This is a genomic window from Micromonospora halotolerans (genome assembly GCF_032108445.1).
GTDB lineage: Bacteria > Actinomycetota > Actinomycetes > Mycobacteriales > Micromonosporaceae > Micromonospora > Micromonospora halotolerans.
Window position 1 is genome coordinate 6,903,281 of record NZ_CP134876.1, and the last position, 52,399, is coordinate 6,955,679.

The 52,399-nt window shown below is 74.5% G+C and carries 43 protein-coding genes, 1 tRNA gene and 1 pseudogene (1 of these 45 only partly in view); 11 read left to right on the top strand and 34 right to left on the bottom strand.

Features of this window, described 5'->3' with window-relative positions; translation table 11 throughout:
* Window positions 1-215 carry the 5' end (the start) of an RNA polymerase sigma factor gene (locus RMN56_RS32360; RefSeq protein ID WP_313721671.1) on the bottom strand. 238 nt of this gene lie to the left of the window's left edge, so the window shows 215 of its 453 coding nt (coding positions 1-215); its start codon is at window positions 213-215; its stop codon lies off the left edge, out of view.
* A gap of 201 nt (window positions 216-416) precedes the next feature.
* Between RMN56_RS32360 and RMN56_RS32365 the strand changes: the two genes are divergently transcribed.
* Window positions 417-1,667 carry a YncE family protein gene (locus RMN56_RS32365; RefSeq protein ID WP_313721672.1) on the top strand — a complete coding sequence of 417 codons (1,251 nt, stop codon included), beginning with the start codon at window positions 417-419 and terminating at the stop codon, window positions 1,665-1,667.
* A 19-nt stretch (window positions 1,668-1,686) separates the two neighbouring features.
* Here the strand turns inward: RMN56_RS32365 and RMN56_RS32370 are convergent, their stop codons facing one another.
* Complete coding sequence (locus RMN56_RS32370) at window positions 1,687-2,310, bottom strand: dihydrofolate reductase family protein (RefSeq protein ID WP_313721673.1); 624 nt, start codon at window positions 2,308-2,310, stop codon at window positions 1,687-1,689.
* 229 nt (window positions 2,311-2,539) lie between these two features.
* Here RMN56_RS32370 and RMN56_RS32375 point away from each other — a divergent pair, with 229 nt between their 5' ends.
* The gene (locus RMN56_RS32375; protein WP_313721675.1) at window positions 2,540-3,235 is read left to right on the top strand and encodes a response regulator transcription factor; all 696 of its coding nucleotides are present in this window, start codon (window positions 2,540-2,542) and stop codon (window positions 3,233-3,235) included.
* A complete protein-coding gene (locus RMN56_RS32380) occupies window positions 3,228-4,253 on the top strand; it encodes a sensor histidine kinase (RefSeq protein WP_262285328.1) in 1,026 nt (341 codons plus the stop codon). The genes RMN56_RS32375 and RMN56_RS32380 overlap by 8 nt, the downstream gene beginning before the upstream one ends.
* A gap of 23 nt (window positions 4,254-4,276) precedes the next feature.
* On the opposite strand, the gene RMN56_RS32385 is transcribed toward RMN56_RS32380, so the two are convergent.
* The 3 genes from RMN56_RS32385 to RMN56_RS32395 are packed head-to-tail and all read right to left on the bottom strand — an operon-like array spanning window position 4,277 to window position 6,284.
* Entirely contained in the window at window positions 4,277-4,906 is a 630-nt protein-coding gene (locus RMN56_RS32385) for a methyltransferase domain-containing protein (protein ID WP_313721676.1), read from the bottom strand.
* Window positions 4,903-5,613, bottom strand: a complete 711-nt coding sequence (locus RMN56_RS32390; RefSeq protein ID WP_313721677.1) for a TIGR04282 family arsenosugar biosynthesis glycosyltransferase — start codon at window positions 5,611-5,613, stop codon at window positions 4,903-4,905. The genes RMN56_RS32385 and RMN56_RS32390 overlap by 4 nt, the downstream gene beginning before the upstream one ends.
* The gene (locus RMN56_RS32395; protein WP_313721678.1) at window positions 5,610-6,284 is read right to left on the bottom strand and encodes a glycosyltransferase family 2 protein; all 675 of its coding nucleotides are present in this window, start codon (window positions 6,282-6,284) and stop codon (window positions 5,610-5,612) included. The genes RMN56_RS32390 and RMN56_RS32395 overlap by 4 nt, the downstream gene beginning before the upstream one ends.
* Window positions 6,285-6,429: 145 nt before the next feature.
* Between RMN56_RS32395 and RMN56_RS32400 the strand changes: the two genes are divergently transcribed.
* Window positions 6,430-7,929 (top strand): hypothetical protein, encoded by a 1,500-nt coding sequence (locus tag RMN56_RS32400; protein WP_313721679.1) that lies wholly within the window; start codon window positions 6,430-6,432, stop codon window positions 7,927-7,929.
* A gap of 151 nt (window positions 7,930-8,080) precedes the next feature.
* Here RMN56_RS32400 and RMN56_RS32405 read toward each other — a convergent pair whose 3' ends face one another.
* Window positions 8,081-9,142: an NAD-dependent epimerase/dehydratase family protein gene (locus tag RMN56_RS32405; protein WP_313721680.1), complete on the bottom strand. Its 1,062-nt coding sequence runs from the start codon at window positions 9,140-9,142 to the stop codon at window positions 8,081-8,083.
* A 188-nt stretch (window positions 9,143-9,330) separates the two neighbouring features.
* Here RMN56_RS32405 and RMN56_RS32410 point away from each other — a divergent pair, with 188 nt between their 5' ends.
* From RMN56_RS32410 to RMN56_RS32420, 3 genes are all read left to right on the top strand, one after another.
* A complete protein-coding gene (locus tag RMN56_RS32410; RefSeq protein WP_313721681.1) occupies window positions 9,331-10,650 on the top strand; it encodes a molybdopterin-dependent oxidoreductase in 1,320 nt (439 codons plus the stop codon).
* Window positions 10,643-11,110 (top strand): hypothetical protein, encoded by a 468-nt coding sequence (locus RMN56_RS32415; protein WP_313721682.1) that lies wholly within the window; start codon window positions 10,643-10,645, stop codon window positions 11,108-11,110. Before RMN56_RS32410 ends, RMN56_RS32415 begins: the two co-directional genes overlap by 8 nt.
* 175 nt (window positions 11,111-11,285) lie before the next feature.
* Window positions 11,286-12,113: a M55 family metallopeptidase gene (locus RMN56_RS32420; protein WP_313721684.1), complete on the top strand. Its 828-nt coding sequence runs from the start codon at window positions 11,286-11,288 to the stop codon at window positions 12,111-12,113.
* Between the two features lie 91 nt (window positions 12,114-12,204).
* On the opposite strand, the gene RMN56_RS32425 is transcribed toward RMN56_RS32420, so the two are convergent.
* The 12 genes from RMN56_RS32425 to ald all read right to left on the bottom strand — a co-directional run bounded on the left by RMN56_RS32425 (window position 12,205) and on the right by ald (window position 26,310).
* Window positions 12,205-15,144, bottom strand: coding sequence for a M20/M25/M40 family metallo-hydrolase (locus RMN56_RS32425; RefSeq protein WP_313721686.1), 2,940 nt, complete (start codon window positions 15,142-15,144; stop codon window positions 12,205-12,207).
* A gap of 154 nt (window positions 15,145-15,298) precedes the next feature.
* On the bottom strand, window positions 15,299-16,402 hold the full coding sequence (gene mraY / locus RMN56_RS32430; RefSeq protein ID WP_313721687.1) for a phospho-N-acetylmuramoyl-pentapeptide-transferase: 1,104 nt from the start codon (window positions 16,400-16,402) through the stop codon (window positions 15,299-15,301).
* A gap of 293 nt (window positions 16,403-16,695) precedes the next feature.
* The gene (locus tag RMN56_RS32435) at window positions 16,696-17,127 is read right to left on the bottom strand and encodes a hypothetical protein (RefSeq protein ID WP_313721688.1); all 432 of its coding nucleotides are present in this window, start codon (window positions 17,125-17,127) and stop codon (window positions 16,696-16,698) included.
* A 477-nt stretch (window positions 17,128-17,604) separates the two neighbouring features.
* Window positions 17,605-17,678 (bottom strand) — tRNA-Pro (locus RMN56_RS32440).
* Window positions 17,679-17,839: 161 nt separating this feature from the next.
* Entirely contained in the window at window positions 17,840-19,246 is a 1,407-nt protein-coding gene (gene der / locus RMN56_RS32445; RefSeq protein WP_313721689.1) for a ribosome biogenesis GTPase Der, read from the bottom strand.
* A gap of 58 nt (window positions 19,247-19,304) precedes the next feature.
* The gene (cmk, locus tag RMN56_RS32450; protein ID WP_313721690.1) at window positions 19,305-19,985 is read right to left on the bottom strand and encodes a (d)CMP kinase; all 681 of its coding nucleotides are present in this window, start codon (window positions 19,983-19,985) and stop codon (window positions 19,305-19,307) included.
* Window positions 19,986-20,158: 173 nt separating this feature from the next.
* Entirely contained in the window at window positions 20,159-20,929 is a 771-nt protein-coding gene (locus tag RMN56_RS32455) for a pseudouridine synthase (RefSeq protein WP_313721691.1), read from the bottom strand.
* Entirely contained in the window at window positions 20,916-22,031 is a 1,116-nt protein-coding gene (scpB, locus tag RMN56_RS32460; protein ID WP_376787254.1) for an SMC-Scp complex subunit ScpB, read from the bottom strand. Before scpB ends, RMN56_RS32455 begins: the two co-directional genes overlap by 14 nt.
* Before the next feature lie 4 nt (window positions 22,032-22,035).
* Window positions 22,036-22,995, bottom strand: coding sequence for a segregation and condensation protein A (locus RMN56_RS32465; RefSeq protein ID WP_313721693.1), 960 nt, complete (start codon window positions 22,993-22,995; stop codon window positions 22,036-22,038).
* Between the two features lie 41 nt (window positions 22,996-23,036).
* The gene (locus RMN56_RS32470; protein WP_254341557.1) at window positions 23,037-23,960 is read right to left on the bottom strand and encodes a ParA family protein; all 924 of its coding nucleotides are present in this window, start codon (window positions 23,958-23,960) and stop codon (window positions 23,037-23,039) included.
* 230 nt (window positions 23,961-24,190) lie between these two features.
* The gene (locus RMN56_RS32475; protein WP_313724915.1) at window positions 24,191-25,183 is read right to left on the bottom strand and encodes a site-specific tyrosine recombinase XerD; all 993 of its coding nucleotides are present in this window, start codon (window positions 25,181-25,183) and stop codon (window positions 24,191-24,193) included.
* An 11-nt stretch (window positions 25,184-25,194) separates the two neighbouring features.
* Window positions 25,195-26,310 carry an alanine dehydrogenase gene (gene ald, locus RMN56_RS32480; RefSeq protein ID WP_313721694.1) on the bottom strand — a complete coding sequence of 372 codons (1,116 nt, stop codon included), beginning with the start codon at window positions 26,308-26,310 and terminating at the stop codon, window positions 25,195-25,197.
* Window positions 26,311-26,538: 228 nt separating this feature from the next.
* Here ald and RMN56_RS32485 point away from each other — a divergent pair, with 228 nt between their 5' ends.
* Window positions 26,539-26,856, top strand: a complete 318-nt coding sequence (locus RMN56_RS32485; protein ID WP_151463436.1) for a TM2 domain-containing protein — start codon at window positions 26,539-26,541, stop codon at window positions 26,854-26,856.
* A 68-nt stretch (window positions 26,857-26,924) separates the two neighbouring features.
* Here RMN56_RS32485 and RMN56_RS32490 read toward each other — a convergent pair whose 3' ends face one another.
* From RMN56_RS32490 to recN, 9 genes are all read right to left on the bottom strand, one after another.
* On the bottom strand, window positions 26,925-27,530 hold the full coding sequence (locus RMN56_RS32490; protein WP_313721695.1) for an NUDIX domain-containing protein: 606 nt from the start codon (window positions 27,528-27,530) through the stop codon (window positions 26,925-26,927).
* A complete protein-coding gene (gene pyrG / locus RMN56_RS32495) occupies window positions 27,527-29,284 on the bottom strand; it encodes a CTP synthase (protein ID WP_313721696.1) in 1,758 nt (585 codons plus the stop codon). Before pyrG ends, RMN56_RS32490 begins: the two co-directional genes overlap by 4 nt.
* A gap of 150 nt (window positions 29,285-29,434) precedes the next feature.
* On the bottom strand, window positions 29,435-31,786 hold the full coding sequence (locus tag RMN56_RS32500) for an MFS transporter (RefSeq protein WP_313721697.1): 2,352 nt from the start codon (window positions 31,784-31,786) through the stop codon (window positions 29,435-29,437).
* Window positions 31,786-32,919 carry a glycosyltransferase family 4 protein gene (locus tag RMN56_RS32505; protein ID WP_313721698.1) on the bottom strand — a complete coding sequence of 378 codons (1,134 nt, stop codon included), beginning with the start codon at window positions 32,917-32,919 and terminating at the stop codon, window positions 31,786-31,788. The genes RMN56_RS32500 and RMN56_RS32505 overlap by 1 nt, the downstream gene beginning before the upstream one ends.
* Window positions 32,916-34,610 carry a murein biosynthesis integral membrane protein MurJ gene (gene murJ, locus RMN56_RS32510; protein WP_313721699.1) on the bottom strand — a complete coding sequence of 565 codons (1,695 nt, stop codon included), beginning with the start codon at window positions 34,608-34,610 and terminating at the stop codon, window positions 32,916-32,918. The genes RMN56_RS32505 and murJ overlap by 4 nt, the downstream gene beginning before the upstream one ends.
* A gap of 1 nt (window position 34,611) precedes the next feature.
* Window positions 34,612-35,475, bottom strand: a complete 864-nt coding sequence (locus tag RMN56_RS32515; protein WP_313721700.1) for a hypothetical protein — start codon at window positions 35,473-35,475, stop codon at window positions 34,612-34,614.
* A 46-nt stretch (window positions 35,476-35,521) separates the two neighbouring features.
* Window positions 35,522-36,463 carry a copper transporter gene (locus tag RMN56_RS32520; protein WP_313721701.1) on the bottom strand — a complete coding sequence of 314 codons (942 nt, stop codon included), beginning with the start codon at window positions 36,461-36,463 and terminating at the stop codon, window positions 35,522-35,524.
* A gap of 27 nt (window positions 36,464-36,490) precedes the next feature.
* Window positions 36,491-37,669, bottom strand: a complete 1,179-nt coding sequence (steA, locus tag RMN56_RS32525) for a putative cytokinetic ring protein SteA (protein ID WP_313721702.1) — start codon at window positions 37,667-37,669, stop codon at window positions 36,491-36,493.
* A 118-nt stretch (window positions 37,670-37,787) separates the two neighbouring features.
* The gene (gene recN / locus RMN56_RS32530) at window positions 37,788-39,545 is read right to left on the bottom strand and encodes a DNA repair protein RecN (protein WP_313721703.1); all 1,758 of its coding nucleotides are present in this window, start codon (window positions 39,543-39,545) and stop codon (window positions 37,788-37,790) included.
* 79 nt (window positions 39,546-39,624) lie between these two features.
* Here recN and RMN56_RS32535 point away from each other — a divergent pair, with 79 nt between their 5' ends.
* Window positions 39,625-40,611 carry a TrmB family transcriptional regulator gene (locus RMN56_RS32535; protein ID WP_313721704.1) on the top strand — a complete coding sequence of 329 codons (987 nt, stop codon included), beginning with the start codon at window positions 39,625-39,627 and terminating at the stop codon, window positions 40,609-40,611.
* A 185-nt stretch (window positions 40,612-40,796) separates the two neighbouring features.
* Here RMN56_RS32535 and RMN56_RS32540 read toward each other — a convergent pair whose 3' ends face one another.
* The 5 genes from RMN56_RS32540 to RMN56_RS32560 all read right to left on the bottom strand — a co-directional run bounded on the left by RMN56_RS32540 (window position 40,797) and on the right by RMN56_RS32560 (window position 47,846).
* On the bottom strand, window positions 40,797-44,528 hold the full coding sequence (locus tag RMN56_RS32540) for a S8 family peptidase (RefSeq protein ID WP_313721705.1): 3,732 nt from the start codon (window positions 44,526-44,528) through the stop codon (window positions 40,797-40,799).
* Window positions 44,529-45,191: 663 nt separating this feature from the next.
* The gene (locus RMN56_RS32545; protein WP_313721706.1) at window positions 45,192-46,076 is read right to left on the bottom strand and encodes an NAD kinase; all 885 of its coding nucleotides are present in this window, start codon (window positions 46,074-46,076) and stop codon (window positions 45,192-45,194) included.
* Window positions 46,073-46,927, bottom strand: coding sequence for a TlyA family RNA methyltransferase (locus tag RMN56_RS32550; RefSeq protein ID WP_313721707.1), 855 nt, complete (start codon window positions 46,925-46,927; stop codon window positions 46,073-46,075). The genes RMN56_RS32545 and RMN56_RS32550 overlap by 4 nt, the downstream gene beginning before the upstream one ends.
* A gap of 23 nt (window positions 46,928-46,950) precedes the next feature.
* Entirely contained in the window at window positions 46,951-47,196 is a 246-nt protein-coding gene (locus RMN56_RS32555) for a hypothetical protein (protein WP_313721708.1), read from the bottom strand.
* A complete protein-coding gene (locus RMN56_RS32560) occupies window positions 47,193-47,846 on the bottom strand; it encodes a phasin family protein (protein ID WP_313721709.1) in 654 nt (217 codons plus the stop codon). Before RMN56_RS32560 ends, RMN56_RS32555 begins: the two co-directional genes overlap by 4 nt.
* 111 nt (window positions 47,847-47,957) lie before the next feature.
* On the opposite strand from RMN56_RS32560, the gene RMN56_RS32565 reads away from it, so the two are divergent.
* The gene (locus RMN56_RS32565; protein WP_313721710.1) at window positions 47,958-48,293 is read left to right on the top strand and encodes an SCP2 sterol-binding domain-containing protein; all 336 of its coding nucleotides are present in this window, start codon (window positions 47,958-47,960) and stop codon (window positions 48,291-48,293) included.
* 9 nt (window positions 48,294-48,302) lie between these two features.
* On the opposite strand, the gene RMN56_RS32570 is transcribed toward RMN56_RS32565, so the two are convergent.
* Both RMN56_RS32570 and RMN56_RS32575 read right to left on the bottom strand, forming a co-directional pair.
* A complete protein-coding gene (locus RMN56_RS32570; protein WP_313724916.1) occupies window positions 48,303-49,298 on the bottom strand; it encodes an HAD-IIA family hydrolase in 996 nt (331 codons plus the stop codon).
* A gap of 529 nt (window positions 49,299-49,827) precedes the next feature.
* Window positions 49,828-50,506, bottom strand: a pseudogene (locus RMN56_RS32575) (tetratricopeptide repeat protein); the annotation flags it as partial.
* On the opposite strand from RMN56_RS32575, the gene RMN56_RS32580 reads away from it, so the two are divergent.
* Entirely contained in the window at window positions 50,453-52,354 is a 1,902-nt protein-coding gene (locus RMN56_RS32580) for a hypothetical protein (RefSeq protein ID WP_313721711.1), read from the top strand. The pseudogene RMN56_RS32575 and the gene RMN56_RS32580 overlap by 54 nt on opposite strands.
* The last annotated feature ends 45 nt before the right edge of the window (window positions 52,355-52,399 follow it).

Here is a 52,399-nt window from a genome sequence, read left to right on the forward strand (position 1 = left end):
TCGCCGACCGCCGGCCCGTCCTGCGCCGCCGCCCGCAGGACCAGCCCGTCCCGCCGGCTGCGGGACCGGTGCAGGTTGCGGGTCTCGTTGGCGACGATCGCGAGCAGCCACGACCGGAAGGACGACTCGCCGCGGTAGCGGGACAGATTGCGGAACCCCTTCACGAACGCCTCCTGGATGACGTCCTCCGCGTCCGATCCGGCGCCGAGCAGCACCGCCGTCCGGTACGCGGACGCGGTGTGCCGGGCGACCAGGAGTTCGTACCCCTCCAGGTCACCGGTGCGGGCGCGGCGGACAAGCTCGTCGTCGTCCAGTGGAGACCTCCCCTTCGACCACCCTCATGACACCGGCCGCGCCCGGACGGTTCCACCTTCTGCGGGATGGAACCTCGGCGGCTTCGAGGGTGTCACCTCGGCATGACCGTCACCATCTCCCGCCGCGGCGTCCTGACCCTGCTCGCCGGTGCCGGCGCCGCCGCACTGGCCGGCTGCGAGCCGACCCGCGCCCGGACCTCCGCCCCGACCGTCACCATCCCCGATCCGCTGCTCGTCCAGGTCGACGCGGGGCAGGTCCTCCTGCGCGGGGCCGACCGGCGGACGATCCCCCGCGCCGTCGCCAGCGCGGACGGCGCCTGGATCTTCGCGACCGCCCCCGCGGGCCCCGACACCGCCTGCTGGCGGATCGACACCACGACCGGCCGCACCTCGGCCAGGACGGCGCTGCCCGGACGCTGGGTGCCCCAGGTCGTCTCCGCCGAGGGGACGGGCGTGGCGCTCACCACGACCACGGCGACGGTGAACGGCGGCCGGCCGTCCGGGCGGGAGGTGACGCCGGTGCTGGTCGCCGACGTCAACGGGCTACGCCACCGCCTGGACCTGCCGGGCAACTTCGTTCCGGAGGCGTTCACCGCGGACCGCACCGGGCTGTTCGTCCTCGAATGGCTCCCGGCGACCGCGCCGGACCGCTACCGGGTGCGGGTCGTCGACCTGGCCACCGGCCGGCCCGGCCCGCTGGCCACCCGCGACAAGCAGCCGGTGCCGCCCGGCGCCGAGGAGGAGATGCGCGGCGACGGCCGCCAGGCGGTGCTCGCGCCGGACCGCACCGTCCTCTACACGCTCTACACCCACCAGCCCGGCCACCAGCACACCCGGGACCTCGTGAGCGGTCGGCCCGGCAACGCGCACGCGTTCGTCCACACGTTGCACCTGGCGCAGTGGTGGGCGTACTGCATCGATCTGCCGCACCCGTTCGGCGAGGCGGCCGCGGCCGGCCACGCCATGGCGATCAGCCCCGACGGCGGTCGGCTCCTCGTCGCCGACATCTCGTCGGGCACCGTCGCCGACATCTCCACCGAGGACCTGGCGGTACGCCGGACGGTGCCGCTGGCCCGGGGCACAGGCGCCGCGCACGCAGCCGCCGGCACCGACCGCCTCTTCCTCGCCGCCGGCACGGCCGTCCGGGCCCTGGATCTCACCCGCCTGACCGGCAGGGTGGACTGGCAGGCGCGCGAGCCGATCTCCGGCCTGGTGGCCAGCCCTGACGGCAGCCGCCTCTACCTGGGCCAGCGGGACGCGGTGAGCTGGCACGACGCCGCCAGCGGCCGGGAACTCGGCCGCGTCCCGGTGCCCGGGCTCGTCGGCCTGCGCGGCCTCGCGGCACGCGCCTGAACGCCGCGCCGCCAGGAGGTCACCGCAGGACGGCGTACCGCACGTGCACGGCGTACGGCGAGTGGTGCACCGAGAGGATCTTCAGGTCGAGATCCCGGTCGAAGCCCTCGAAGAGCCGCTTCCCCCGGCCCAGGACGACCGGAGCGGTGGAGATGCCGAGCTCGTCGACGACCCCGGCCGTGAGCGCCTGCCGGATGACGTCCGCCCCGCCGCCGATGGCGACGCCGCCGTCGCCGGCCGCCCGCCGGGCCGCCGCCAGCGCCTCGTCGAAGCCGTCCACCATGAGGAAGCCGCTGCTCGGGTCGGGCTGGTCCGCGGTGCGGTGGGTCAGCACGACCAGAGTTCCCTGGAACGGGTTCCGGCCGCCCCAACCGCCCGCGCTGTCGTACATGCCCCGGCCGCACAGGCCGGCGCCCGTTCCCGCGAGCAGCGTGTCGAAGTAGGCCCGGTCCTCATCGCTCATGCCGGCGCCGGGTTCGCGCTCCGTCTCGTAGGTCCACGGGCCGCCCATCACCCAGTAGTGGAGCCGCTCGCCGCCGACGCCGAGCCCCTGGCCCGCGTGGTCGTCGGGACCGGTGACGTAGCCGTCCAGTGACACGGTGATCGCGGCCTTCACCGGGCCGTACTCCGCGGTGCTGCTCATGCTTCCTCCCGTGGCGGACCTCGGACGTGGCGAAAACCGCCCGCCCGTGGGCCCGGGGTCCCGGGTGCCGGGCCGCCGGCGCGGTGCTCGTCACCGTCACCGTAGCCGGACCCACGTCGAGGAGGGATCCGCCGGCGGCCCGACCCGCCGCTCACCGCCGTAAGAACTTGGCAATGGATCGGCCAGCCACCCGTGGCTACGCTGACCCCTCGGGTACGGGGAGGTGCGCGTGGCGCAGCGGGTGCTGGTGGTCGACGACGACCGCACGGTCGCCGATGTGGTCTGCCGCTACCTGGAGCACGCCGGCTACGAGGTCGGGCACGTCGGGGACGGGGCCGAGGCGCTGGCCGCCGTGGCCCGGCGCCCGCCGCACCTCGTGGTGCTCGACCTGATGCTTCCGGTGCTCGACGGGCTGGAGGTCTGCCGGCGGCTGCGGGAGCGGCCCGACGGCGTACCCATCGTCATGCTCACCGCCCGCGGCGACGAGGCCGACCGGATCCTCGGCCTGCAACTGGGCGCGGACGACTACCTGAGCAAGCCGTTCTCGCCCCGCGAGCTGGTGCTGCGGGTCCGCTCGGTGCTGCGCCGCGCGGGTGGCGACCCGGCCGGCGTACCCCCGGAACTGCTCGCCGACGGCGGCCTGGAGGTGGCGACGGGCCCCCGGGTGGCCCGGCTGCACGGCCGGGAGCTGACCCTGACCCTGCGGGAGTTCGACCTGCTCGTGCACCTCATGCGGCATCCGGCGCGGGCGTTCCGCCGGGCCGAGTTGCTGGACCGGGTCTGGGGGTGGAGCTTCGGCGACCAGTCGACGGTGACCGTCCACGTGCGGCGGCTCCGGGAGAAGATCGAGACCGACCCGGCCGATCCCCGCCGGATCGTCACCGTCTGGGGCGTCGGCTACCGGTACGAGCCGGCCGATGCGTGACCTGGCGCTGATCTTCGGGGCGGCCCTGGTCGCGGCGCTCGCCGTCGGGCTGGCCGGCGCGGTGGCGCTGCGGCTGCTGCGCGGCCGGTCGATCACCGTGCACATCTCCGTGCTGCTCGCCATGACGGTCGGCGCCGTGGCGGCCGGGGTCGCGGTGGTCGCCGAGGCGATGTTCCTCTCCCCGCACGACCTCGAGGTGGTGCTGACCACGCTCTCCGCCGCCGCGGTGGTGAGCCTCGCGGTCGGCTGGCTGTTCGGTCGCCGGCTGGCCGCCGCGGCCGTGTGGGCCGACCAGGCGCGGGAGCGGGAACGTCGGATCGAGAAGGGGCGCCGCGACCTGGTCGCCTGGGTCTCCCACGACCTGCGCACCCCGCTCGCCGGGCTGCGGGCCATGGCCGAGGCGCTGGAGGACGGGGTGGTGGGCGATCACGCGACGGTCGCCGAGTACCACCGCCGGATCCGGGTGGAGACCGACCGGATGACCCGGCTCGTCGACGACCTGTTCGAGCTCTCCCGGATCAACGCCGGCGCGCTGCGGCTGTCGCTGTCCGCGGTGCCGCTCGGCGACGTGGTGTCCGACGCGCTGGCCGGCAGCGCGCCACTGGCCGCCGCGCGCCGGATCCGGCTGCTCGCCCCGGAGTCCGGCTGGCCGACGGTGACCGCGAGCGAGCCGGAGCTGGCCCGGGTGGTGGGGAACCTGCTGCTCAACGCGATCCGCTACACGCCGGAGGACGGCACCGTCCGGGTGGACGCCGGCCGGGACGCCGACACCGCCTGGTTGGCCGTGGCGGACACCTGCGGCGGGATCCCGGAGCGCGACCTGCCCCGGGTGTTCGACGTGGCGTTCCGGGGGGAACGGGCCCGCACTCCCCCGCGCGACAGCGGCGGCGTGGAGGGCTCCGGCGGGCTGGGGTTGGCGATCGTGCGCGGCCTCGTCGAGGCGCACGGTGGCCGGGTCGAGGTGGGCAACGTCGCCGACGGCTGCCGCTTCGTCGTCCGGCTGCCGCTGGCCGCGTGAGCTGAGCAGCCGACGGCGCCGGCCTACGGCCTGACCAGCTCGGCGAACCACCGGTCATCGGCCTGGAACACCTCGCGGACGGACAGGCCGGCCGCCGCGGCCGTCTCGTGCACCGCCCGGGTGTCCAGCCGGGCCCAGCCGAAACTCGGCCCCCGGTAGCGTCCCGACACCACCCGTACCCGGCCCTGCCAGCTGCCGCTGCCGGGCGGGTCCAGCTCGACCAGGACGGTGCCGCCGGCGTGGAGCAGCTCCCGGCACCGGCGCAGCAGCCGGCCCGGGTCACCGCCGATGCCGATGTTGCCGTCCAGCAGCACGACGTGCCGCCACCGGCCCTCGGCGGGCAGCGGGTCGAAGAGGTCGGCCTGGACCGAGACCACGCCCAGGCTCCGGGTCAACGCCACCGCCCGCGCCGAGACGTCGACTCCCACGGTGACCAGCCCGGCCCGCGTCAACGCCACGGTGAGCCGGCCCGGCCCGCAGCCCAGGTCCAGCGTCGGGCCGGCGCAGCGGGACACCACGGCGGCGGTCGCCGGTTCGGCCGACCCGTGCCACCGATCCACCGGCAGCCGGCGGCGCGTCCCGTCGGCCTGCACCAGCCAGTGCGCGGTGGCGTCCCGGTGCCGGAGCGCGGTGGCGAACCCGTCGACGCTCACCGCCGGCCCCCGACGACGTGCCGTCCCGGTTCTCGAACCGGGCGGGCCCGCCCCACGGCGGCGACCTCGCGGGCGAAGCGGCCCGTGGGGACCAGGGCGGTCACGGCGAGCGCGTCGGTCCAGTCGTCCACGTCGCGCAGCACCGGCAGCGTCCCGATCCGCAGGCCGCGTCCGGCCAGCGCCTCCCGGGTGCGCCGCCCGGTGTCCGGGGTGGACATCGGCACCCCGCGCAGGTCCCGCGCCTGCCGGGGGTCGCGCAGCCCCAGCGCCCACCAGCCGCCGTCCGCGGCCGGGCCGAGCACCGCGTCGGTTCCGGTCGCGCCGAGCCGGCGTACGGCGGCGGCCAGCCGCGCCGCGGTGAGCTGCGGGGTGTCCATGCCGATCTGGAGCACGGGCCGCCCCGGGTACGCGCCGGCCACGTCGGCGTGTGCGTGCGCGAGCCGGTCGGCGAGATCGTCGCCGCGCTGCGGCAGCACCGGCCAGCCGGCGACCGCGGCGGTCAGGTCCGGCCCGTCCTCGGCGTCGGCGAGCCGGCCGGCCAGGGCCAGCACCGGGACGACACCCGGGGTGGCGGCGACGGCGTCGAGGGTGTCGCGCAGCGCGGCCGCGGCGATCCGCGCCGCCTGCGCGGGCTCGGCGGGTGGGCAGAGACGGGTCTTGACCGTCCCGGCCACGGGCGCCTTCGCCATCACCAGCAGGACGGTCATCGCGGGCCGTCCACGGTGCGGAGCACGGTGAGGAAGTCGCGGGTGGCGCGGACGGTGCCGCGGACCGAGCCGGAGACCTTGGACCGGGTGCCGGCGGCGCGCGGGGCGTAGCGGACGTCGCGCTCGTGGATGCGCCAGCCGGCCGCGGCGGCGCGGATCATCAGCTCCAGCGGGTAGCCGAAGGCGCGATCGGTGACCCCGAGGGCGAGCAGGGCGTCCCGCCGGGCCACCCGGATCGGGCTGAGGTCGCGCAGCGGCACCCCCCGCTGCCGCAGCAGCGCCGCGACCAGCGCCGTGCCGGCCCGGGCGTGCCAGGGCCAGGCACCGGCGGACACCGGCCGGCGCCGGCCCACCGCCAGGTCGGCGGCGCCCGCCGCCACGGGGGCGACCAGGGCGGGCAACTCCCCCGGGTCGAAGGAGCCGTCGGCGTCGAGCACGCAGACCAGCTCGGTCTCGGCGTGTTCCAGGCCGGTGTGCACGGCCGCCCCGTAGCCCCGCCGGGGCTCCCGCACCACCCGCGCGCCGTGCCGGGCGGCCACCTCCGGCGAGCCGTCCCGGGACCCGTTGTCCACCACGATCGCCCGGTAGCCGGGCGGCAGCGCGGTCAGCACGCCGGGCAGGGCGGCGGCCTCGTCGAGGCACGGCAGCACCACGTCGATCTGTGTCGGCATGCCGCCGACGCTAGGCCGGTCCACGGCACGCCAGGCCCCGATCGTGCTTACGGAACCCTTACCGAGCAGGGATTTCTTACGTTCCGGTGACGAGCCGGCGGATCGGCTGCCGCGACGGGCCGCCGGCCCGTACCGTCCGGTCGTCATGAGAGCCGCAGCCACCCTGCCCCGCGTTCCCGGCCCACGGCGGACCGCCCCCGGGCGCCGCGGCGACCTGGTCGCGCTGGCCGTCGAGGCGGTGCTGCTGGTCGCGGCGGTCGCGGTCGGGCTGATGCTCAACCGGCGCGGCGCCGGGCTGCACGCGGACGCCGCGCCGCTCTACGCCGCCTGGCGGCCGCACGCCGGTGGCGGCACCCCGCTGGCCGTGCTGGTCGCGGTGGTCGTGCTCGGGCCGGGCCTGCGCTGGGCGCGGACCGCCCGCTGGGGCCCGCTGCTCGCGGCCGGTTGGCTGGCCGCGGTGGCCTGGACCCTGTCGCTGGCCCTGGTGGACGGCTGGTCGGCCGGGCTGGCCCGGCGGCTCACCGTGCAGGCGGAGTACCTGCACGAGGTGCCCGGCGTCACCGACATCCCCGGGATGCTGGCCGGATTCACCGACCGGATCCTCGACTTCCAGCCCGACTCCTGGTCCACCCACACCGCCGGACACCCGCCGGGCGCGCTGCTGGTCTTCGTCTGGCTGGACCGGATCGGCCTGGGCGGCGGCACCGCCGCAGCGCTCTGCTGTGTGCTGGTCGGCGCGACGGCCGCGGTCTCGGTGCCGGTCACCCTGCGCGCGCTGGGCGCGGCCGAGGCGGCCCGGGCCGTGCTGCCGTTCCTGGTGCTGCTGCCCGGCGCGGTCTGGCTGGGCGCCTCCGGTGACGCCGTGTTCACCGGGGTGGTCGCCGCCGGCCTGGCGCTGCTGGCGGTACGCGGGCCGCTCGCCGCGCTGGCCGGCGGGCTGCTGCTCGGCTTCGCGCTGCACCTGTCGTACGGGTTCGTGCTGGTCGGCATCCTGGCGCTGGCCGTGCTGGCACTGCGCCCCGACCGCCGCCGGGCCGCGCTGCTCGCCGCGACGGCCGGCGTCGTCACGGTGACCGCGCTGTTCGTCCTGGCCGGCTTCCGCTGGTGGGAGGGGTACGACCGGGTGGTCGAGCGGTACTACCAGGGCTGGGCGGCCGACCGCCCGTACGCGTACTGGGTCTGGGCGAACCTGGCGGCGCTGCTGCTCTCCGCCGGGCCGGTGCTCGGTCCGGCGCTGCGCCGGGCGGTGCTCGCGGCCCCGGCCGCGTGGCGGTCCGCCGGCTCCTTGCCGGGCGGCCCGGCCGGTGCCCGGGTGCTCGACCGGCCGGGCGTCGCGCTGCGCGGCGCGGCGAGGGCCGGCGCTGCCGTCGGCCGCAGCGGTGCCGCCCGGCTCGGTCGGCGGTGGCGGGCGCAGGTGCTCGCGCTCGGGCCGACCGTGCTGCTGCCGGCCTCCGCCGCACTGGCGGTGGCCGCCGCCGACCTGTCCGGGATGAGCAAGGCCGAGGTGGAGCGGATCTGGCTGCCGTTCGGGGTCTGGCTCCTGGTGGCCGCCGCGCACCTGCCACCGCCGACCCGGCGCTGGTGGCTGGCCGGCCAGGCACTCACCGCACTCGCCGTCAACCACCTGCTGTTCACGGTCTCCTGACCCCACCGCTCCAGACCTTGGCGACCCCCCGTTCCCTCCGAACGGACAACTCTCCAAGATCTCCAGGACCCATCCCGGTGATCATGAAGTTGGCCGCGACAAACCAGGCGGATCGTGCCGCCAACCTCATGATCGACCAGGGCCTTCCGGTTCAGGCGGCCACGGCGGCGGGTTCGCGGAGCGGATCGGTGGCGAAGGCGGTCACGCCGTCGGTGAAGCCCACCTCGGCGGTGTAGCCGAGCAGGTCGCGGGCTCGAGTGGGGTCGGCCACCACGTGCCGGACGTCGGCCGCCCGGGCGCCGCCGACCACCTCCGGCTCGGGGCCGCCCATCGCCCCGGCCAGCGCGGCGGCCAGGTCACCGACGGTGTGCGGCTCACCGGAGCAGACGTTCACCGGGACCAGGCCGTCCGGCGTGGGCGCGGTGAGCGCCAGCAGGTTGGCCCGGGCCACGTCGGCGACGTGCACGAAGTCCCGGCGCTGCCGGCCGTCCTCGTAGACCCGGGGCGGCCGGCCGTCGGCCAGCGCCGAGCGGAACAGCGAGGCGACCCCGGCGTACGGGGTGTCGCGGGGCATCCGGGGGCCGTACACGTTGTGGTACCGCAGCGCCCACACCCCACCCCCGGTCTGCCGCGCCCAGGCCGCCGCGTAGTGCTCCTGAGCGAGCTTGCTGGCCGCGTACGTGCTGCGCGGCTCCAGCGGGGCGTCCTCGGGGACCAGGGCCGGGTCGAGGGTGCCGCCGCAGGTCAGACACGTCGGGTCGTACCGGCCGGCGGCCAGGTCGGTGGTCCGGCGCGGGGCCGGGCGGACCACCCCGTGCCGGACGCAGGTGTAGCGGCCCTCGCCGTAGACGACCATCGAGCTGGCCAGCACCAGCCGCGACACCCCGGCCCGGTGCATGGCCGCGAGCAGCACGGCCGTGCCGTGGTCGTTGTGGGCGGCGTAGTCCGGGGCGTCCGACGGGTCGAGCCCGTGCCCCACCATGGCCGCCTGGTGGCAGACCGCGTCCACCCCGGACAGCAGCCGGTCCAGCAGCGCGGCGTCGCGGACGTCGCCGACCACCGGGTCGTGCGGCCGGGACCACTCCGGCAGCGCGCCGCCGTGCGCCTGGGGCAGCAGCGCGTCCAGGCACACCGGCTCGTGGCCCGCGGCGGCCAGCAGGTCGGCGATCTGCGATCCGATGAAGCCGGCGGCGCCGGTGACCAGTACCCGCATGCGGCCAGGCTAGGGCACCGGGCGGCCCCGGTCCGGCGGTTCCCGGCGGACGTCAGCGATCCGTAAGGGACGGCGGTAAGGGTTCGGTAATGCGGCGAAACGGACTGACGGGCGGTCACGGCGTCTAGCGTCCTGGTGAGGGTGCCACCGGCGAACGGATGGACCCGGACCGCCGACCAGGAGGAGACGTGCCCGCCAGCCCACCACCACCGGACGACGCGCCGTCGGCCGCGCCGGCGGCCCTGTGGGCCGGGCTCGCCCGGCACCGGCCGCCCGGGGCCGACGCCGCCGACCGCGCCTGGCGCAGCCCGGTCCGCGGACCGTGGCTGACCTCGGTGCTCGGCGCCGTGCTGCTGGCCACCCTCCCCCTGGTCATCGTCACCGGGCTGCTCGACTGGATCGCCTACGGGCCCCGCCTCGACCAGGCGTTCCCCCGGGACGTGGGCTGGCTCCACCCGCCGGTGTTCGACTGGCCGACCCGGCCCGCCTGGCTGTTCCGCCTCACCCAGGGGCTGCACGTGGCCCTCGGGATCGTGCTCGTGCCGGTGGTGCTGGGCAAGCTCTGGTCGGTGGTGCCCAAACTCTTCGACTGGCCGCCGGCCCGCTCGACCGCCCAGCTGCTGGAACGGCTGTCGCTGGTGCTGCTGGTCGGCGGCATCCTCTTCCAGACGGCCACCGGGCTGCTCAACATCCAGTACGCGTACCTGTTCGGCTTCGACTTCTACACCGCACACTGGTACGGCGCGTGGATCTTCACGGCCGCGCTGGTCGCCCACGTGGCGATCAAGCTGCCCCGGCTGGTCACCGCGCTGCGCGGGCCGGGCTTCGCGCGTACCCCGGTGGAGCGGACGCGGCCGGAACCGGCGGATCCCGACGGCCTGGTGGCCCGGCGCCCCGGGCCGGCCACCATGAGCCGGCGGGCTGTGCTCGCCGTGGTCGGCGGCGGCGCCCTGCTGCTGGCGGCGCTGACCGTCGGGCAGAGCGTCGACGCGCTGCGCCGCACCGCGCTGCTGCTGCCCCGCGGCCGGCGGATCGGCGACGGACCGACCGGCTTCCCGGTCAATCGCAGCGCCGCCGCGGCCGGGGTGACCCCGGAGCGGACCGGGCCGGGCTGGCGGCTCACGCTGCGCGCGGGAAACCGCACGGTGGCCCTGGACCGGGCCCGGCTGCTCGCCCTGGCGCAGCACACGGCCGTGCTGCCGATCGCCTGCGTGGAGGGCTGGTCCACCACGCAGACCTGGACGGGGGTCCGGCTGCGCGACCTGGCCGCCCTGGCCGGATCGGCCGACCCGGCCACCGCCCGGGTCCGGTCGCTGGAACGCGCCGGCCTGTTCCGCGAGGCCGCCCTGCACCGCGGTCAGGTGACCGACCCGGACGCGCTGCTCGCCCTGCGGGTCAACGGCGTCGACCTGAGCCTCGACCACGGCTACCCGGCACGGATCATCGTGCCGGCGCTGCCCGGCGTGCACTGCACCAAGTGGGTGACGGAGATCGTGTTCGATGGCTGAGTTCCGGCGCGCCTACGGCGCCGCGCCCTGGCACCTGCTGCTCCTGGCCGGCTGCTTCGCGATCACCGGCTGGATCGCGCTGCGGCTCGCCGGTGAGGCGTCGGCCGGCCGGATCCTGCTCTGGTTCCTCGGCGCGGTCGTCGCGCACGACCTGATCCTCTTCCCGGTGTACGCGACACTCGACCGGGTGCTGCGCGGCACCCTCGGGCGGGGCCGCGTCCCGTCGCCGCTCAACCACGTCCGGGTGCCGGCGCTCGGAGCCGGCCTGCTGTTCCTGATCTACCTGCCCGGCATCCTCGGGCTCGGGGACGGCACCTACCTGGCGGCTACCGGCCTGGCGCCCCGGGCCATGCTGGGCCGGTGGCTGGCGGTCAGCGCCGCGCTCTTCGCCGCGAGCGCGCTGCTCTACGCCGCCCGTTGGCTGACCCGTCGGGCTCCTCGGGGCAAGCGAAAGCGCTGATCAGCGGGGAACTGGCCAGGGCTCTTCTCGGTCGCGGCGGCCGGATTGGACCAACGACCCCTTGGCCCCCGGTCCACTTCGCCACACGTCCACATTCCTCTCCTGGCAATCGGCCATCGCGCCTGCACTTCGCGAGATCGACCGTCGTGCCCGGAGCGCGTAGGGTCATCGATCCATGAAGGTTCTGATCTCGGTAGACATGGAAGGCATCTCGGGGATCGTGCATCCCACTGAGACGAATCCGGATCGGTACGACTATGAGCGCGGCCGCGCCCTGATGACGGCCGAGGCGAACGCCGTGATCGCTGGTGTTCTCGACGCCGAACCCGACGCCGTCGTGTGGGTCGCCGACGCACACGGACCGTTTCGGAACCTCCTGCCCGAGGACCTCGACCGGCGTGCTCACCTGGTGCGGGGCAAACCCCGCCCGCTGGGCATGCTCGCTGGGCTGGACGAGCAGACGGATGCCGTCATGTTCATCGGGTATCACGCGCGGGCCGGTGCTGGGCCCGCCGTGCTGGCGCACACGATGAGTGACGCCATCCTCGACGTGCGGGTGGCCGGACGGTCGCTGGGCGAGATCGGCCTCAACGCCGCCATGGCGGGACACCTGGACAAGCCGGTCGTCCTGCTCAGCGGGGACGACGCCGCCTGCATGGAATTCAGTGAGCTGGTGCCCTCGGCGGTCACCGTCGCCGTCAAGCAGACGCTGGGCCAGGCGGCCGCAGTGGCCCTACACCCGCAGGAGGCACGGGAGCATCTGCGCCGCGCTGCCGCCGATGCCATCACCCGGCGCGCATCGATCCCCCCGCCGAAGATGGCCGGGCCGTTGGACGTCGAGGTCGACCTGTACGGCCCTTACATGGTCGACCTCGCAGTTCTGGTGCCGGGTGTGACCCGCGTGGGCGGCGGCCGGACGGTCGCCTTCCGCGCCGCTGACTTCTCCGACGCCTACCGGCTGGTTCACCTACTTGTCCAACTCGCCACCATCAAACCCGGCTAGCGCGTGAAGCGGCCTTCTCGTCGTGTTCCCGCCGATGCCGGCGGCAGACGGAGTGGAGCCACTACCGACGGCAGTGGCTCCACTCCGCCCGTCACACGATGGAGATCGACCGCACCTGGGTGTTGCCCTTGGTTTCGACGGATACCTGGTAATCGCCGACGGTGTAGGTGCCAGCAGCGTTGTTGTCGATGGTGAACGTGGCCGTCACAGGAGACTCGCTGCCGTCGACATGGGTCTCCTTCACCGTGATGGTCAACTCGTTCGTGTTGCCCGTCAGCTTCTTCACCACCGCCGACGGCTTCGCATCGACGACCGCGTTGGCGACCGTCACGTAGACCGCGTCGGGTGACGAGAACTCCGCGTTCTTCTGCCCGTCACCGAACACGAAGAAGCCGCGTTGTTCGACCGCCCCGCGGCCCGGGAACGGATCCGGGTTGGAGGCCAGGTATGTCGGATTGACCGTGTAGAGGTCCGTCTTGGAATCCGCGAGGACGGCCCGCACCCCGGTGTACGGTGCGTCGCTGATCGCGAGGTTGACCGACAGGTAGATGGCGTCGGGGTTGTTGGCCGAGATGCGCGAGGAGAAGTACTTGTCCGCACTCTGCCCCGCAGGAACGGCCAGCGGCACCACCGCGTCGCCGACGAGGATGTTGAACTGGAAGTCGCCGTAGCCGCCGGCGATGAACTTCGCCCAGGCCGCGTCCGACATGTGGTCGGGGCGCTCCACCTTGAACTCGAGGCGCATCGGTGCCACATACGTGCTGTTCAGGTACTCGGTGTCGGTCAGGGGCAGGTAGACCCCTCCCGGGGCGTGCCCCAGCGCGAAAGCCGACGCCGTCGGGGTCGAGTTGCCGCGCCCGTTCCACATCGGGATGTTGAACGAGGTGGCGCCGAGCAGGGCCTGATTGCCCAACTGGCTCGTGCCGACGGCGGCCGACGCGTCCTTGTAGGTTCCGATCGTGACGTCGAGCAGGTCGAGGTCCGCCCGGTCGGCGTTCAGCCCCGGGATGTTCGCCCACATGAGCTTGGCACCGGCGGGCCCGGAGTACCGGGCCATCTCCAGCATGCCATCGGCCATGATCTTGGTCATCTGCACTGCCGAGTCGACCTTCATCCGCTCGTTGGCCGTGTGCCACCAGCGCTCGTTACCCGGGATGACGGCGCCGAAGGCGGTCATCTTGTTGCGGAAGCTGCTGGCCAGGGTGCCACCGGTCGTGCCCTGCGGATAGACCACGTCCCGGAGGGAATATGGATCCGCGAACTCCTCCGGGTTGCGGTTGACCGAGGCCTGGTAGCTCCCGAACTGGAGAGCCGTCAGCGGGTTGTCGTGAGCGACGTACAACCCGGCGCCGACGGGCGAGCCGAGGTTGCCGATGGTGAACCCCTTCGCCTGGAAGGCTGCCGTGACCGCCGCCGTTGCCTGGCCCGAGTCAGCCGCGGTGACGTGCATGCTCCGCACATACATCGGCATGCTGAGGCTGCCGGAGGCGTCCGTGTAGAAGCTCGTCGGGGTCTCGGAGTTGATACCTCCCATGAGCGCGAAGGTCAGGTTCGGCGTGCCGTTGCTCGGGTTGCGCAGCAGGTTCGCCGGGATGCCCATGTACTTGCCGATATAGGCTTCGCCTTCGACACCGTCACGGAAGAACAGCTCGGTGATACCGTCGGCGGCCTTCTTCAATTGCATGTCGGCGGCGGTGATCCCCAATGCGCCGAGTCCATTGGAGAGGAGGAACATTCCCCACACGACGGCATTCTTGCCGTACTGCGGGGTCGGCATCTCCATCGCCACATCGGTGTTGATCTCCAGCGTGAGCGAGTCGCCGGTGATCGTGGTCCGCACCTTGGGCGTGGTGCGGGGAGCAGCCGGGAGCCAACCCTTCGTGGTCGCGGCGGCGGTGATCGCCGCTACGAATCGGTCGCGCTCGGTCGGGCTGGCCCCCGCCACGTCGAGGGTGAAGATTGCCCGCGAGGCGATCTGCGTGGTGCTGCCGTAGGCGATGTCCTTGAGCGTCGGGTCGCCTTCGCGCAGGGTGACGCCGGCGGTCGCAGCCGTCAGCCGGAAGGCCCTGGTGCTGTCTGCGGACAAGCTCATCGACACCGACGGGGTGACCGATCCGGAGTTGCCGACGATGACCGGGAACCGTGAGTCGGAGGTGTAGGCCGCGATCGGGATCTCTTCCCGGTTGAGGTTCTTGTAGGCCCAGTTGTCGTAGAAGCTCGGGTTCGAGTTGTACGGGATCGACTGGAAGGTGGCGGTGTTCGTCGTCGAGGGCGTGCCGGGACCGCCGTCTTCGTAGATTCCCATGACGATGCGGATGCGCCGGTCGAGGGGCAACCCCGCCTCGAGCAGTGCCTTGGCCGCGAGCAGCGTCGCCAGCGTCGGGCCACTGTCGTCCTGCAGGCCCGCCCCGTAGACCCAGCCGTCCTGGACATAGGGCGAGTGATACGCACCAGGAGTGCCGAGGTTGCCATCGGCGTCCCGCCAGCGCGCCAGCTGGGCCGGCGACACGGAAGCCGTCGGCGAGTCGAGGTGGCTCAACGCCATGACCATCTCCGGGGCGTCCGGGTCACCGATCTCTGCGTAGACGTACTTGTCGGGCTGGCGTTGGACGACCACCGGGAAGCCCAGGTCGGTGGCCAGCTTGACCACCCAGGCGAGCTTGGCGACCTTGCGGTCGTACTCGTTCTGGTTGGCTTCGGTGTTGCTGACCGGGAAGGGGTACGCCGTCGCGGCCGTGCCGCCTCGGGAGATGGAGTCGTAGCTCGACCCGTCCAGCATCGCCCCGACCAGAGTGAGCGGGTCGTAGGTGCCGTCCCCCGCCCGCGCGCTGCTGACGCGTCCCGCCAACGCCTCGACTTCCGCGTGGATCGCGTCGCGCTCGGCGTCGGTCACCGACAGGTCGTAGGTGACACTCGGCTGGAAGCGCTCCGAGCCGGGGCCGGCCGCGGACGCGTGGGGCGCGGGCGCAACGGTCGCCGCGAGGGCCGCGGCGAGCAGGACGGAGAAGGTGGTCGTCCGTCTGTCTCTCATAGAAGCTCCCGAACAGGGGGGATGACACGGTGGCGACAGCACACGCCAGCCGTGCCACCAGCGGGCGGCGGGGCGGGATTTCTTGAGGATGATCTGAGAATCGGCCGGTGCCGTCAGCTCCGCCGCAGCCGCTAGCCGAGCGCCAGGGGCTCTTCTATCCAACGACCGCCAAGAAGTCCGAGTAGAACAGGCCCAGGCCGACCGCCACGCAGACACCGGCCACGATCCAGAACCGGACCACGATATTGACTTCGCTCCATCCGGCCAGCTCGAAGTGGTGGTGCAACGGCACCATCCGGAAGACACGTCTGCCGGTGGTCCGGAACGAGACGATCTGGATCACCCAGGTCGTCGTGATGATGACGAAGAGCCCGCCGATCATGATCGCAAGCAGCGTGGTGCGGGTTGCCACCGCGAGCCCGCCGATCAGGCCGCCGAGCCCGAGCGAGCCCACGTCACCCATGAAGATCCGCGCCGGGGACGTGTTCCACCACAGGAAGCCCACGCAGGCGGCGGCCGCCGCCGCAGCGATCATGGCGATCTCCAGGGGATCCCGGACCTGGTAGCAGTAGTCGTTCACGTGGGCGTACGCGTCGTCGGCGCACCAGTGCCGGTACTGCCAGAAGCCGATCAGCGCGTACGCGCCGAGCACCAGGATCGACGCGCCGGTGGCCAGGCCGTCGAGGCCGTCGGTGAGGTTCACGCCGTTCGACATCGCCATGATCACGAAGACGAAGACCATGACGGCGCCGACCTTGCCGACGTTCAACCAGCTGATGTCGCGGATGAGCGAGATGTGCTCGCTGGCCACGGTCTGGCCGTTGGTGCTCGGCACGTAGAGCGCGGCGATGGCGAACCCGCCGCCGACGATCGCCTGGCCGAGCAGCTTGCCCCTGGCGGACAGTCCGTCGGAGTTGCGCCGGCGCACCTTGAGGAAGTCGTCGAAGAAGCCGACCGCGCCGCAGAAGACGAACAGCCCGAGCAGAACCAGGGCCGTCATGGTCGGCCCCTCCTGCGCGATCTGCCGCTCGGGCAGGGTGGTCAGCGCGAGATGCCCGGCGACGTAGGCGAGGACGGTCGCCACGATGAAGACGACGCCCCCCATCGTGGGCGTGCCCTTCTTGCCCTGGTTGCTGGCGAGCCCGATGGATCGGATCGGCTGGCCGGCCTTGAGCGCGGTGAAGACGCGAATCGCCACCGGCGTGCCGAACAGGGAGATGATGAACGCGACCGCCGCCGAGACGATGACCGCCCTCACGGGCGAACCTCCACGAGATCCGCACTATCCACGGCGTTCCCACCGAGCTTCCAGATCAGCACCTGACGTGTCGACCTGAGCTGGCCGTGCAGATGGTCCTCAGCGACATCATCGATCATGAGACACGAGCTTGCCATCTGACGGCGAGCGAAGCAGCCCTGGGCGACGAGCCCTTGATCTTCAGTAGTCCGGTGGCCCAGCGGCATGCTCACGGCACGTTTGCCCAGGACGCCTCGCAAGCGTCCGGAGGCTAAGCGATGCTTGCGAGCGGAAAGCTCAGGGACATCGGCCGGTCACCGCCACCGGGTTCCGGTGGCGCGTACGTAGTTCCGCCACACGTACCGCCACGGGGTGACGGCGAGGATGACGACAACCAGGGAGCAACTGACCACGGTCTCGGTCGTGGCCGCGTCGAGGTCACCGGTGATGGCTTGGGGCAGGGCGACCAGTGCGAGCCAGAAGAGCTTCCAGAACGCTTCGAAGAGCAGCACGGGAAGCATCTTGACCGGGTAGCGCAGGCCGAGGAACGCCAAGAGGGACATGGCGGTCAACATGCAGAGCGTCACGCCCTCGTAGAGCGGCAGGGTGGCGACGTCGGGCAGGAGCGGCCACTTCACCAGGGCGAGTCCGACACCCATCAGGAGGTAGCCGGCGCGCATCAGGTGCAGGCGGGTCAGCGACAGATCCGGATGGATAGCGGGTGCGGCGGCAGTGATGGTAGCCATGGGATTCACTCCTGGTCGAGGCGGCATGGTGGCGGTCGCGCCGGAGTACGTGATCGGGGCGGGGGTCATCCCCGTCGCGTGGACCCGGGCGGTCTATTGGTGGTGCTGTTCCTGGGAATCGGGGTCGCGCGCGGCGTCGATGGACGTGAGGGAGATGAAGGTAACGCCGAGGTCGCGGACCTTGGTGAGCAGGCCGTCGGCCTGGTCGCTTACGGCAGCGCGAAGTGTGGTGATGCGGTCGTCCTCGCAGGTGAGGCGAGGCCGCCGAACCAGGTCACCGGTGGTCGACCTGGACGTCCATCCCCGGGACCGCGATGGCGATCCTGAGACAGGGGCTTTTCGATCACGATGCAGATCTACAGCCAGGTCTCGCCCAAGGCTACTCGCCGAGCCCTGCGGGAAGCCGTTGCTGTACTTCGCTGCTGTACAAGATCAGAAAAGGCCATCCGGAAGATCCCGAATGGCCTCTGACCTGCGTCGGGACGGCCGGATTCGAACCGACGACCCCTTGACCCCCAGTCAAGTGCGCTACCAAACTGCGCCACGTCCCGATGCCCCCGCGCGGCGTTCCCCGCGGCAGCCGGTACAGCTTAGCGCAAGATCTACAGACCCGCGCACAGGCCCCACCGCGCGCCGACCGGCACTCCCCCTGGAGCGTCCTAGCAAAGAAGCCGCCGGGGATCTCGTCCCCGGCGGCTTCTCGACAGGTGGTTCAGCCGTGCGCCTTGCCGCGGCCGCCCGGGCCGAGCTTCTTGCGGGGGCGGACCGAGATGTCGATCGGGCTGCCCTCGAAGCCGAACTCCTCGCGGAGCTTGCGCTCCACGAACCGCTGGTAGCCGGCGTCCAGCGGGCCGGTGGTGAAGAGCACGAAGCGCGGCGGGGCCACGCCGGCCTGAGTGGCGAAGAGGATGCGCGGAGCCCGGCCGCCGCGCACCGGGTGCGGGGTGGCCTGGACCAGCGCGGTGAGCCACTGGTTGAGCTGGGCGGTCGGGATGCGGGTCTCCCAGCTGGCCAGGGCCTTGCGTAGCGCCGGGGCGAGCTTGTCGACCGCCCGGCCGGTCTTCGCCGACAGGTTCAGCCGGATCGCCCAGGGGATGCGGCGCAGCTCCCGGTCGATCTCCTTGTCCAGGTAGTAGCGCCGGTCGCCGTCGACCAGGTCCCACTTGTTGAACGCGATGACCAGGGCCCGACCGGCCTCCACCACCATGGTGAGGATGCGCTGGTCCTGCTCGCTGATCACCTCGCTGGAGTCGAGCAGCACCACGGCCACCTCGGCCGCCTCGATCGCCGAGGCGGTGCGCAGGCTGGCGTAGTACTCGGTGCCGCTGGCCTTGCCGACCCGCTTGCGCAGGCCGGCGGTGTCGACCAGCTGCCAGGTCTCGCCACCGATCTCCACGAGGCTGTCCACCGGGTCGACGGTGGTGCCGGCGACCGCGTCGACCACCGCGCGCTCCTCGCCCGAGAAGCGGTTGAGCAGGCTGGACTTGCCGACGTTGGGGCGGCCGACCAGGGCGACGCGGCGCGGGCCGCGCGGGCGGTTCTCCACGATCTTCGGCGCCTCGGGCAGCGCCGCCATGATGGCGTCGAGCAGGTCGCCGGAGCCGCGGCCGTGCAGCGCCGAGACCGGGAACGGCTCACCGAGGCCGAGCGACCAGAGCGCGGTCGCCTCCATCTCGATGGCGGTGTTGTCGGCCTTGTTCGCGACCAGGATCACCGGCTTGGCGCTGCGCCGCAGCATCCTCACGGCGGCCTCGTCCACGTCGGTCGAGCCGACCATGGCGTCGACCACGAAGAGCACCACGTCGGCGGTGACGACGGCCGTCTCGGCCTGCGCGGCGATGGCCGCGGCCCGGTCCTTGGCGTCCGGCTCCCAGCCGCCGGTGTCCACCACGGTGAACGCCCGGCCGTTCCACTGCGCGTCGTACGGCACCCGGTCCCGGGTCACGCCGGGGATGTCCTCGACGACCGCCTGCCGGCGGCCGATGATCCGGTTGACCAGCGTCGACTTGCCCACGTTGGGGCGGCCGACCACGGCCACCACCGGCTGCGGGCCGGTCGGCTCACCGGGCTCGAGCTCCGGCTCGCGCAGCTCCACCCAGCCGCCGAAATCCTCGCTCATGCCGTGCCGCCCTTCATTCGCGACTGCGGGGCTCGCAGAACCGGCTCACTCCTCGCGCTCATGCCACACCCCGGTCACTGAGCAGCGCACGCAGCCGGGCGACGACCTCGTCAATGCCCAGCTCGGTGGTGTCCAGCACGACCGCGTCGGGGGCCTGCTGGAGCGGGTTGACCTTGCGGGTCGAGTCCAGCTTGTCGCGGCGGGCCAGGTCGGCGGCGGTCGCCGCGACGTCCACGGCGTCCTCGGCGCTGCGCCGCTGGGCGCGGGCCGCCTCGGAGGCGGTCAGGTAGACCTTCAGGTCGGCATCGGGCGCCACCACGGTGCCGATGTCGCGGCCCTCGACCACGATCCGGCCGGCGTCGACGATCATCTGCCGCTGCCGGGCGACCAGCAGCTCGCGTACCGCGCCCACGGCGGCCACGGCGGAGACCGCGCCGGTCACCTCGGGGCCGCGGATCTCCTTCGCCACGTCGACGCCGTCGACGGTCACGCCGTACCCCTGGGGGTCGGTGCCGATCCGCAGGTCGGCCTCGCCGGCGACCTTGGCCACCGACTCGACGTCGGCCAGGTCGACGCCGGAACGCAGCACCGCCCAGGTGAGCGCCCGGTACATGGCGCCGGTGTCGAGGTAGCGGGCCTCGATGCTGACCGCGAGCCGCCGCGACACGGTGGACTTACCCGAACCGGACGGCCCGTCCACAGCGACCACGCAGCGCCCGGCCCGTACGTTTTCCTCCACCGTTGTCCTCCTCAGCCCGTACCTCGCGGGTCGCCGGCTTGTCCGGCGCCGTTGAGCGGTTGTGTTTCCTCATCAATCATCCCGCGCCGCGCGGGTCGGCCACGCGCCGTGCCGCCGGAGGCGACCGCGGGCCGCGTCGAAGCCTACCGGGACCCGTACCCCGATCGACGGGGTCAGTCACCCACCGTCTTGAACAGGGCGGCGACCTCCGCGTTGGTCAGCCGGCGCAGCCGCCCGGTGCGCAGGTCGCCGAGCTTGATCGGACCGATCGAGGTGCGGATCAGCCGGGACACCGGATGTCCCACCTCGGCCATCAGGCGCCGGACGATGTGCTTGCGCCCCTCGTGCAGGGTCAGCTCCACCTGGGCGGTTTTGCCCAGGGTGCCCACCACCTTGAAGGAGTCGACCTTCACCGGCCCGTCCTCCAGCTCGACGCCGGCCGTCAGCCGCTTGCCCAGGTTGCGCGGGATCGGCCCGGCCACCTCGGCGAGGTAGGTCTTGAGCACCTCGTACGACGGGTGCATGAGCTTGTGGGCGAGGGTGCCGTCGTTGGTGAGCAGGAGCAGGCCCTCGCTGTCGGCGTCGAGCCGCCCGACGTGGTAGACCCGCTGCTCCAGCCGCGCGCCGATGAAGTCGGCGAGCTCGGTGCGGCCCTTCTCGTCGGCCATGGTGGTGACCACCCCGCGCGGCTTGTTCATCGCCACGTAGACCAGGCGGACGTCGGCCTGGAGCCGCTCGCCGTCGACGTGGATGACGTCGCGCGCCGGGTCCGCCTTGTCGCCGAGCTGGGCCACGCGGCCGTTGACGGTGACCCGCCGCCGGAAGATCAGGTCTTCGCAGGCGCGCCGAGACCCCACCCCCGCGGCGGCGAGCACCTTCTGCAGGCGCTCGGCGCCCTCGTAGACGGGGGCATCGGGCTTCGGGGCACGGTCATCGCGTCGCATCGGCAAGCTCTTCTACGTCGTCGGGGAGGAAGGGGGCCAGGGGCGGCAGGTCGTCCACCGAGTTCAGCCCCAGCTTCTCCAGGAACATCGTGGTGGTCCGGTAGAGGAACGCACCGCTGTCCGCCTCGGTGCCGCACTCCTCGACCAGGCCGCGGGACACCAGCGTACGGATCACGCCGTCGCAGTTGACGCCCCGGATGGCGGAGATCCGCGACCGGGTCACCGGCTGCTTGTAGGCGATCACCGCGAGGGTCTCCAGCGCGGCCTGGGTCAGCCGGACCGTCTGACCCTCCAACACGAACCGCTCGACGTAGGTCGCGTATTCCGGCCGGGTGTAGAGACGCCAGCCACCCGCCGCCCGGCGCAGCTCGAAGCCGTGCCCGGCGGCGGTGTAGCCGGCCGCGATCTCGTCGAGCATCGGGCCGATCCGCTCCGGGGACTGTTCGAGAACCTGGGCCAGGGTCAGCTCGCTGACCGGCTGGTCCACCACCAGCAGGATGGCCTCCAGCGCGCCGCGCAGCTCCGCGTCGTCCAGCACCGGCGCGGGCTCCGGCTCCGGCGCCGGCCGCCGCCGTCCCCGCTTTCCGGGTACGCCGCTCCCGCCGCCTTCTTCCGAGTCGCCGGATCGGGCGTCGGGCTGGGCGAGACCACCAGCCAGAGCGTCGGGCTCCGCGAGCCTGCCCGGTAGGGCGTCGGGCTCCGCGAGCCTGCCGGGCAGCGGGTCGGAGTGGGCGAGCCCGTCGGGGCGAATCGTCTCGTCGGCGCCCGGGGCCACCGCGGCCGAATCGCCCGCTCCGGGGGCCACCTCCGGCTCCGCCGCGCCCTCCCCCACCGGATCGTGGACAGTTTCCGTTCCAGGCGAACGGTAAGTGTCCAAGATCTCCAGCTCGGCACCGGCGGACGGCGCCGCGGGCGCCCGAGGCGCCGGGGGTCCGGCAGGCGCCCCCGCGGACGGCTCGGGGTCCGCGGACGCCGCCGCTGACGGCTCGGGCTCGGCCGGTGTGTCGCTGGTGGTGGGCTTCGGCGCGGTCGGCCGCTCCCACGGGGGGACCCAGGCCGCTGCCTGGTCGGCCAACGAATCGCGGCGTTCCTCGTCGCTCATCGGGTCACTCCTGTGTCGGCGCGGCGTCGTCCGCCGCCGCGGCCCGGGTCTGCGGGGCCTCGTCCGCCGCGGGCGGGGGCTCCGGGGAGCCGGCGTACTCGTCGATGGTCAGTTCGGCGTCGCCGTCGGCGGCGCCGGTCCAGCGCACGGTCAGCTCCTCCAGCGCCTGCTCCTGAACGAAGGCGACGAGGCCCTGCCGGTAGAGCTCCAGCAACGCCAGGAAGCGCGCCACCACCTCCAGGGTGATCTCGCAGTCGGCGCAGAGCAGCGAGAAGCTGGCGGTGCCGGCGCGGCGGAGCCGCTCGGAGATGATCTCGGCGTGTTCGCGGACGCTGACCCGGACCATGTGCACGTGGGCGATGGACACCTCGGGCACCGGCTTCGGGGTCATTGCCCGGAGTGCCAGCTTGAGCAGTCGTTCCGGGCCGATGCCGAGCACCAGGTCGGGCAGGGCCTCGGCGTACCGGGGTTCGAGGGTGACCGCCCGCGGGTAGCGGCGCCCGCCGACCGACTCCAACTCGGCGATGTGCGCCGCCGCCTCCTTGTACGCCTTGTACTGCAGCAGCCGGGCGAAGAGCAGGTCCCGGGCCTCCAGCAGGGCCAGGTCCTCCTCGTCCTCCACCTCGGCGGCGGGCAGCAGCCGGGCGGCCTTCAGGTCCAGCAGCGTGGCGGCGACGAGCAGGAATTCGCTGGTCTCGTCGAGGTCCCACTGGTCGCCCATGGCCCGCAGGTACGCGATGAACTCGTCGGTGACCTTGTGCAGGGCCACCTCGGTGACGTCCAGCTTGTGCTTGCTGATGAGCTGGAGCAGCAGGTCGAACGGGCCGGTGAAGTTGTCCAGCCGGACGGTGAAGCCGGTGGTCTCCTCGACGGTGGCCGGGTCGGCGGGCACCACGCCGTCGACCTCGGCGGCGGCCACCGGGTCGGCGGCGCCGTGCGGCGGGTCGAGGGGCGGTGCGGTCACCGGCAAACCGTAGTCCACGACCGGGTCACCCGGCGTGCGGCCTACCGCTCCGCCTGGGCGGCGATCACCTCGCGGGCGAGCTGCCGGTAGTTGCGCGCGCCCGAGGAGGCCGGGTCGAGGGTGGTGATCGGGGCACCGGCCACGGTCGACTCGGGGAACTTGACGGTCTTGGTGATCACCGTCTGGTAGACCTTGTCGCCGAACGCCTCCACCACCCGCTGGAGCACCTGCCGGCAGTGGGTGGTGCGGCTGTCGTACATGGTCGCGAGGATGCCTTCGAGCTCCAGGTCGAAGTTGAGCCGCTCGCGCACCTTGTCGATGGTGTCCAGCAGCAGCGCGACACCGCGCAGGCTGAAGAACTCGCACTCCAGCGGGATGAGCACGCCGTGCGCCACGGTCAGCGCGTTGATCGCCAGCAGGCCCAGGGAGGGCTGGCAGTCGATCAGGATGAAGTCGTACTCCTTGCGGACCGTGCGGAGCACCCGCGCGAGGGCCATCTCGCGGGCGACCTCGTTGACCAGCTGGATCTCGGCGGCGGAGAGGTCGATGTTGGCGGGCAGCAGGTGCAGCCCGGCGACGTCGGTCTTGATCAGCACGTCCTCGGCCGTGACGTCGTCCTGCATGAGCAGGTTGTAGACCGACAGGTCGAGGTTGTGCGGGTTGACGCCCAGGCCGACGGAGAGGGCGCCCTGCGGGTCGAAGTCGACGAGCAGCACCTTGCGGCCGTACTCGGCGAGGGCCGCGCCCAGGTTGATGGTGGTCGTCGTCTTGCCGACGCCACCCTTCTGGTTGGCCATCGCGATGATCCGCGCCGGGCCGTGCCGGTCGGTCGGCATCGGCTCGGGGATCGGCTTGCGCATGGTGTAGGCGGCCGGGTCGGCGGGGCCGAGGTCGGCGCCGAGCGTCGCCTGCTGCTCGCGGAGCTCCGACGTCCAGGTCTCGGCACGGTCACCGTTTCCTGCCATGTCCTCGTTGCCCCCTCCCGACGACCACCCGGCGTCGGAGCCGTCCGACGTCCCTCGCGGCGCCGCTGCGCACCCCCGGTCCGTCACCCCTGGAGGCCCGCGCCGAAGCCGACTGTACGCCACGTGCCAGCAGCGCGTTCGGTAGCGGGTCGGCGTGTCGGGCGGCGGTCAGCCGGGACGCTGGTTCGTTCGCGACTGCGGGGCTCGCCACCCCGGCTTCCGCCTCGCGCTCACCCGCGGGCGCGGGGGTGGGCGGTGGCGTACACCTCGCGCAGCCGTTCCACGGTGACCAACGTGTACACCTGCGTGGTGGTCACCGAGGCGTGGCCCAGCAGTTCCTGCACCACCCGCACGTCCGCGCCGCCGTCGAGCAGGTGGGTGGCGTACGAGTGGCGCAGGGTGTGCGGGGAGACCGCGTCGGGTCCGTCGACCGGCAGGCCGGCCCGGTCGGCCGCGGCGCGCAGCACGGTCCAGGCGCCCTGCCGGGTGAGTGGCCCGCCGCGGGCGTTGACGAACACGGCCGCGGTGCCCCGGCCCGCGGCCAGCAGCGCGGGGCGGCCCCGGACCAGCCAGGCACGCAGCGCCTCGGCCGCGTACCCGCCGACCGGCACGAGTCGGGTCTTCCCGCCCTTGCCGTGCAGCAGCACGGTCCCGGCGTCGAGGTCGAGGTCGTCCACGGCGGCGCCGATCGCCTCGGAGATGCGCGCGCCCGTGCCGTACAGGAATTCCAGCAGCGCCCGGTCGCGCAGCGCGCGGGGCGCGGCCTCGCCGGTGGCGGTGACCGGGCCGGCGGTCTCCAGCAGCCGCACCACGGCGTCGACCGGCAGCGCCCGGGGCAGCCGGCGCGGCGGGGCGGGCGGGCGGACGTCGCGGCCGGGGTCGGCGCCGGCCATCCCCTCGCGCAGCGCGAAGCGGTGCAGGCCGCGCACGGCGCTGGCCGCGCGGGCGGCGGAGGAGACGGCGAGCGGCGGGTGGTCGGCGTCGCCGCCGCGCAGCCGGGCCAGGTGCGCCTCGATGTCGGCCGGGCCGACGGCGGCCAGGTCGGTCACCCCGGCGGCGGCCAGGGTGGACAGGTAGCGGTCCAGGTCCCGGCGGTACGACGCGAGGGTGTTCGCCGACAGTCCCCGCTCGACGGTGAGGTGGTCCAGGTAGCCCCGGACGGCACGGCGCAGGGCCGGCGCGGGCTCGACGCCCGCACCGGCCCCTTCCGTCGTCGCGGTCAGGCTGCCGTCCCTCAGGCGAGCACCTCGGCCAGCGGCAGCGCGTCCATGCCGTGCGCCTCGGCGACCGGGCCGTAGACGACCTGGCCGGCGTGGGTGTTCAGGCCGAGGGCGAGCGCCGGGTCGTTGCGCAGCGCGCCGCGCCAGCCCTGGTTGGCCAGTTCGAGGGCGTACGGCAGGGTGACGTTGGTCAGCGCGTAGGTGCTGGTGTTCGGCACCGCGCCCGGCATGTTCGCCACGCAGTAGAAGATCGAGTCGTGCACCTTGTAGACCGGGTCGGCGTGCGTGGTCGGACGCGAGTCCTCGAAGCAGCCGCCCTGGTCGATGGCGATGTCGACGAGCACGCTGCCCGGCTTCATCCGGGAGACCAGCTCGTTGGAGATGAGCTTCGGCGCCTTCGCGCCGGGCACCAGCACCGCGCCGATGACCAGGTCGGCGTCGACCACGGCCCGCTCGATCTCGTACGCGTTGGAGGCGACGGTCTGCAGGTGGCCCCGGTAGATGGCGTCGGCCTGGCGCAGCCGGGCGACGTTCTTGTCCAGCAGCAGCACCTCGGACTGCAGGCCCAGCGCGATGGCGGCGGCGTTCAGGCCGGAGACGCCGGCGCCGATGACCACGGTCTTGGCCGCGTACACGCCGGAGACGCCGCCGGGCAGCACGCCCCGGCCGCCGCCGGTGCGCATCATGTAGAAGGCGCCCACCTGCGGGGCGAGCCGGCCGGCCACCTCGGACATCGGGGCGAGCAGCGGCAGCGAGCGGTCGGGCAGCTCGACGGTCTCGTAGGCGATGCCGGTGACCTTGCGGTCCAGCAGCGCGTCGGTGCAGTCCTTCGAGGCGGCCAGGTGCAGGTAGGTGAAGAGCACCTGCCCCTCGCGCATCCGGTGGTACTCCTCGGCGATCGGCTCCTTCACCTTGAGCACCAGCTCTGCGGTGTCCCAGACCTCGTCGGCGGTGGCCAGGATCTTGGCGCCGGCGGCGGCGAACTCGTCGTCGGTGATGCTGGAGCCGACGCCCGCGCCGGACTCGACGAAGACCTCGTGGCCGTGGCGGGTGAACTCGTTGACGCCCGCGGGCGTGATCGCCACGCGGTACTCGTGGTTCTTGACCTCGCGTGGGATTCCGACCTTCACGATGCAGACACCTTCCTCGGGGACGCTCACCCCCGACTGCGCGGCGCCGCGACGGCCCCTTTGCCGACGCGGTCCACCGGTCCCGCCCGGCGGCAGTCTAGGCGCGTGGGAACCCCACGGAGGCCAACACAGTGACATCCGGTGCCCGGTCGTGCTGACGGTGTGTCAGGCATCGATCGGGCTGTGCGGTGGAGACCACCTCAGCCGTCAGGACAATGTTCGGTAAATATCCTTCCACCGACGGGGCGGCGGTGCGGACAGGAGCGCTGTCGATCACTAGGGTGTCCGCTCATGACCACTCCTCCTTACCAGCAGTACCCGCAGGGCGTCTCGGACAAGAGCAAGGTCGTCGCGGGCATCCTGGGCATCCTCCTCGGCTTCTTCGGTGCCGGGCGGTTCTACATGGGTGACACCAAGACCGGCGTGCTCCAGCTCGTCGTGAGCGTCGTGACCTGCGGCTTCGGCGCCCTCTGGGGCACCATCGACGGCATCCTGATCCTGGTCAACGGTGGCGTCGACGGGCAGGGCCGCCCGCTGCGCGACTGACCGTCGCCACAGCACGAAGGGGCCGCGCGGTGCGTACACCGCGCGGCCCCTTCGTCGTCCGACCCCGGTCAGCGGGGCAGCGGCGCCTCCGGGCGGCGCAGCTCGGCGAAGCCGGTCTCCCGGGCGCGGGCGGCGGCGAGCAGCCCCGCCACGCAGGAGGCGTTGGTGATCTCGCCGGCCAGGACCATCCGGACCGCCTCGTCGAGGTCGAGCCGGACCACCTGGAGGTCGGCCTCCTCGTCGCGCCGGTCGTGGCGCTGCTCGGCGGGCACGTCGGCCAGGTCCCGGGCCAGGAAGACCCGGACCACCTCGTTGCTGAACCCGGGCGAGCTGTGCAGGTCGACCAGGACATCGATGCGGCCGGCGGTGAGGTCGGCCTCCTCGGCCAGCTCCCGGGCCGCCGCGGTGGCCAGGTCCTCGCCCCGGACGTCCATCAGCCCGGCGGGCAGCTCCCACAGGTGCCGGCCCACCGGGTGCCGGTACTGCCGGATCAGCACCACCTGGCCGGCGTCGTCGAGGGCCACCACGGCCACCGCGCCGACGTGCGTCACGTAGTCGCGGGTCGCCGTGCCCCCGCCGGGCATGGTGACGTCGTCGCTGACCACCGAGAAGATCCGGCCGGACCAGATCTCCCGGTGCCCGGCCACCTCGTACCGGTGCTCCACGGCGCTCACGACGCGGACGCCGCCTTCGCCGCCGCGGCGCCGCCGTTGCGGCCCGCCTTCCGCGCCGCCGCGGCCTCCGCCGGGGCGTCCAGGTCGACCGGGAGCTGGTCGGCCTCGGAGTACGCCACGGCGGCCTTCACGAACGCCGCGAAGAGCGGGTGCGGCCGGGTCGGCCGGCTCTTCAGCTCGGGGTGCGCCTGGGTGGCCACGAAGAACGGGTGCAGCTCCCGGTCCAGCTCGACGAACTCGACCAGCCGGCCGTCCGGGGAGGTGCCGGAGATGGTCAGGCCGGCCTTGGTGAGCTGGTCGCGGTAGGCGTTGTTCACCTCGTACCGGTGCCGGTGCCGCTCGCTGACCTCGGTGCTGCCGTACGCCTCGGCGACCAGCGAGCCCTCGGCCAGCTTCGCCGGGTACGCGCCGAGGCGCATGGTGCCGCCCAGGTCGCCCTTGCCGGCGACGATGTCCTCCTGGTCGGCCATCGTGGCGATCACCGGGTGGGTGGCCTCCTCGTCGAACTCCAGCGAGTTCGCCCCGTCGAGATGGGCCAGGTGGCGGGCCACCTCGATGGTCATGCACTGCAGGCCGAGGCAGAGGCCGAGCAGCGGGATGCCGTTCTCCCGGGCGTACCGGGCGGTGCCGATCTTGCCCTCGATGCCCCGGACGCCGAAGCCGCCGGGGATCACGATGCCGTCGACGCCGGCCAGGGCCGCCGCCGCGCCGGCCGGGGTCACGCAGTCGTCGCTGGGCACCCAGCGCAGCTGCACCCGCGCCCGGTGGCCGAAGCCGGCGGCCCGGATCGCCTCGCTCACCGACAGGTACGCGTCGGGCAGGTCGACGTACTTGCCGACCAGCGCGACGGTCACCGTGTGGCGGGGCTGGTGCACCCGGTCGAGCAGGTCGTCCCAGCGGGTCCAGTCCACGTCCCGGAAGGAGAGGCCGAGCCGGCGCACCACGTACGCGTCGAGGCCCTCCCGGTGCAGCACCTTCGGGATGTCGTAGATGCTCGGCGCGTCCGGGGCGGCGGTGACCGCCTCCCGGTCGACGTCGCAGTAGAGCGCGAGCTTCTCCTTGACCTTCTCCGGGATCTCCCGGTCGCAGCGCAACACCAGGGCGTCCGGCTGGATGCCGATGCTGCGCAGCTGGGCCACCGAGTGCTGGGTCGGCTTCGTCTTCAGCTCGCCGGACGGGGCCAGGTAGGGCACCAGCGACACGTGCAGGTAGAAGCAGTTGTCCCGGCCCAGGTCGTGGCGGACCTGGCGGATCGCCTCCAGGAACGGCAGCGACTCGATGTCGCCGACCGTGCCGCCGACCTCGGTGATCACCACGTCGGGGGTCTGGCCGTCGGCGTCCGGGTCGGCCATGCCGACGATCCGCGCCTTGATCTCGTTGGTGATGTGCGGGATGACCTGGACGGTGTCGCCCAGGTACTCGCCGCGCCGCTCCTTGGCGATCACCGCCGAGTAGATCTGCCCGGTGGTGACGTTCGCCTTGCCGGACAGGTCCCGGTCGAGGAACCGCTCGTAGTGGCCGACGTCGAGGTCGGTCTCGGCGCCGTCCTCGGTGACGAAGACCTCGCCGTGCTGGAACGGATTCATCGTTCCGGGGTCGACGTTGAGGTACGGGTCGAGCTTCTGCATCACCACGCGCAGACCGCGCGCCGTGAGCAGATTGCCGAGGCTGGAGGCGGTGAGGCCCTTACCCAGCGAGGAGGCGACGCCCCCGGTGACGAAAATATGCCTGGTCGTCCGTGCTGAAGGGGCCAAGGCCTGCTCCCGTGTCGTCCGTAGCGGTCGTGCGAACCGCCGTGCCGATCAGCCAAGTGATCACGCGATCCACGGGATTCCACGGTAACACCTCCCCGGCCCCGCAGCGGCGTCGCACCCTCCGTCGGCGCACGTGAAGCCGCTTTCGCCTCAGCCGGCGGGCACCTCGGTCGATGCCGGGCCGGGCTGGGCCGGTATCCGGGGCGCTCGGTCGGCGGTGGCGTCCGGCGCCCGCGTACCCGGTTCGGGACCCGCCGGAGTGCCCTCGGCGGCGGCCGGGTCGGGGTCGGGCCGGGCGGCGCCACCCGCGGCGGGGACCGCGGCCGCGCGCCCGCCGCTCGGGCGGTCCCCGGTGGGGCCGCCGGGCGGGGCCGACCCGCCCCCGTCGCCCGGGCGGCCGCTGCCCGGCAGGGTGCGGTCGGTGGAGTGGTCGAGCACCCGCAGGGCCGCCAGGGCCGCCATCGGCACCACCAGGGCCGCCGCCGCCCCGGCCACGTCCAGCGCCGAGCCGCCCAGCACGCCGCCCAGGCCGGCGGCCACGCCGGTGCCGGCCATCGCCGCCCGGATCGCCGGGTAGATGCCGAACAGCCGCATGAGGCCGCCCCAGGGCTGCAGCAGGGCGAACCAGACCAGCGCCGCGCCGGCCAGCGCCAGGACGGTGAGCGGGCTGTTCACGAGGGTCTGGAAGTTGGCGGTGCTGGACCGGTGCACGGTCAGCCCGCCGGTGCCGTCGCCCAGCGCGGCCAGGAACCGCCCCAGGCTCCCCCGCTCGGCCTCCGGGCGGCCGACGTCGACCACGGCGAAGCCGATGGTGACCGCCAGCCCGGCCATCGTGGCCCACGCCAGCCGGCTCACCGTCAGCCAGCCGCCGGTGCAGATGGCGGCCGCGACGCTCACCCCGGCGGTGAGCGCGATCGCGCCGATCGAGTCGGCGCCCAGGAAGGGGCTGCCCACGATGACGACGGCCGCCCCGCCCACCGCGACCATCACCATCGGCCGCCAGGCCCGGCGGACCCGCTGGGCCAGCCAGCCGCCGCACAGCAGCGAGCCGGCGATGAACACGCCCAGCCCGACGGTGCCCAGGCCGGCGTACCGGCCGCCCTCCAGCGCGGAGTAGCCGATCACGCCGTTGAGCTGCAACCGGGAGCCGGTGAGCACGTCCACCCCGACCACCAGGGTGGCCAGGGCGGCCACCGCGCCGAGCGGGCCGAGGGTGCGCTCGTGGCCCGGGGTGAACCGGACGGCGGCGGTGCCGCCCACGGTCAGCAGGGCGGTGACGGAGGCGAACCACCAGCCGGCGTGCGACCCGCGCCACCAGGGCACGGCGTCGGCGAGCAGGGCGGCCGGCACGGCGAGCGCGGCGGCGATCAGCAGCAGCTCCACCGCCGCCACCACCCGCCGGGACACCGGCTCGGGGCCGTGCGGGCCGGCATGCCGGCGGGCCCGGCGCAGCAGCGGCAGCACCGCCAGGGCGAGGGCCACCTGGGCGGCGGCGAGCAGGGTGAAGAACCAGCCGGCGACCCGGCGCTGCGCGGCGGCCTCGCGGTCGGCGTCGGCGGGCGCGTCGATCGCGGCGCGCAGGTCGTCGGGGCGGTCGCCGGCGGAGACGGCGGGGCGGCCGAGGAAGAGCCGCTCGGGCATCGGTCGGCCCAGGGCGGCGAGCGCCGTGGGGGCCAGGTCGACCAGTTGCAGGTAGCCCTCGCGGGCGGTGCTCGGCGAGGTCAGCCAGCCCCGGCCCCAGCCCGGGCCGTCGGCCACCGCGACGTGCAGCCGGGACGGGTTGTCGGTGTCCGAGACGCCGGCCACCAGGACCAAGGAGCGGGGTGGCCGGGCGGCGAGCACCCGGGCGAGCTGGGCGTCCACCTGGCGGGCCTGGGCGGCCCGGCTGGTCGGGTCCTCACCGTCGACGGTGCCCAGGTCGACGATGCTCAGCACGCAGGAGCCGAGCAGCTTCGCCGGGTCGGCGGGGAGCGCCGGCGCGTACCGGTCGACCCGGCCGAACGGGCGCGCGGCGGCCACCGCGGCGCCCGGGCCGACCGCCACCGAGCAGCGCACCGACTCGGACAGCGCGCCGGGGGTGGTCCCCCAGGAGAGCCGGTCCTGGTTGTAGGCGACCACGCTCTCCTGGTCGGGCAGGTTCGCGCCGATCCCGTCGGGCTGCTCGACGGCCACGCCGCTGGCCGGGCAGCCACCGCCCGGGCGGCTGCCGTTCCAGGCGGCGAAGTTGCCGGCGCCCAGGGTGAGCCAGCCGTCGACGGGGCAGGTGGGCCGGTGCGCGGAGCGGACGGAGAGCGAGCCGATCGAGCCCTCCTCGGCCATCCGCCACAGCGTGGGCGTGGTCTGCGGGTCGACGTCCTCCCAGCGCAGGCCGGCCGCCCCGGCCAGCACCACGAAGTCCGCGCTGCGCTCCGGCGCGCCCTCGTCCGGGCGCGCGGCCAGCGCGGTAATGCCGAGCGCCACCACGACCAGGGTCAGCAGCACGGGGGTCAGTCGGCGCAGCATCAGCGCGTCCCCGCCGAGTGCTCGGGCGTCAGCTCGGCGTACAGGTCGACCAGGGCGCCCGTGGTGTCCGCCTCGGTCGGCCAGGTCGCAGCCCGGGCGGCGCCCCGGCGGCCCAGGTCGGCCCGGCGGGCCTCGTCGTCCAGCAGGCCGCGCACCGCCGCGTCGACGGCGTCCACGTCGCCGGCGGGGACCAGCACCGCGGCGTCGCCGACCAGCTCCGGCAGGCCGCCGACGGCGGTCGCCACCAGCGGTACGCCGGCGCCCAGCGCCTCCTGGGCGAAGAGCTGGCGGGCCTCCCAGTCGCTGGTCACCACGGCGAGGTCGGCGGCGCCGAGCAGGTCGGCCACGTCGGTGCGGTGCCCGAGCAGGGTCACCGGGGCCCGGGTGGTCGAGATGCGCGCGGCGAGCGGCAGGTACGCGGGCCCGCTGCCGGCGATGACCACGAGCGGCGCGGGCTGCCGGGTACGCCATCGGGCGGCCGCGTCGACGAGGATGTCGTACCGCTTCTGCGGGTGCAGCCGGCCCACCGAGACGATCAGCGGCCGGGCGGCGGTGACCCCGAACTCGGCGCGGACGGCGGCCCGGCGGCGGCGCGGCGCGGGCAGCGCCGGCGCGGCGACCGGGGCGAGCCGGGCGTCGGCGGCGCCGAGCGCGGCGGCCCGCTCGACCAGGTCGGCGGAGGCGCCCAGGGCGACCCGGACGTTGCGGGCGACGATCCGCTCGGCCAGCCGGGACAGCGTGCCGCGCAGCCCGCCGGCGAGCACGGCGTTGTGCCAGGTGACCACGAGCGGGGCGGCCGGCCGGGCCAGCACGGCGACCAGGCCGGCGCGCAGCCCGTGCGCGTGCACCACGTCGACCGGCGGGTCGGCGAGGGCCCGGCGCAGCGCGGCGACGGCCCGCGCGTCGGCGGGGGTGGGGCTCGCCGGGATCTCCACCGGCGTGAAGCGGGCGCCCACCCCGGTGAAGTCGAACTGGTCCTGGGTGGCGGCCGGGCCGCAGACCAGCACGGACGCGCCGGCCTCGGTCAGGCCCCGGGCGATCGAGCGGACGTGCTGCCCGACGCCACCGGTGCTGGAGGCGAGAACCAGGGCCACGGAGCCGGGCCACCGAGGCGCCGACGAGGCGTCCGTCATGAGGAAACGGTCTCCTTTCCGTCGCCCCGCTCGCCGGGACGGTGGTCCTCCGGCGGGCCGTCGCCCGCGCCGGACGGGCGGCGCCGGCCGAGCCGGCGGGTCACGGCCGCGAGCAGTGGCCGGACGTCGCGGGCGTCGGTCGCCCAGGCGACGGCGAGGAACAGCACGCCGACCACGACCCCGGACAGCATGCCCTGAACGAGGGCCTCCCCTGTCGTCGGGGTGCCGCCGGCGAGCCCGGCGAGTCCCCGGGCGGTGGCCGCGCCGCCGAGCCCCGCGACGGCCGCGGCCAGCAGGCCGGCGGCGCCGGCCCGCCCGACGCCGGCCAGGGCGGCCGGGCCGGCGGAGCGGAGCACGGCGGCGATCAGCAGCCCGCCGAGCAGCAGCATGCCGGCGGAGGTGGCCAGGGTCACGGCGAGCACGCGGTCGGCGAGGGGCAGCAGGTGCCCGAGCAGCACGGCCAGCACCGGCACGCTGAGCCAGCCGAGGGCGGTGGCGACGGTGGCCGCCCGGGTCTCCCCCCGCGCGTAGAGGGCGCGGGTGAGCACCGCGAACAGGCCGTAGCCGAGCAGGCCGGGCGCGAAGCCGGCGATGCCGGCCGCGGCCGTGGCGGCGTCGGCCGGGTCGAAGAAGAAGTGCCCGACCGGGCCGGCCGTGCCGACCAGCGCGGCGGCCCCGAGCAGGCTGAACAGCACCACCCCGCGCACGGCCGGGGCGAGGGTGTCCCGGTAGGTGCGCTCGTCCCCGGTTGCCCGGGCCGCCACGAGCGTCGGGTACGCGGCCACCGCGAGCGGCACGGCCAGCACCGACCAGGGCAGGAAGTAGACCGTCTGGGCGAGGTTGTAGACGCCGACGTCGGCGGTCCGGCCGTAGGTGACCTGGTTGAGCGCGACGACCAGGGCGATCTGCTGGGCGGCGACGGTGACCACGCCGGCGACGGCCAGCCCACCGACCCGGGCCCGGGCGTCGGCGGGGAACCGGAAGCCGGGCCGGGGCCGCAGCCCGAGCCGGCGCAGCGGGACGAGCAGGGACAGCGACAGCACCACCACGCCGAGCGTGGTGCCACCGGAGAGCAGCAGCTCACCGCCGGAGCCGACCTCGCCGACGCCGGCCAGGCGTCCCTCCGCGGCGGTGAAGCCGAGGTAGACCACGATGACGGTGACGCTGGACAGCAGCGGGGCGATCACCGGCCAGGCGAACCGCCGGTGCGCCTGGAGGACCCCGGTGAGCACGATGCCGACGCCGTAGAGGGGCAACTGGGGGGCGAAGACCCGCAGCATGCGGGCCCCGACCTCCTGCTGGGCGCCGTCCAGGCCGTGGCCGAGCACCCCCAGCAGCGGGTCGGCGAGCAGCGCCACCAGCACCGCGAGGGGCACCAGCAGGCTGAGCGTCCAGGTGAGCAGGGCGCCGGTGGTGGCGGCCACCGCCCGCCGGTCCCCCGCCTCGACCGCGCCGGCCAGCAGCGGTACGACGAGGCTGGCCAGCGCCCCACCGGCGACGATTTCGAAGATGAAGTTCGGGACGTAGTTCGCCACCAGGTAGGCGCCACCGAGGTCGGTGGGGGCGAGCGTCCAGGTGAAGACGGCGGTGCGGCCGAAGCCGGCCAGCCGGCTGACCACGGTGAGGACGGCGATGAGGGCGGCCGCTCCGGCCACGCGGCCGGCGCCGGCGAGGGGTGCCGGTTTCGTCACGTCAGTCGGCGAGCCGACCCAGCTCGTCGAGGTGCCGCAGCCCCGGGGTCCGCTGGATCACCTGGGTGAAGCTCACCTTCTCGCTGGCAGCGGTGAGGGCGGCGAGAACGGCCAGCACGCCGGCCCGGCCCAGTGGCCCGGTGCGCGCGGCCAGGCTCACCCCGAGCAGCGCGCCGAGCGCGTTGGCGCCGCTGTCGCCGACCATGACCCGCTCGTCGAGGTCCTCCCGGACCAGCCCGGCGGCCGCCCCGACCGCGCCCGCCGCGATGCCCCCGAACGGGCCGCGGGCGAGGGGCGTGCCGAGCAGCATGCCGGCCTTGAGCGCCCGGCCGGGGCGCAGGTCGAGCAGGTTGACCAGGTTGGCGGTGCCGGCCACCACGCCGGCGCCGAGCAGCACGTCGACCCCGCGGCGGAGGGCGCCGGCCGCCTGCCGGCGGGGGTGCGCGGCGACCCGCGGGTCGGCGGCGAGCAGCGCCGCCGCGCCGAGCCCGGCCACGCCCACTCCGGCGATCTTGACCAGCCCGGCGGTGACCCGCCCCTCGCGCAGCGCGGCCAGGTGCCCCGCGAACCCCTTGGCGGCCTTCTGGTCGGGGCGCGCGCCGACCACGTCGTCGTAGAGCCCGACGGAGCCCGCGCCCACGCCGGCGAGCAGCGCGGCCGCGCCCGCCGGGGCGCTGCCGGCGCCGAGCGCGCCGGCGGTGGCCGCGCCGACCGCGAGGGCGGGACCGGCGGCCAGGGTGACCGTGCGGCCCCGGAAGTTGGTGCGCTCCAGCGCCGGCGCACCCGGCGAGGTCCGCACCTCCCGCAGCACGTAGCGGGCGGCCAGCGCCCCGGCGCCGACGGCCAGCAGCCGACCCAGTCTCACGCGACCCCTCCGATCCGGATGTTGAGCGCGACGCGGTACGGACCGGTCACTGGGGCAGTCTAGGCAGCAGCGCGCTGGCGTTGTCGCCGACGCCGTACTGGCCGGCCTTCTTCTCGGTCAGCTGCTGCACCAGGGCCAGGCTGGTGACCAGCTGCCCCTGCACGGTGTTGGCGTTGTCGACGGTCGAGATGGTCTGGGACAGCACCGGGTCGCCCCGGACCACGGAGACCACGTTGCCGCCGGCCGAGCCCATGCCGCCGACCACGATCGCGCCGGTCCGGTCGAACTGCTCGGCGATCTTCACCACCGACTCGTCCTTCTCCGCCGAGTACTTGTCGACGTACGGCTGGCCGCTGACCAGCACGACCGCCTCGGCGGCGCCGCCGATCTTGTCCTGCGGCGTGAGGTAGCCGGAGTTGGTGTACTGCTGGACCACCGCCCGGCGGTCCGCGTCACTCACCGCCGGGCTGCCCTGCGGCCGGTCCAGCAGCACGCTGGCGAGCAGCGCGCTGGAGGTCTCCACACCGTGCCCGTTGCCCGGCAGGCCGGAGGTGGGCACGCTGTTCGGGCGGGCCGCCGTGACGGCCAGCTCCAGCAGGTTGTTGTTGCTGTCCGGGTTGATGAACTTGTCCTGGACGTCGATCCGGGCGGTGACGTTGGCCCCGGCCAGCTGGAGCATCTTCATGACGCCCTCGGTGTGGTCCCGGCCGCTGGGCAGGCTGAGCACCAGGACACGCCGGCCGTTCAGCTTGCCGGGGAGGATGACCTGCGCCATCTCGGCGGCGAAGTCCTCCTCCATGTCCAGTTCCTTCTGGAGGCTGTTGACCGACTGGCGCATCAGCGAGTTGTCCTTGCTGAGCCCGTTGACCCGCTCCTTGAGCGAGTCGGCCACCGGACCGTTCAGGGCGGCCGTGCCGACCACCAGGCCGATGGCCAGCGCCAGGAAGACCGCGGTGAGGGACACCACGTGGTAGCGGAAGTTGATCACGCTTGCAGCCTCTTGATCGTCGGGGAGCTAGAAGATCTGGCCGAGCCGGAACACGAAATTGTCCCACCACTCCGACACCACACCCAAATACGCCTTCCCGACTGTGGAGACCGCCACCGCCGAGGCCATCGCGGCCACCGCCGAGAGGATGAGCAGCAGCAGCGAGGACCCGGAGATGCTCTGCCGGTAGAGCCGGCTCACGCCCTTGGCGTCGACCAGCTTGCCGCCCACCTTGAGGCGGGTCAGGAAGGTCGAGGCCATGCCACCGCGGCCCTTGTCGAGGAACTCCACCAGGGTGGCGTGGGTGCCGACGGCCACCAGCAGCGAGGCGCCCTTCTCGTCGGCCAGCAGCATGGCCAGGTCCTCGCTGGTGGCCGCGGCCGGGAAGGTGATCGCCGGCACACCGAGGCCCTCGACCCGGGCCAGGCCCGGCGCCCGGCCGTCCGGGTAGGCGTGCACGATCACCTCGGCGCCGCAGCGCAGCACGTCGTCGGTGACCGAGTCCATGTCGCCGATGATCATGTCAGGGGTGTAGCCGGCCTCGACCAGCGCGTCGGCGCCGCCGTCCACGCCGATGAGCACCGGCTTGAACTCCCGGATGTAGGGGCGCAGCACGTCGAGGTCGGCCTTGTAGTCGTAGCCCCGGACCACGATGAGGCAGTGCCGGCCCTGGATCTGGGTCTGGATCTCCGGCACGCCGACGCCGTCGAGGAGCAGGTCGCGCTCCTGCCGGAGGTAGTCCATGGTGTTGGCGGCGAACGCCTCCAACTGCACCGACAGCCCCTCGCGGGCGTCGGCCATCGACTTGGCCACCGTCTCGGCGTCCTGCAGGGCGCCGTGCGCGACCGGCTCCTCGCCGACGAAGACCGTGTTGCCCTCGATGCGCACCACGTCGCCCTCGCGGATCTGCTCGAAGACGCTCTCGCCGAGGTCGTCCAGGAGCGGGATGCCGGCCGCGATCAGCACCTCGGGGCCGAGGTTCGGGTAGCGCCCGGACACCGACGGCTTGGCGTTCAGCACGGCGGCGACACCGACGGCCACCAGCGAGTCGGCCGCCACCCGGTCCAGGTCGACGTGGTCGATGACCGCGATGTCGCCCGGGCGGAGCCGGCCGACCAGCCGTTTCGTCCGGCGGTCGAGGCGCGCGGTACCGAGGATCGAGCCCGGTTCCGCGTTCCGGGTCCGGCGCAACGTGGGTAGACGCATCGTGACCATCCTGGCATGTGAGGCAGGTTTTGCTGTCGCGACATGCCTGAGCAGGGCCGCCTACCCAGGGAAGCACACCGGAGCGCACGCCGGTGTGCTTGCGCTCACAATCTCGGGATCAGGGGCGCCTTTCCTTGGCCGCCACCGCCAGGAGCTCCTCGGCATGCGCGATACCCAGATCCGAGTCCGGCAAACCGGCGAGCATCCGGGCCAGCTCGCGGGCCCGCTCGGTGTCCTCCACCACCCGCACGCCGCTCGTGGTGACCGCTCCCCCGGTGTCCTTCGCCACCACCAGGTGCCGGTCGGCGAACGCCGCGACCTGCGGCAGGTGGGTGACCACGAGCACCTGGTGGCTGCGGGCCAGCCGGGCCAGCCGGCGGCCGATCTCCACCGCGGCCTGCCCGCCGACGCCCGCGTCGACCTCGTCGAAGACCAGGGTGGGCGGGCCGCCGGAGCCGGCGAAGACCACCTCGATGGCGAGCATCACCCGGGACAGCTCGCCACCGGAGGCGCCCCGCTGCAACGGCAGCGCCGGAGCGCCCGGGTGGGCGAGCAGCCGCAGCTCCACCTCGTCGGCGCCGTCCGGGCCGACGCCGGCCTCGACCCCGTTGACCGGCAGGCTCGGCTCGGCCCGCCCGGCCGGCCGGGGCAGCACGGCCACGTCGATCCGGGCGTGCGGCATGGCCAGCCCGGCCAGCTCGACGGTGACCTGCTCGGCGAAGCGGACCGCGGCCTCCTGTCGGGAGGTGGAGACCCGGCCGGCCAGGTCGGCCACCTCACCGGCGAGCCGGGCCGCCTCCCGGTCCAGCTCGTCCAGCAGGTCGTCGGAGGTGTTCAGGTCGGACAGTCGGGTGCGGGCCCGCTCGGCCCAGGCGATCACCCCGTCGACGTCGTCGGCGTACTTCCGGGTGAGGCCGCGCAGCGCGGCCCGGCGCTCGTAGACGGTCTGCAGGCGGGCCGGGTCGGCGTCCAGCGCGGCCAGGTAGGTCGACAGCTCGGCGGAGACGTCGGTGACCAGGGTGGCCGCCTCCTCCAGCCGGGCGGCAAGCTCGCCCAGGGCAGGGTCGGTGCCGGCCTGCGCCTCCAGGGTGCGCCGGGCGGTGCCGAGCAGGGCGGTGGCGTCGGGGGTGTCGTCGGCCGCCTCCACGCCGCCGGCCACGCACTGCTGGGCCAGCTGGGCCGCGGTGCGCAGCCCCTCGGCGTGCTCCAGGCGCTGCGCCTCCGCCTTCAGCTCGTCGTCCTCGCCCGGCTGCGGGTCGACCCGGGTGATCTCGTCGAGGCCGAGCCGGAGCAGGTCGGCCTCCTGGTTGCGCTCGCGCGCGTTGCGCCGCCGGTCGGCCAGGTCGTCGACCACCGCCCGCCACCGGGTGTGCGTCTCGCGCAGCGCGTCGAGCAGCTTCTCGTGCTCCGGGCCGGCGAACCGGTCGAGCGCGGCCCGCTGCTCGGCGGGGCGCAGCAGGCGCAGCTGGTCGGACTGGCCGTGCACGGCCACCACCTGCTCGCCGACCTCGCCCAGCATCGACACCGGCATGCCGCGGCCGCCCAGGTGCGCGCGGGACCGGCCCTCGACGGTGACCGTGCGGCTCAGCAGCAGCGAGCCGTCCTCGTCGGGTTCGCCGCCCGCGTCGATGATCCGGGCGTGCACCGTCTCGGCCACCCGGCCGTCCAGGCGCAGCCGGCCCTCCACCACGGCGCGGCCCGGTTGGGCCCGGACCCGGCCGGCGTCGGCCCGGCCGCCGAAGAGCAGACCCAGGCCGGTCACCACCATCGTCTTGCCCGCACCGGTCTCGCCGGTGATGACGTTCATCCCGCCGGTCAGCGGCAGCGTGGTGTCCTCGATGACGCCCAGTCCGGTGATGCGCAGCTCTTCCAGCACAGCACCCGACAGTAGACGCGTCCTCCGACACTTGACCAGCCGGCGCGGTGCCGCTGGCGGGGTCGTACAGTTCTGCCCCGTGCTCGACGTGATCGGCCTGACCCCCGACGAGGAGCGGCTCTACCGCTGCCTCGTGCAGCTCACGACCGCGCGGGTCGACGAGTTGGCCGGGCGGCTGGGCCGCCCGCCCGGGGAGATCCTCGCCCAGCTCGACGCCCTGCGCGGCAAGGGACTGGTGCCGCCGGCCGGGCCGGAGCCCGACGCGCCGCTGCGGCCGCTGGCCCCCGACGTTCCGCTCGGTGAGGCGCTGCTGCGCCGGCAGGCGGCGCTGGAGGCGGCGCGCGCGGCGGTCACCCAGCTCACCGAGGAGTACCGGGCCGGGATGCGGCGGCACAACGCCGACCATCTGGTCGAGGTGATCACCGGGGCGCGGGCGCTGCGCGAGCGCCTGCGCGACCTGCAGAACGGCGCCCGGGACGAGGTGCTCTGGTTCTGCCGGGCCAACCCGCTGGCCATGCCGGGCCAGGAGAACGTCGAGGAGTTCGACGCGCTGGCCCGCGGGGTCCGCTACCGGGCCATCTACGAGCGCGAGATGCTCCTCGAACCGGGCGCCCTGGCCGACGTCGAGCAGGGCGTCCGCGCCGGCGAGCAGGCCCGGGTCCTCGACCGGCTGCCCGTCCGGCTGGCGGTCGTCGACGGCCGGACGGCGGTCTGCCCGCTGGTCCCGGAACGGGGCGGCGGGGAACCGACCGCCGCGGTGATCGGCCGCAGCCAACTGCTCGACGCCCTGGTCGCCCTCTTCGAGAGCCACTGGCTGATGGCGACGCCGGTGAGCTCGTCGGCCGCGCCGGTCGAGGACCGGGCGGCCGGCGGGTACCGGCCGGACGCCGACGAGGTCCGACTGCTGTCGCTCTTCGTGGCCGGAGTGCCGGACAAGTCCATCGCCTCCCAGCTCGGCGTGAGCCGCCGCACGGTGCAGCGGCGTCTCGCCGATCTGATGACCGTGGCCGGGGTCGACACCCGGCCGGGTCTGGCCTACCAGGCCGCCCGTCGCGGCTGGCTCTGACCCGTCCGACACCCCGCCACCGGCCGCGCCGCCGCCGGCCCCGCCTCCCGAGTACGGTGCCGGCGGCAGCGACCGGCCGTGGCGCCGTCCGTGGCGCCCACCACCCGGAGGGGCGGGCACCACGGACGGACGGGGGGTGACGTCCACGCGGGCGAGGGGGGGGTCCGTCCCGCGTGGAGGTCCGCTCAGCGCAGGCCGTACGCGTCGAGCACCGTCTGGTCGACGGTGTTGCCCGCCCGGTCACCGGCGTGCACCCGCAGCGACACCGTGCCGCGCCCGGCCGGCACCATCGCGGTGAACCGGGCGCCCGAGCCGTGCACCGGCACGGCCCGCCAGTGGCGTCCGCCGTCGAACGACACCTCGACCCGCACCCCGACACCGGTCGGCGCCGGTACGCCCGCCGGCTGGCGCAGGGTCAGCCCCACCTGGTGCGGCCGGCCGCCGGGCACCTCGCCCCGCAGGTCCGCCGGGACCCGGTAGTCCACCTGCAGCAGCGACAACGGCTGGGCGGTCTCACCGTCCGGCCGGGCCGAGGTGAACTGCCAGGCCGTCTCGGTACGCGTGGCCCACCGCCACTCTTCCGAGGCGCGCTGAGTGGTGACGTCCAGCCGGTACCGGGCCGCGCCCGGGGTGGTCGGCACCGGCGCCCAGCCGCCGGACAGGTCGGCGATCTGCTGCCCGTCGCGGCTCAGCCGGCGCTCGACGGTGTCCTGCTCCTCGCCGAACCCGGCCGCGCTGTAGTGGCCGTCGGCGTCGACGAACTCGGCCACCCGCGGGTCGAGGGTGTCCCCGGTACGCGTGGGCACCGGCACCCCGGAACCCGCCGGCACGGCCGGCCGGATCACCGGCGCGTTCCACGTCTCGGCGACCCGGTCGTCGGCGGCGTACTGCCGGGGCGGCGCGACGGCGCCCCCGATCAGCCGGCCCCAGGACCATTGGAGGCGGTGCAGCACCCGCTGCTGCCACCAGTTGTCCCCGGCGCTGACGAACTCCTGCCGCACGCTGCCGGTACGCACCAGCCGCTTCTCGTCCATCCAGGAGTACTCCTGCCAGGGCCGCCAGCCGAACCGCTGCTCGTCGGCCCAGTCGAACCCGCCGGTGTCGGCGTAGCGGGCGGTCACCTCGGCGGTGTTGTCCGCGGTCACCACGTGCACGATGTGATCCGGGATCCGCCCCTTCGACACCTGCCACACGTCGTACAGGTAGGGGCTGTTCACGGTCAGCGTCAGGTCCAGCGTCACGCGTCCGGCCTTCGCCGCCGCGATCATCCGCTGCCCGTCGTCGTACGCGACCACCATCGACGGGATCGGCAGGCGGTCCCCGTCGGGAGCCCAGTCCGTCCACGCACTCCACTCCGCCGGACGGACGATGAGCAGCATCGCGGCGCCGGCCGCGGCGGCGTCGGCGACGATCTGGCTCTCATCGGTGCGGTCGGGCCTGCCGGCGACCAGCGCGGCGGCACCCCGGACCCCGGCTCGGGACAGCTCGGCGGGGGTGCCGTCGCCCGCCCACACCAGCGGCAGCTTCCGCCGGCCGTCCACAGCCGGCGACTGCCGCAGCAGGTTGACGTCCAGCGGACCGGAGACGTTGCTGACCTTCGCGTCCACCATGGGGGCGACCAACTGCCAGCGGGAGGCGAACTCGAACTGGCCCTCGCGCACCGGCGCGGTCGGCGTGACGTTCACCTGCTCGACCGTGCTGAACTCCATCGTGCCGTGGTCGACCTGCCGGCCGTTGCCGAAGACCCGGTGCTCGAAGAAGCTGATGACCGCCCGCTGTTCGGTCGGCTTCGGCGTCTCGATCCGCACCGGGGTGCCCTTGCGCGGGTCGAGCACCACGGTCATGTCCCGGGTCACCATCAGCTCCGGGTCGGTGACCAGGGTGCGCTGCTCGTGCTGCGGAGTGCCGTGCTGGAACAGCCCTCCGAGCAGGTACGGGCCCTCCTCGACCTGCACCTGCGCCTCGCCGGGGATCCAACCGATCTGGTCGGACTCGGAGTGCTCGCCGAAGAGGGTGAACACCGTGGCCACGCCGGGCTGCCCGGCCATGTCCAGCGCGCGCAGGGTGACGGTGTGCAGCGGGCCCTTGCGGGTGAGGCCGACGGCGGTACGCACCGCCACACCGTCCGCACCGGTCGCCACCAGCCACCCGCCGTACAGCCCGCGGTCCAGCTTCGCCGGGTCGGCGCGCAGCGGCACGGCCACGCTGCCACCGGCGGGCACGGTCACCTCGGAGCCGACGGAGACGCCGTCGGACTCGGCGGCGCCGCTGTCCAGGTTGCGCAGCTCCAGGGCCAGCCGCAGGGTCTGCGGGGACGAGGTGCCGTTGGTGTACGTGACAGTCCGCTCCGCCACCGCGTCCCCGGTGTACACCCGCCCGAAGTCGGCGGTGGCTGAGCCGTACACCCGCTGGCTCAGCGCGCGGGCCACGTCCACGCGGCCGCCGCCCTGCTCGAAGACGGTCAGCGCGGGGTTCGCCTTCGTGGTGCTGACCAGCGCGTCCTTGAGCTTCGCGGCGGTCCAGTCCGGGTGGTCCTGTGCGAGGATCGCGGCCGCGCCGGCCACGTGCGGCGTGGCCATCGACGTCCCGGACGCCCGGGTGTACGCGTCGTCCACCGGCGTACCCATGGTCGTGCCGGCGGCGCGGGCCGCGACGATGCCGACGCCCGGCGCGGTGATCTCCGGCTTCAGGCCGTTGTCGCCGAGCCGGGGACCGCGGCTGGAGAACTCCGCCAGGTTGTCGTCGCGGTCCACCGCCCCGACGGTGAGCGCGGCGCTGGCCGCGCCCGGCGCGCCGACGGTACCCGGACCGCCCTCGTTACCGGCGGCGATCACGAAGAGCGTGCCGGTCTCGACGGTGAGGTCGTTGACCGCCTGGCTCATCGGGTCGGTGCCGTCAGTGGCCGGGCCGCCGAGGCTCATGCTGACCACCTTCGCGCCGGAGTGGGCGGCCCACTCCATGCCCGCGATGATCCCCGAGTCGTAGCCGCTGCCGCTGTCGTCGAGCACCTTGCCGATCAGCAGCCGCGCACCGGGCGCGACGCCCTTGCGCAGTCCGTCCGAGGCGGCGCCGCTGCCCGCGATCGTGGAGGCCACGTGGGTGCCGTGACCGTGCCCGTCCCGGGCGCTGCCGCTGCCGGTGAAGTCCTGCGTCTCGGCGATCCGGCCGGCCAGGTCGGGGTGGCCGGCGTCGACGCCGGTGTCGAGCACCGCGACCCGGACGCCGTTGCCGTCCCGGCCGGCGGCCCAGGCGGCCGGGGCGCCGATCTGCGGCACGCTGTGCTCCAGCGTCACGTGCGTCCGCCCGTCCAGCCAGACCCGGGCCACGCCGGCGCCGAGCCGGGGCGCCGCGCCGGCGGCGGTCCGTGCGCCCGGGTTGCCGCGCAGCGTCGTCCACAGCCCGCCGAGGTCACCCTTGCCGACCCGCAGCGCGGCGCCGTTGATGCTGGCCAGGGGACGGGCGGCGCTGGCTCCGGCGAGCGGGCGCACCCGGCCGGCGGCCGGCTCCTGGTAGCGCACGATCAGCGGCAGCGCGCCCTGCGTGGCGTCCCCGTACCCGTCGTCGACCAACTCCTGCACGTCGAACAGGTCCGCGTCGAGCACCCCGGCGGAGACGTACGGGACGGCGTCGCTGGGCAGCACGCGCAACCCGCCGTCGGCCTCGATGGTCTGGAAGGTGATCCGGTCGCGGCCGGGGCCGGGACGGACCGTCGCGGCGACCCGGCCGGGCGCGACCCGGACGAGCTCGACCTGGTCGCCGGTGATCAGGGTGATCCGGGCGGGTGCGCCGCCCGGGACGGGGGTGGCCGGGCTCGGGCCGGCGGGCCGGGCGGGCGGGTCGGCGGACGCCGGTGCGGCGAGTCCGACCAGCAACGCGCCGACCGCGCCGGCGGCGAGCCAGCGTGGGGACCGGTGCATGCGGTGTGCTCCTCTACTCCGAGGCCGCCCTCGTGGAGATCGGCCGACCGGAGTCTGCGACGGAGATCATCCGTTGGTCACTAGGTTCGGACCGCCGCACCGGCGACATGTCGCCAGGTGGACACGGCACGACCACGGTCGGACCACCGGGTGTCGGGCGGGTTACCGCGGGCGGCCGATGGCCGGGGTGCCGGAGACGAGTGCGTCGCCGCCCGGTTCGTGAGCCGCCGTTTCCTCCGACGGCGGCTCGCCGATCCGGCCGACCCGACCGGGGTCGAAACCCGGCCGGGCGCGGCTCGCCGTCCGCCCGCCGCGGCCGGCCGCGACTCCTCCGACACCCCGACCGTCGTGGACCCGACCACCCCCTGGCCAGGGCCACGACCGCCGGACTGCGCGGTCCGGGCGGACACGGCCTCGCCGCCCCGCCCGGACTCCACCTCGACGCAGTCCGGACGCCCCGATCGCCGTCCCGGGGAACGGCGGCACCGGCCCCGACGGGCGCCCGCCGCGGGAGCGGAACGCATCCGCCCCGGCCCGGTGCCGGCCACGTTCGCCGGAACCCGGCGCGGCGTGCCCCGTCGGGGGAGGCTCCTACCGTAACCCTCCCGGGACCGGAGCCGGGTACGCCGAACCGGCCGGCGCCGGTCTTCGCTGAGTCGCCGGTCAGCGACGGTTGCCGCGCCAGCCCTGTACGGGAAGGCCGAACTTGGCCACCAGCCGGTCGGTGAACGGCCGCGCCCGGAGCCGGACGATGCGCACCGGCAGCGCGCCCCGGCGCACGGTGACCCGGGCGCCCGGGGGCAGGTCGTAGACCCGCCGGCCGTCGCAGGAAAGCACCGCGAGGGTGGTGAACGGATCCACGGTGATCACGAAGGTGGACGTCGGCGCGGTGACGAGGGGGCGGCTGAACAGCGCGTGCGCGCTGATCGGCACCAGCAGCAGCGCCTCCACCTCGGGCCAGACCACCGGCCCGCCGCCGGAGAACGCGTACGCCGTGGAGCCGGTGGGCGTCGCGCAGACCACGCCGTCGCAGCCGTAGCGGGACAGCGGCCGGCCGTCCACGTCGACGAGCAGCTCCAGCATCTGGGCCCGCTCGCCCTTCTCCACGCTGATCTCGTTGAGCGCCCACGACTCGATGGTCGGGCCGCCCTCGAACTCGGCGGTGACGTCGAGGGTGAGCCGTTCGTCCACGGTGTAGTTGCGCCCGACCACGTCGCGCACCGCGCTGTCCAGGTCGTCGATCTCCGCCTCGGCCAGGAAGCCGACCTTGCCGAGGTTGATGCCGAGCAGCGGGGCCTTGGCCGGGCGGGCCAGCTCGGCGGCGCGCAGGAACGTGCCGTCCCCGCCGAGCGCGAACACGATCTCCGCGCCCTCGGCGGCCTCCGGGCCGGTCACCGGCACCACGCCGGGCAGGTCGAGGTCGTCGACCTCCTCGGCGACCACGCGCACCTCGAAGCCGGCCGCGATGAGGTCGGCCGCCACCGCGCGCGCGTGCTCGGTGCTGCGCCGACGACCCGTGTGCGTCACCAGCAGAGCGGTCCGGCTCACCCGGACACCTCCTCAGTCGTGGCCACCGGCCCGGCGGCCGGAGATCCCTGCGGGCCGGCGGCCACCACCGCGCGTACCCGGTCGGGGTCCGCGGCGGGCGCGTCCCGGCGTAACCATACGAAGAACTCGACGTTGCCGCTCGGCCCGGGCAGCGGGCTGGCGGCCACGCCGGCCAGGCCCAGCCCGAGCTGCGCCGCCGCGGCGGCCACGTCGAGCACGGCCTCGGCGCGCAGCTCCGGGTCGCGGACCACCCCACCCGCGCCCACCCGGTCCTTGCCCACCTCGAACTGCGGCTTGACCATCAGCGCCAGGTCGCCGTCGGGCCGGGAGCAACCGGCCAGCGCGGGCAGCACCAGCCGCAGCGAGATGAACGACAGGTCGGCCACCGTCAGGTCGACCGGGCCGCCGATGGCCTCCGGCGTGAGGGTACGCACATTCGTGCGCTCGAAGACGCGCACCCGCTCGTCGTTCCGCAGCGGCCAGGCGAGCTGCCCATATCCGACGTCGACCGCCACCACCTCGGCGGCGCCGGCGCGCAGCAGCACGTCGGTGAAACCGCCCGTGGAGGCACCCGCGTCGAGGCAGCGCCGGCCGGCCACGGTCAGCCCGCCGGGGGTGAACGCGGCGAGCGCGCCGGCCAGCTTGTGACCGCCCCGGGAGACGTACTCGTCGGCGGGGTCCTCGCCGGTGACCAGCAGCGGGTCGGCGGGGTCGACCATCGCGGCGGCCTTGCGGGCCGGCACCCCGCGCAGCTGGACGCGACCGGCCTCCACCAGCGCGGCGGCCTGCTCACGGGAGCGGGCCAGGCCGCGGCGGACGAGTTCGGCATCCAGCCGGGTACGACGTGCCATCGGTGGTTGTTCTCCGCCTCTCCTCAGGCCTGGTCGATGCTGGCCAGGGTCTCGCGCAGCGTCTCGTACGCCGCCTCGTACTGGGCGATCTGGTCCGCCGGGGAGAGCGCCTCGGCGTTGATCATGGCGTGCACGGCCGCGTCCACGGCCGGGTGCCGTGCCTCGCCGACCTCCTCGACCGGCGCCGGCCGTGCGCCGGGGGGCGGGCCGGGCCGGGGACCGGCCGGCGGCGGCCCGGGGCGCGGGCCGGGACGGAAGGGCGCGGTCACGACTCGGCACCGCCGGTCGGCCTGCGGCCGGCGGCCTTCTTCGCCGGGCGCACCGGGGCGGCCGGCGACTCCTCGGCCGGGGTCTTCGCGACGGTGGCCGAGGGCTTCTTGACGATGGCCTTCTTGGCCACGGCCTTCTTCGCGACCGCCTTGGTCCGCGCCGGCACAGGGGGGGCCGAGACGGGCGCCTCGGCGGCCGGGGCGGGCTCCTCGGCGGCCAGGTCCCCGGAGGGCGTCACCTCACCGGCGCCCGCCGTCTCGGCGGCCGGGCCGGGACCGGCCGGCGCGCGCCGCGCGCGGGTCTCCGCAGCGCCGGCGCTCCGCGCCCCGGTCTCCGGCGCTCCGGTGGTCTTCGCCTCCCGCAACTGCCGCTCCAGGTCGTGCACCCGGCGGGTCAGCTCGGCGACCTCGTCGGCGGTGGCGAGGCCGACCGCGCCCAGCGCGCGGTCCACCTCGAAGCGGACCAGCTTGGTCAGCGCCTCCCGGTTCGCCGCTCCGGTGGAGACGAGCTCCTCGGCGAGCGACTGGAGCTGGGCGGCGGTCGCGCCGCCCTGGCCGACCACGCGCTTCACCGCGTCCTGAGCCTTCTTCCGGGGCGCCTCCGTCAGGCCCATGGCCAGCTCGAGGTAGGCGCGCCACGCGTCCTGCATGCCAGAGTCCCTTCCGCGGGGCGGGGTGTGCAGGTGTCACGCTACCGGGCGCCCCGGACGTCCGATTGCGGTACGGTGCCGGGAACGGCGTGGCGCGTGTGAGGAGATGATGTGGCCAGCGTGGACGAGTGCCGGCAGGCGTTGCAGGACCTGGCCGCCCGGCTGGACCGGCACGCCGAGGCGCAGGAGCGGATCGACCTCGACCGCACGCTCGCCTGCCGCATCACCGACCTCGACACCGCGTTCCACGGGCGCATTGAAGGCGGCCGGCTGGTCGACCTCACCGACGGCGACGACCCGAAGGCGAAGATCGCGCTGAGCACCACGAGCGACGACCTGGTCGCCCTGGTGCACGGTCAGCTCGACGTCATGAAGGCCGTGGGCTCCCGGCGGGTGTCGATCAAGGCGAACCCGTTCGACCTGATGAAGCTCCGCAAGCTGCTCTGACCGGGCTGGTCAGCCCGCCAGGCCGAGCGCCGCCAGGGCCTTCTCCGCCGCCGGGGACGCCGGCCGCACCCGCGGGCCGGCCCCCGTCGACCAGGCCGCCGCGCACAGCGCCGCGAGGGCGTCGAGCGGGCGTCCCGCGCCGTCGAGGGTGAGCCCCCCGTCGGCGACCGTCGCGGACCAGCCGCCGGCGTCCGCCGTGCCCGGCACCCGCACCACGGCCGCCGGGTCGAAGAGCCCCGCCAGGTCGAAGGAGACGTACGCGGGCCGGCGCGACTCGGGCGCGGCCAACAGCTCGGCCACGTCGCTGACCCCGGTGAGCACCAGCAGGCTGTCCAGGCCGGCCCGGCGGGCGCCCTCGATGTCGGTGTCCAGCCGGTCGCCGACCACCAGCGTCCGGCCCGAACGGGCCCGGCGGGCCGCCGTGGCGAACAGCGCCGGCTCCGGCTTGCCCACCACCACGTCGGGATCCCGCTCCAGCGCGGTGCGCAGCACCGCCACCAGCGAGCCGTTGCCCGGCAGCGGGCCACGCGGGCTGGGCAGGGTCCGGTCGGTGTTGGTGGCGTACCAGGGCGCGCCCGCCCGGACCGCCAGCGACGCCTCGGCCAGGTCGGACCAGCCGACCTGCGGGCCGTACCCCTGGGCCACGGCGGCGGGCTCCTCGTCCACCGTCGAGACCGGGCGCAGGCCCACGGCGCGCAGCTCCGCACGCAGCGCCTCCGCACCGACCACCAGCACCGGCGCGCCGGCGGGCAGCCGGTCGCGCAGCAGTTCGGCGGTGGCGGCCGCGGAGGTCAGCACCTCCTCCGGCCCGGCCGGCACACCCATGCCGGTGAGCAGGTCGGCCACCTCGCTGGATCGGCGCGAGGCGTTGTTCGTCGCGTACGCGACCGCCCGGCCCTCGGCGTGCAACCGGCCGACCGCCTCGACCGCGCCGGGGATCGGCCGGTCGATCAGGTAGATCACCCCGTCCAGGTCGAAGACGACCAGGGTGTACCCGTCGACCAGCCGGTCGCCCGTTCCGGCCCGGTCGCGTTCCCCGCGATCCGGACCGGAACCCGCGTCCCCGGTGTTCCCGGTCACCGGCGCTCCGGCTCCCCGTCGCCCGGTGTGTTCCCGTCCGGGCCGGCGGCGTCCACGGCGGCGGCGCGGGTGTCGGCGGCGAGCGAGCGCGCCTCCGCGTCGGTCAGCTCGTCGTCGCCCAGGTCCGCCGCGTCCCGGTCCCGGTACCCGGCGCCCTCGCCGGCCGGCACCGCGTCGGCGGCGTCCGCGGCGACGGAGTCCGCCGTGTCGGCACGCAGCCGGGCGTCACCGTCGAGGTCGTCGTCCTCGTCGTCGTCCTGGTCCGCGTCGCCGTCCAGGTCGTCGTCCTCGTCGGCTTCGTCGCTGAGGTCGTCCTCGTCGTCGAGGTCGTCCTCGTCCTCGTCGTCGAGGTCGTCGTCCCCGTCGCTGAGGTCGTCTTCGTCGTCTTCGTCGTCTTCGTCGTCCTCGTCGTCGTCTTCGTCGCTGAGGTCGTCTTCGTCGTCGTCCTCGTCGTCGTCGAGGTCGTCCTCGTCGTCGGAGTTGCCGGTGAGGTCGGCGTCTGGACGCGCCGGCACGGCACCCGGGGTGCCCGGACCGGCCGCGATCTCCTCGTCCTCCTCGTCGTCACCCTCGATGACGACGCCGTCCAGCTCCAGCAGCCGCTCGGCGGCGTCGGTCTCGCCCTCGGCGTCCACGTCGGCGGCCCGGGAGAACCACTCCCGCGCCTCCTCCCGCCGGCCCACCGCGAGCAGCGCGTCGGCGTACGCGTAGCGCAGCCGCGCCGCCCACGACTCGGTCGAGTCGGCGGTCAGCTCGGGGACCTGGAGCATGGCCACGGCCGCGTCCTTCTGCCCGAGGTCGCCCCGGGCCCCGCTGGCCACGATCAGCAGCTCGATGGCGACGGCCTGGTCGAGCTTCTCCCGGTCCGCCCCGCGGAACAGGTCGATGGCCCGCTCGGGGCGACCCAGCGCCCGCTCGCAGTCGGCCAGCACCGCCAGGTGGCTCTGCAGCCCGGTCATCCGGTGGTAGGTGCGCAGCTCGGCGACGGCCGTCTGCCACTCCCCCGCGTGGTACGCGGCCAGCCCGACCGCCTCCCGCACCGCGGCGATCCGCGAGGCGAGCCGGCGCGCGGCCATGGCGTGCGCCAGCGCCTCGGTTGGGTTCTCGTCGATCAGCAGGCCGGTAGCGACCAGGTGCCGGGCGACGGTCTCCGCCACCGGCTTGGCGAGGGAGAGCAGCTCCGCGCGGACCGCCGAGTCGAGGTCGCTGGCGACCACCTCGTCCGGCAGCGCCGGCGCCTCACCCGTACGCCCCTCGACGCGCTCGTCCTGCCGCTCCCGGTAGGCGCCGTCCGGCCGGCGGTCGTCCCGGCCGTAGCCCCGGCGCTCACCGTCCCGCTCGGTACGCTCGCGCCCACCGCGGAAGCCGCCCTCGCGGTCGTCACGGCGGAAGCCGCCGGGCCGCTCGTCGCGGCGGAAGCCCTCGCGGCGGTCGCCGCCGAAGCCACCCTCGCGGCGCTCACCGCCACGGGACCCGCCTACGTGGTCGTCGCGGCGGAAACCTTCGCGGCGCTCGCCACCGAAGCCACCCTCGCGGCGCTCACCGCCACGGAAGCCGCCCTCGCGGCGCTCGCCACCGCGGAAGCCGCCCTCGCGCTCGCCGCCACGGAAGCCGCCCTCACGGCGCTCACCGCCACGGAAGCCGCCCTCGCGATCGCCACCACGGAAGCCACCCTCGCGGCGCTCGCCGCCACGGAAGCCGCCCTCACGGCGCTCACCGCCACGGAAGCCGCCCTCACGGTCGCCACCACGGAAACCACCCTCACGACGCTCGCCACTGCGGAAGCCGCCCTCGCGATCGCCACCACGGAAGCCACCTTCACGGCGGTCACCACCACGGAAGCCACCCTCACGGTCGCCACCACGGAAACCACCCTCACGACGGTCGCCCCCACGGAAGCCGCCCTCGCGGTCGCCACCACGGAAGCCGCCCTCACGACGGTCGCCGGCGGCGGAGCCGCCAGGGCGCTCACCGCCACGGAAGCCACCTTCACGACGGTCCCCGCCGCGGAAGCCGCCCTCGCGGTCGCCGCCACGGAAACCACCTTCACGACGGTCGCCGCCGCGGAAGCCCTCGCGGCGCTCGCCACCGAAGCCGCCCTCGCGGCGCTCGCCGCCACGGAAACCGCCCTCTCGGCGCTCACCGCCACGGAAGCCACCCTCACGGTCGCCACCACGGAAACCACCTTCGCGGCGGTCGCCCCCACGGAAGCCGCCCTCACGGTCGCCACCACGGAAGCCGCCTTCGCGGCGCTCTCCGCCGCGGAAGCCGCCCTCGCGGTCGCCACCACGGAAGCCGCCTTCGCGGCGCTCTCCGCCGCGGAAGCCGCCCTCGCGGTCGCCACCACGGAAACCACCCTCACGACGGTCGCCACCGGCAGAGCCGCCACGGAAACCGCCCTCACGACGGTCACCGCCGGCAGAGCCGCCACGGAAACCGCCCTCACGACGGTCACCGCCGGCAGAGCCGCCACGGAAACCGCCCTCACGACGGTCACCGCCGGCAGAGCCGCCACGGAAACCACCCTCACGACGGTCACCGCCGGCAGAGCCGCCACGGAAACCACCCTCACGACGGTCACCGCCGGCAGAGCCGCCACGGAAACCACCCTCACGACGGTCACCGCCGGCAGAGCCGCCACGGAAACCACCCTCACGACGGTCACCGCCGGCGTTGCCGCCCCGAGGGCCGGCGTCGCGGTCGTCGCGGCGGAAGCCACCCTCGCGCCGCTCGCCGCCGCGGGAGCCGCCGTCACGGTCGTCGCGGCGGAAGCCACCCTCACGGCGGTCGCCGCCGCGGAAGCCGCCCCGCGGACCGCCCGAGCGGTCGTCGCGGTCGCCCCGGGGACGGTCGTCGCGGCGGGCGTCGCCGCGCCCCTGCCCACGCTCGGCGCGGTCCTCGTTACGACGGGGGCGATCCTCGCCCTGCGGTCCTGTACTCACGGGTACATCCTTCCTCATTGCGTCCGCCAAGGACGCTAACGCAGTCGAGGGCCGACCCTGCTGGGGCGGCCCTCGACTGGAAGA

Coding starts and splice junctions, on each gene's coding strand:
- RMN56_RS32405 (WP_313721680.1), bottom strand. CDS start 9,142: ATGCGGGTACTGGTCACCGGCGCCGCCGGCTTCATCGGATCGCAGATC.
- RMN56_RS32540 (WP_313721705.1), bottom strand. CDS start 44,528: ATGCACCGGTCCCCACGCTGGCTCGCCGCCGGCGCGGTCGGCGCGTTG.
- RMN56_RS32435 (WP_313721688.1), bottom strand. CDS start 17,127: ATGGCTACCATCACTGCCGCCGCACCCGCTATCCATCCGGATCTGTCG.
- RMN56_RS32425 (WP_313721686.1), bottom strand. CDS start 15,144: ATGAGAGACAGACGGACGACCACCTTCTCCGTCCTGCTCGCCGCGGCC.
- RMN56_RS32370 (WP_313721673.1), bottom strand. CDS start 2,310: ATGAGCAGCACCGCGGAGTACGGCCCGGTGAAGGCCGCGATCACCGTG.
- RMN56_RS32500 (WP_313721697.1), bottom strand. CDS start 31,786: ATGCTGCGCCGACTGACCCCCGTGCTGCTGACCCTGGTCGTGGTGGCG.
- steA (WP_313721702.1), bottom strand. CDS start 37,669: ATGCGTCTACCCACGTTGCGCCGGACCCGGAACGCGGAACCGGGCTCG.
- scpB (WP_376787254.1), bottom strand. CDS start 22,031: ATGAGCGACGAGGAACGCCGCGATTCGTTGGCCGACCAGGCAGCGGCC.
- RMN56_RS32415 (WP_313721682.1), top strand. CDS start 10,643: ATGGCTGAGTTCCGGCGCGCCTACGGCGCCGCGCCCTGGCACCTGCTG.
- RMN56_RS32560 (WP_313721709.1), bottom strand. CDS start 47,846: ATGCAGGACGCGTGGCGCGCCTACCTCGAGCTGGCCATGGGCCTGACG.
- RMN56_RS32380 (WP_262285328.1), top strand. CDS start 3,228: ATGCGTGACCTGGCGCTGATCTTCGGGGCGGCCCTGGTCGCGGCGCTC.
- RMN56_RS32395 (WP_313721678.1), bottom strand. CDS start 6,284: ATGCCGACACAGATCGACGTGGTGCTGCCGTGCCTCGACGAGGCCGCC.
- RMN56_RS32550 (WP_313721707.1), bottom strand. CDS start 46,927: ATGGCACGTCGTACCCGGCTGGATGCCGAACTCGTCCGCCGCGGCCTG.
- RMN56_RS32420 (WP_313721684.1), top strand. CDS start 11,286: ATGAAGGTTCTGATCTCGGTAGACATGGAAGGCATCTCGGGGATCGTG.
- RMN56_RS32505 (WP_313721698.1), bottom strand. CDS start 32,919: ATGACGGACGCCTCGTCGGCGCCTCGGTGGCCCGGCTCCGTGGCCCTG.
- RMN56_RS32365 (WP_313721672.1), top strand. CDS start 417: ATGACCGTCACCATCTCCCGCCGCGGCGTCCTGACCCTGCTCGCCGGT.
- RMN56_RS32390 (WP_313721677.1), bottom strand. CDS start 5,613: ATGACCGTCCTGCTGGTGATGGCGAAGGCGCCCGTGGCCGGGACGGTC.
- RMN56_RS32470 (WP_254341557.1), bottom strand. CDS start 23,960: ATGGCAGGAAACGGTGACCGTGCCGAGACCTGGACGTCGGAGCTCCGC.
- RMN56_RS32455 (WP_313721691.1), bottom strand. CDS start 20,929: ATGCGACGCGATGACCGTGCCCCGAAGCCCGATGCCCCCGTCTACGAG.
- der (WP_313721689.1), bottom strand. CDS start 19,246: ATGAGCGAGGATTTCGGCGGCTGGGTGGAGCTGCGCGAGCCGGAGCTC.
- RMN56_RS32400 (WP_313721679.1), top strand. CDS start 6,430: ATGAGAGCCGCAGCCACCCTGCCCCGCGTTCCCGGCCCACGGCGGACC.